Here is a 57,671-nt window from a genome sequence, read left to right as displayed (position 1 = left end):
TAATCTCCTTATTTAATTACTAAATGCTACATTAGTAAAGGTGAAATTATTTAATTATTCCGATTCAATAGTATAAGAAGAAGTGCGCTGACCCTTGTAAAATCAACGCAACCATTTGTTATGTAAAGAACGTTACATATTGTCGTTTATTTATTTTTTAAATGATAACCCTTCTTCTTCTAATAAAGTCCTCATAATAGGTAAGGAAGCTGGTCCAATACCATGAATTTTCAAGATTTCTTTTTCAGTAAATGTTGATAGTTTTTTCGACGTATTTATCCCTTCGTGAATCAATGCATTTCTTGCAGGTGAACTGAGTTTCGAGAGGAAGCCACTTTCAGGCTTATTCCCTTTATCACACGTTGGGCAACTAGGACACTCACTACTTTTATAATACTTATGTCCCTTCTCACATATCCTTAAAGTCTTTTCAACTGTCAAAATAACCCCTCCAAATTAATTTCGTATCCAGTATTTATAAACGAAACTTCAATATATCATCTTCTTTTCTCTACTATTTTAATGGCTCGGATCAGCCAATACAAAACAATCCAAGGAAGAACAAATTTTGTTGACCATTCAATGAAACTGAAAACGATAAAAAAGTTGTAACCAAAAGACTGCAATAAAAAGAAGACAACAATAATTGATGAAAAACCAATGATTGAATATTTTCCGAGTGCATTTAAATCTAAGCTTCTAATCATAAAAAAGGCAATCGAAATGACAAGTGCAACAATAAGTCCTATAACAAGATAATGCATGATCCAGTCTCCAAAAGCTACTCCATTAACCATTAAATTTATATCCCCTTTATGTGAAGTTCCTCAACGAAATGATACCAAGTGAAAAGTATTTAGATAGTAACTCTCCATTCGCGATTACCTAGTCGGTCTTTTAAAGCAACTTCTTTATCGTTAAACCATACAATCTCTCCAAAATGATAGCCAAAAATGAATTCACTCGGAACCTCCTTGAATAGTTCTTGACGCATCATTTCGTTTTTCTTTTTATCTTCAATAATCATTATGGCAGTAAAGGAATCGATATCATGCTGCCATAGTATTTTAGCTCTTAACTGTTTTGAAGGATTTAACTTGGTCTTCTTCCAAATGCCCTCGTTTATATAATTTAATTCGCTGACTTTGTTAAAAGTGTTAATGAACAATTCACGTTCTAAGTGAAACTGTTCAATAAAGGGCTCTAACCCCATTTCGAGGTATTCTAAGGTAAGTTTCTTTTTGGTCTTGCTGTCTGATTTTATATATTTATCCAAATTTAAAGCCGTTTCAATTTCACCAAATCCATCAATACAAAGTGGGTTGCCTAAGCGTGATTTCAATTCTTCTAATGTTTCTGCACACTCTTTACTATGAAACATGATATTGATCTTTTTGAAATGTTCATTCTTGTAGCGCGGGAAATGATGTTCAAATAAACCAATCACGCAACGTGTTTCCTTATTAAACTGTTGAAAATGACCATTCTTATCAAAATAGTACAAATCAAAAGCATTTAAAATCGGCACTGTACTCCCCCATTTATACTTAATTAATAAAAACGATGAATTCAAGAAACTAAAAAATAAACAGGAGCATACTTCGGCTTATAGTTTATATAAGTAATTAATACTTCCTTATTTGAGGATTCTCCCGGTTAGCTACACTACACGAGAAGCACAAATTCAACTATTAATTATTTTCTTAACAATGAATAAACATACGTGTCGTGGGCCTTATCATTTTGGTACATATAATCCCTTAGAATGCCTTCTTTTTGAAACCCTACTTTAGTAAGTAATTTATTGGATGCTCCATTTTCTAAAAATACAACTGCACCTATTCGAGTTAATTCCATAACTTCAAAGCCGTATGAGAGTACCTTTAATACTGCTTCTGTCGTATAGCCCTTCCTCCAATACTTTGGATGAATTTCATAACCTATTTCAGCACGCTTGTGTTTAGGTATCCATCCGTTGAAGCCAACTGTACCTATTAATGAATGTGTTCCTTTCAGCTCAATTCCCCAGCGTATCCCTCTTTTTTCTTTATAGTTAGTAGCGAAGAATTCAACTAACTGTTTAGCCTGCGCGATATCCCTTAATGGTTCCTGACCATAAAAGCGTATAACCTCATCGATAGAAAAACAATCAAAGATAGTTGGTGCATCTTCTTCTTTGATTTCTCTTAATGTTAGTCTTTCAGTCTCTAAAACTGGGAACATTTTTTCTCCTCCTTAAATTCAACTTTATAAATAAAATTATTGTTAAATATCCTGTTCCTCAGCATATTAAGACTGCCCTTAATTCTTTTCAACCCATTCATTATCTAATATACACATTTCCCATAAGCTCCAATATTCCTCGCCATTCTTCCTGGCGTTTCTAAGAAATCCCTCTTTTATGAAGCCCGACTTCTCATAACAAGCAATTGCAGAGGTATTAAAATCGAATACCCCGAGACTAACTCTATGTAAGAAAAGCTCATTGAATGCGATTTTAAGAATTTCCGACATCATCTGTGGACCGATCCCTTTTCCCCTTAGAGTCTTATCTCCAACTAAAACTTTTCCAACTCTTGCTGATTTGTTTTTTCTATCGATGTTCCCTAACGCAATATGCCCTATAACTTTCCCCGATCCCTTTTCAATAACGCTATAAATCTTAGTACTGGAAGTGTCATTGTTAGCATCTTTAAGGTACTTTTCTAATTGCTCTTTATCTAATGGAAAAGTAAAAGTAGGAGCTCCCCATTGAAGTAAGAACTCTGGTGTTTCAATCCAATGTATGAGTTGTTCAAAATGTGAACGCATGAAATAGTTCAATTCAATTCTAATAAAGCTCACCTCACTTCCTTTACCTGTATTGAACAGTGTTTTTTATATCTCTCTTCCCATTCCTTCCTTAAGATCCCCATCTTAATGGCATCAAAATATTCACCATCTACGATTCTTGCTTCTCTTATTCTCGCTTCTTCCTTCATCCCTAATTTCTCTGCTACCTTTATCATTCGTATATTTCCTGACCAAGTTGACATGCCTAGTCTGTGTATAAAAGTGGAGGTAAAAAGATAGTCAATCCATAGCTTATAGGCTTCTGAACCATACCCACCATTCCAAAAATGACTGTCATAAATCACGATACCCGTCTCAAGCCAGTTAGTGTTTTGATCCACCCAATAAGCTCCAACATACCCAACTACTCTCTCATCGCACTTTACGACTAAAGAATCAGGAATGCCTGGAAAAATCTCTTCCTCCCAATCTTTGCTGTACTCTTCTTTCGTTACTTTCTCTTCAGGAATATAGGGGCCGTTCCACTTCTTTGCTTCTTGTTCCTTTTCTTCAAACTTCCAATAATACAATTCATTTATATCCTCAGACGTTATCTTTTTTAAAGTAACTTTCTCTCCAATTATTTCAACCATCATAAAGTGGCTCCTCCTCAGTAAGATTTTCTTGAATAATCCTGCTTCTCTATTTAACGACAAAAGAACAGCGAAAATTCAATCAGTTCCCCTTAAAATATTTCCACATCGTTGGAACCAGGTGTAGAAAAAAATATAAATGAAGGTAATAATGAGGTACATCCAAACCATCATCGTAATTGGATCTTGCCAATTCGTTAATTCATTGCGCTCTACTATTTGAATAAGGATTATCATGCCGATGCCGATTACAAGTAATACCCACATTACAATACGCCGTATTTGCTTGAATTTCATGTTTAATGACACCCCCACTTATAAAATGGTAAACATCTTGTCCCTAATAGTCGCCTGTACTTACAGTAAATGACTAATGGTATCCATGATGAGGCGCACTAAAGAGTAACCTGGTCTAAGTATTCTTACTATAACAAAGAAGATACATATTTTGGATAAATAATGAAAATTTTACTCAGTAAAAACCAGATCAAGTTTTAGTTAATTGGTTCTTGCTACATATTTCTGTTTTAATGGTTGTATGATAAATGAAGGAGTGGGTATATGCCGGACTTACAAAATCACGTCATTCTTATTACCGGAGCTAATAGAGGACAGGGAAAAGCGATTGCCCAACACCTTGCTGCATTAGGGGCTAAGGTAGGGGTAGGTGCTCGGAACTATGATGATGCAATGGAAGTAGCTAAGATGATTGGAGAAGACCATGCCTTCCCAGTTCAGTTAGATGAGACAAAAGAATTAGAATGGAAATCAGCAGTTGATCAGGTCCTACATAAATTCGGTAAGCTTGATGTGTTAGTGAATAATGCAGGGGTTCTACGACAAAAGCATCTGTGGTAGCCATGTCCAAAGCCGCAGCTGTTGAATTAGGTCCTAAAGGAATTCGAGTAAATATGGTTCATCCTGGTGGAATCGAAACGGATATGGCCACTCAAGGAAAGGATGTACCTACTTATTACGAATCAGTACCACTCGGACGTATTGGACAACCGATTGAAATTGCTCGGGCTGTAGCCTTTCTTTCTTCTGAGGAAAGCTCTTATTGTACAGGCACAGAAATAGTAGTTGATGGTGGAATGACGTTAGGTACTGCAGATGAGTAAGTCAAGGAGATGGAGAGAATATGAGGGGCTGTCTCTCCTATCATTGACTTACTTTACAGGTCTCAACAGTAAACGTTTAGCTGCTTTAGTGGTGTTATAGGTATTCACCTAGTGCTTGTTGCAACGTTCCTAAGACCTTCGTTTCTGAATTGAATTTAATTCCCAAGTGCGTAATATCTATTGCTACTTCCTTCCGTAATCCTGTTAATACAGTTGAGCAGCCCATCAGTGAGATTCCATCAATCACGGTCAAAAATTCAGAGATGACTACTTGTTCCATATTAGCGAGACCTGAAAGATCCATTATTAACGTTTGAATTCGTAAATTAGAAACCTCTGCCAATACTTTTTCCTTTAGAATAGAAATACGATTCATGTCAATTGAACCAATCAATGGCAAAATACTAACATGACTATTGATCGGAATAATTGGAACTGATAGATTTTCGACCAATTCTTTTTGTGCATGGATCAGAGAATCCTTGTATGTAGAATAACTAATAAAGAATTCATTTAAAAAAATGTCTACCCTAGTATTTATCTGTGCTTCTAGAGTAAAAAAATCGTTACTAGTATATTGATTAGATAGATCATAATACTTATGTATAAAAGTCCATAAAGTTCTACGAATAGCTTGTACCCATTCCAACTTAAAAGATAATTCTAGAGAATGTGTGGCCCAGGCTATCCCTTCCTTTTTCGCAAACCGTTTTAGTTCATTATCTTCACTATTAATGATATAAACCGTTAATTGGTGTGCATTATTAACTAAATTTATATTACCGATTTTCAGTATTTCAGTGATTTTATTTTTAACGTTTACCGCTTCATCCAACAAGGTACTTTCAAAATCATTTTTATTAGCTTCAAAAAATTCTCTTAGCTTAGATGAAGAAGCGAAATAATGATCCACTTTAATTCCCCCCCTACTTTTTTATTAACTTTATTATAGTATTCTTGGTTGTACCCACGCAACCCGATTCATATTAAACATTACTACCATTTATAAACATAAGAGCTATGTCTCTTAATAATGATAACCCCTTTAGTTAATAAAAATGAAACCTCACTTTTATTGATTACTGACTTCGAAGTTATTAGTTACTATTCATTGTTACTGTGTATAATTTTCTTTTCCAGTTAGATACTAATTTCAATTGTTATTATTTAACACCACACTTAATGTAGAAGGATATACGTTGGGTATTTTTCGTTTATTCTCAGGTTTACTTACTGTACCTTTATTTCCCCAAATGTTTTTTTGTGTTTCTAACCAAATTAGCGAAATATATATTTTATGAGGTGATTTTATGGATAAAGAGGATTTAAAGCTTACGTCTGCCGAAATAGGGACTTTGTGGGGACAATATGTTAATGGTACAGCAGTTGATATGATAAACAGGTATATGTTATCCATTATAGAAGATAAAAAAATAAGAACCATATTTGAGGATGCAATAAGTATGTTTGCAAAGCAGAAGAAACAGATCATTACGTTTATTGAAAAGGAGGGGTTTCCTGTACCCATTGGGTTTACTGAGGCAGACCTTAATAAAGGAACAAAAAGATTGTTTTCAGACATATTTTGTTTACACTATTTACACGTCATTACGTTACATGGTTTATTGGCACACACGACTTCACTAAGTGCCTCTGTAAGAAAGGATTTAAGATGTTTTTATGATTCTTGCGATAATGACGGAAAAAGAATGTATCACCAAACGATAGAATTACTGCTAGAAAAGGGACATTTTCAAAGAGACCCTAACTTTTATCCCGAAGCAACTCCTGAATTCATTTCAGGTCCAAAATATTCAGATGGTTACTTTGGGGATAAACGACCTTTAGCTGCAACTGAAATAATTAGCCTTTCGTTTAATTTAAAAAAGAAGATATTAGAGAAAACTCTTTCTATTGGATTTAGTCAAGTTGCTCAATCTAAAGAAGTAAGAAAATTTCTGGAATCATCGCATAAAACTTCGAATAACCAAATTCAAGCACTTAGCAATATATTAAAGAAAGATAATTTGCCTGTACCAATGTCTTGGGAGTCAGAAGTCACAACTTCTCAGGATTCTCCGTTTTCAGATAAGTTAATGATGTTTCATACTGGTTTTTTATTACAAGCTGCACAAGCCTATCATGGAGCTGGACTTGCTTTTGCAATGCGAACTGACCTTGTACTAACTTATGAAAAGATTATCACGAAAAACTTAATGGTGACAAAAGAATGGTTCAATATAATGACAAAGAATAATTGGATGGAAGAGCCTCCTCTTGCTCCAAATAGAAAAGAACTTGCAAAAGACAAATAATGAATTATTTAGCACCTCTTGTTGTGAGAGGTGTTTATTTATGACCAAAAGCTCTTACTCAACGAGACCACTCAAAAAGTCTTACTAAACCACCAGACCAAAAGGTTGCTATTCGCCACTAGATTTACCACTTATCGCTACTATATCATCTTTATTTGCAGGGTCTCTATATGAAAAGAATAAGCTCTCTTCCGTATCTAAAAAAAGGCCAAATAAAAAAGAAGAGTCACTGACTCTTCTAATGAATTGATTCGTATTCTTCTCGTTAATTTTCGCTAATGTCCGCTTCTATACGCTAAACTTATATTTCGTATACCTGCTATACTCCTGGCCTTTCTCTAAAACAATAGACTTGAAGTTTTCGTGGTTTACAGCATCGGGAAGCCCTTGTGTCTCCAGGCAAAGGGCACCATACTTTTTAGAACGTACTCCCCTTATCTCAAAGTTGTCAGTCAGCTGATTACCCGTATAAAGCACAACGCATGGTTCATTTGTCTCCATCCTAAGCATTCTGCCGCTTTGAGAATCTTTCAGGACAATCTTAACTCCGGATGAATCTTCCCGAAGGAGGAAAGGATGGTCATAGCCATTCCCGGCAAGAACATTCTGCGGGTCTGCTGATTGCGCACCTTCCACTATTTCCCTGCCCTTTCTGAAATCGAAAACAGTATTGTCCACTCGTATAAACTTACCGGTAGGGAGCAGGTCGTTATTTAATTCTAAAAATTCGTCACTCTCTATCTGGAGCTTATGATTCAGTATATGGCACTTCAGGTTGCCGCTGAGGTTGAAATAAGAATGGTTCGTAATATTAACTATTGTCTTCTTATCGGTGAATGCCCCGTAGAAAATAGTTAGCTCATCGCTATTATTCAGTTCATACGTTACGGAAAGTTCCAGGTTTCCAGGGTACCCTTCTTCCCCATCCGGGCTCAGGTAAGTAAATTCAACACCCACTTTACCCTCTGCCTTGAATGGAGTTGCGTTCCAGATAACTTGATCAAATCCCCGCTCTCCCCCATGGAGGTGATTATTCCCATCGTTTTTTGCCAGTTTATATTTTTTTCCATCAAGCTCAAATTCTCCGTCCTTAATTCTGCCTGCTACTCGCCCTACCACAGCTCCGAAATAAGAAGAATAATTATGATAGTCTTTCAGACTGTCGAAACCTAATACAATATTTTCAAAGTTACCCTCTTTATCAGGAGTTATTAATTTAGTAATAATACAGCCATAGTTTATACACGTCATACTAATACCATTTGAATTTTTTAATGTATAAGCCGTAACATCTTTCCCGCCAATCTGGTCGAATTTTTCACTAGTTATGTTCATTTAGCTCACCTACAAACCTTGGTTTTTTTGCTGTGTTTCAACTTATTTTTTCTTTTAAATAACTAATAAGGCGCCCATAATCATCGATGATTTCAGGTTCTTTACCTGTGCCACCCTTTCTATGCCGGTAGTTGTACCATACCGGAGTCCAACCAGCTTCATAAGCTGGCACTACATCGTTTTCCCACGAATCCCCTATGTAAACAGATTGATTTGCCGGTATATTAATACGTTTGCTCACATAAGAAAAGATATTTTTATCCGGCTTAGCAAAACCTATCCCGTCAGAAACAAATATATACTCATCAGAAATTAACTCACTCAGTTTCAGGGCTTCAATCTTTCGTTTTTGATGCTGTACTGGACCGTTAGTGATAATTCCGCAGATAATATGATTATCTTTTAAGAGCTTAACAGCCTTTTTCACACTAGGAAATAGGGATATTTCTCCCTGGTATTTCTCGTAGCTTTCCTGGATACCGCTAGCCTGAGAACGTGTCAGGGTAATGCCGTACTCCCTGAAAGAACGTATGAGCCTCTCCCTGCGCAAGCCATCAAGACTAAGATTTCCCTTCTTGTATTCCTCCCAAAGTAAATCACTGGCTTTTCTGGAGCTTTTAAAAATTTCTTCTATATTATTTGTTCCAATATCCAGTGATTCCTGTTTAATTGCCCTGGCAAATGGGAGGAGCTGGTCATAAAGTGTATCATCCAGGTCAAAAAATACAGCGCGAGTGTGCTTATCCATGTGGCTTCCCCTCCTTAATTTCTTTGCCTGATCCAGTGTTTGCCCACAGCGGCTCTTTCATAGCGGCCCAGGTACTTATAAGTATAAAACTGAGCAGGTATCCAATTATCTGAGACAAGCCTGTTATTTCACTCTTAATTACAGGGACGTCCTTAAAGACAGAAGCAACAGGCTGTTTTATTTCCTTAAACTCTGCGCTTGCTCAATTTCTGATTGATGAATTCATCTCCTTTATCAGTTTCTTCCATGCGGTAAATATATGGACCTTTGGTACCGCGGTTTATCCAACTGAGCTCCAGAAACTTTTCTTCTTTAGAATACAGCTTTATAAGCGCAAGCTCAATTTCCTGAGGCCTACCATAACCATTTATTTTTCGCGGAGCGCTGCCAAACACCTCGTATATATATTCCGCAAACCTGATAGCATCACTTAGAAATTCCTCCTATTATTTCTACCTCCACCTACTCATAGCTTATAGTACAAAAAAGGCCGCAATAAGTATGCGGCTTTTATTGTCCATCATTCACTGAATTGCAGAAAAAACTATCTTATCGCTTCCGGCCAGTTATCTTCCCATTCCAGGGTGCGGATTTGCATACGGATTACACCGTCAGCATCTCCGTCATAGTAATGGTGAATTAAATAGTCTCTTCCATTTGCCTGGAGAATATCCTGGCCGCCTGGGCCGATTTGGTTTCCTCCACTTTCAAGAATGATTGTGCCCCCTCCTTCTTCAAGTGGGACTCCATCCTTATCAACATATGGACCAGTAACAGTCTCAGATCTGCCCACAGCTATTTTATATGTGCTGTCAACTCCCGCACAGCATCTATCCCATGAGGTGAAGAGATAATAAAACTTCCCTTTTTTTATTATGGTTGGTGCTTCCACTGGATTATGTGCTATCCCGGGACGGTTTGCCAGCGTATAAACCTCGCCAACCGTATCAGTCATGCCATCCATTTGCTGTAGTTTTATTCCGCTGAAGTGGGATCCAAAAACCATCCACCATTTTCCTTCCGCTTTAAAAACATGAGGATCAATGGCATTATAATTTTCCTGACCCCGCTGAGAAGTTACAACAGGTCCGTGGTCTTCCCAGCTGTCCGGATCCCCTGGAGTTTTTGTGCTGGCAACACCTATAGCTGAATTATTTGAGCCGAAGGACGATACAGCATAGTATAAGTAAAATCTATCACCATTTTTCACAACCTGGGGAGCCCATAAATGAGATGGAGAATAATCATACACCCAGTCAGGAGGGGTGATTTCACCAATTGATTCCCAAGGCCCTTCCAATGTACCCTCAGATTTTCTGATAAATATACCGCCTGGGTCACCTGGATTACGTAAAATCCCAGTGGAAAATACATAATATGTGTTACCGTCACGAACAATTGCCGGATCATGAACCGGATCATCTACTTCTCCGGGGATATATTCCCCTGTTTCACCATACATCTGGAGAACACCTTCAGGGGGTTTTCCCTTTCCGTTTCCATTATGGCCATTCCGCTCATCATCATTTTCCCCATTGGCAAAAGATAGAGAAGTTAGTGAAAAAACTAATACTACTGAGAATATTGCAGCCAATCCAGAACCTATCAACCATTTTTGTTTGTTCACAGTTTTACCTCCTAAATATATTGTAAGGGCTTTCAGAACAAACCTAATTCACCTCCTTTTCAAATTCAAAACTATTATACCTCACACTTATGCGTATAAGTTAATAAAATATTTGATATTCCTAAAAATAGTACATATGTCTTAATTTTCTGTAAAGTTAAATTGACTTATATTTTAAACCCTTATATATCAAGCTTTTTATAGTGTATCTGTACGGATTATTATTAAATTAACTGTGCATTATCATAATATTCTAAAAAATGTATTGAATTGCTTAAACATAAATGTCTATAATTATAAATGCATATTGTTCGGACCAATTTATAAAAAAATCTATTATTCCGAATGATATCCATACAAATCGACCAGAGGAGGAAACCAATGAACAAGAATTTTCTATTGTGTTCAGCTTTCATGCTAATGTTACTTACTGCTTGTGGAAATTTTGGTAGTGATGCGAAAGAGACTATCACCATTGGAGAGGATGTGGAAGGAGCTACGGAATTATCCTTCTGGACATTTGCTCAGATGCACACCCGGATTTTTGAAAACGCTATCACTAGGTGGAATGAAGAATTTCCTGACAGACCTATAACATTGAAGGCAGAAGTGTACCCTTATGACCAAATGCATAATAATTTACTCATGGCACTCCAGTCAGGCAGCGGTGCGCCAGACATAGTTGATATTGAACTTAACCGTTTCCCGGATTACCTCCAGGGCCAACCTCAACTGGAGCCAATGAATGATTATGTTGAACCAGTACGTGATAACTTCATTGACTCCCGATTTGAAATCTATTCTAAGGACGGCCAGTATTATGGTATGCCCACTCACGTTGGAGCAACTGTCATGTACTACAACGAAGAAATCATGAACGAGGCCGGTGTAGACATTGACTCCATTGAAACGTGGAATGATTATGTGGAAGCTGGTGAAAAGGTCGTTGAAAACACAGATGCCATGATGACAACGTTTGAAACGGAAGATGTATTTGTTTACTGGTCTATGCTTAGCCAGCAAGATTCTGACTTTATTGATGACCAAGGAAATCTTATTTTAGATAATGAAATTAATATTCAGACATTGGATTTTATGCAGGAGCTGATCCACGAGCGTGGTATTGCTGAGATTGCGCCAGGAGGTATGCATGCTGCGGAAGAATATTTTGGCTATATGAACGATGGCGGTGCCGCTTCTGTCATGATGCCATTGTGGTATATGAGCCGCTTCTTAGATTATATGGAAGACCTTGAAGGCAAAATTCAAATCCGTCCGCTGCCAGCCTGGGAAGAAGACGGCAATCGTTCTGCCGGCATGGGCGGAACCGGGACAGTAGTAACTAATCAGGCGGAGGATGCTGAACTGGCAAAAGAGTTTCTTGCTTATGCCAAGCTTTCTGAGGAAGGAAATATTGACCTCTGGAAGATACTTGGTTTTGACCCTCCTCGCTGGGATGTATGGGAAAGTGAGGCTATGTCAGAGGATAATGAATATTTCCAGTATTTCCATGATGATATTTTTGAAATTCTCGTTGAACTTCGGGAAGAAATTAATCCCATCAATATTACTGAAAGAACACCTTCTGTTACTGATGAACTGACCACTAATGTATTTAATGAAGTATTGCGCCAAGGATCAACAAGCGCCAAGGAAGCACTTGAAAAAGCAAAACAGCAGATTGAGAACCGTTCGGCCGATTAATATCCAGGCAAAAGGTGGTTTCATCCGATTCACCTCGTAAGCTATTAACTGCAATGTGCTGGATAACTTACGTAACTAGTAGTTTTTTAATGCAGAGTTAATTTACGAAACCAGCATTCTTACGAAATGCCTGTTTACTTACCATAGTGCAGTTTTTTTGCTAGCGATTTACCACGTTACTTGCGAAAACTACATGTTGTTAGAAGAAATCGTTGTTTAAATTTTGATGCCTAATCGAAGGAGTAAACTCATACAAAAAGTAAAATCACTGGAGGATTACACATGGCAAATCATCATCTTATTATTAATACTGATACTCCCGAAGGAACAATTAACAAAAATATTTACGGACATTTTTCAGAACATTTAGGCCGCTGTATTTACGAAGGTTTCTGGGTGGGAGAAGATTCAGAGATTCCAAACACAAATGGCATACGCAACGATGTGACAAAAGCTCTGAAAAATATTAATATCCCTGTTCTCCGCTGGCCTGGCGGCTGTTTTGCGGATGAATACCACTGGAAGGACGGAATCGGCCCCCGGGAGAACCGTAAAAAAATGGTCAACACTCATTGGGGCGGTGTCGTAGAAAACAATCATTTCGGCACACATGAATTTATGATGCTGTGCGAGATGCTTAACACTGAACCATATATTTGTGGAAATGTAGGAAGCGGGACCGTCCAGGAGATGCAGGAGTGGGTCGAGTACATGACCTTTAACGGCGAGTCTCCAATGACTAACTTGCGAAAGGAAAATGGCCGTGAAGAGCCATGGCATTTAAAATATTTCGGAGTCGGCAATGAAAACTGGGGCTGCGGCGGAAACATGCGCCCTGAATACTACTCTGATCTTTACCGCCGCTATCAGACATATGTGAGGAATTACGGGGATAATAAAATTTATAAAATTGCCGGCGGTGCTAATATTGATGATTACCACTGGACCGAAGTTCTCATGCGTGAAAGCGGAGAATTCATGAATGGGCTGAGCCTTCACTATTACACTATCCCCGGTCACTTCTGGAAAGGAAAAGGTTCTGCAACTGACCCAAGAGAGAGTGAATGGTTTATCACTATGAAAAAAGCTGCACATATTGATGAACTTATAACAAAACATTCTGCGATTATGGACCAGTACGATCCAGAAAAAAAGGTTGCCCTCATTGTGGATGAATGGGGAACCTGGTTTGATGTAGAAACAGGAACGAACCCAGGCTTTCTCTACCAGCAAAATACTATACGTGATGCATTAGTAGCCGGGCTTCATTTTCATATTTTCCACGCGCACCATGAACGTGTTCAAATGGCAAATATAGCACAGACGGTAAACGTGCTTCAGGCGATGATACTAACAGAGGGGGAAAATTTGATTTTGACCCCCACATACCATGTCTTTGAGATGTATAAAGTCCACCATGATGCCCGGCATCTGCCTGTATCAATTTCTTCTGAGGATTATTTGTTTGAAGATGATAGCCTGCCTCAGCTTAGTGTATCAGCGTCAAAAAATGAGGCTGGAGAAGTTAACATTAGTTTTTGTAATATTGATCCTAATAAGGAAGCATCCCTAAACATATCACTTCGAGGATTAAAAGAAGGGATTAGTGAGGCTTACGGTCGTGTACTAACCGCCTCCGGGACAAACGCACATAATACATTTGAAAATCCAGACAATGTAAAGCCTGAAACGTTAAAAAATATTAAGATTAATGAGGAGGAACTGACAGTAAAGCTTCCTTCAAAGTCTGTTTCCATTATCACGCTTAGATAAGAATTATTTAAATCTATCTAGCTGGGTGTGTAATCGGCGAAAAATTGGATTCTATCCACGAAAGAGCTATTTCATTTTAAAAAATGAAAATCTTAGCCCCATAATTTATTTCAACCACGAATTAAAGGAGGGACACCCCCATTGAGAACATGTAAAAGCTGCGGAATAGAAACGACCATATACCCGGCTGATTACATCCAGGAAACTGTAGAAGTTACAGAGGAAATTATGGAAGAGCGTTTAGAAAACTGTATGAAGTGCCCCTCTCTTTTATACGGAAATACTTGCAAACATTCAGGGTATATTGTTTACTATACAGCATCACAGCCAGATAAACTTTGCCCGTACCCTAATGGTCCAAAATGGTAGCTTAACAGACTAGAAATGCGAACGGTGAATTACACCGTTCGCATTTTGGATTCATTTAGATATCTGAGCATTGTCTTCCGGTCACGGATTGAATGTGCACTGGCGAGACTTTCATTAATTAAAGATTCTTCAATCCCGATATCTTCTAAGGTGGCGCTGCCTCCTATTTGCTTTAAATATTTTCTAAGTACATTGCCTTCCGGGATCCATGCTAGAATCTTTTCTATCTGCTTCGCAGCGTCCTCGGAGGAAGCTTCTAAAAGCTTTTCTTTCTCTTCCTTATAAAAATCAGCAATTAGAGCGCAGGATACTCCCACTTTCTCCCCATGAAGAAGCTGCTTACGGTCTTCTTCCAGGAATTTCATTTCCCAATAATGGGACAGGTGATGCTCACCGCCGGATGCAGGATGTGAATGGCCGAAGAGTGACATGGCTAAGCCGGACATTATTAAAGCATTCATCAGCTCAATAATACCTTTTTCGTTCTTTTCTGCGATTAAGCGAGCATGCCCTATACATGCCTCCAGTGCTTCTTCAGTCATTTTGGCAGCTGCCTCACAATAGGGTTCACCCCCTGTGAGATGTCCAAATCGCCAGTCTGCAAGGGAAGTATATTTACCTAGCATATCTCCGAAACCTGCCGCCACCATTTCCTGAGGAGCATTGCAAAGTACTTTTGTATCTGCGAACAAACCTACAGGAGCATGCGTTTGAAAAGTGACTTTCTTTTTCCTCACCACAATAGGCGCTCCCTTTGAATTAAATCCATCTACGGACGGAGCCGTAGGAACAGAAATAAACGGCAATCCCATTTTATAGCTGACAAAACGGGTTATATCATGAATGGTTCCTGCTCCCACCGCAATGAAAACTTCTGTCTCTTCACTTGCAGCAAGCAGGGCATGGACAATGGACTCTTCGTTTGCGATAACATCTCCCTGGTTATTGGCCGGGATTTTGGAGCCTTTTACATGAAATCCGCTTCCGTTAAGCAATGAGAAAACCTTTGCGCCTGCTACCTCCCAAGTATTTTCATCATAGACAAGCAATACATTTTTATAGTTTTTTTCTGATAAAAAAGAGCGAAGCAAAAGAAATGCTTCGTCTCCAATTTCAAATCGTTCCGTAACAGCAAGGTGATGCTCTGACCCGCACGTGCATGCTTCCCTGTGTTTTCCGTACCATAGATTAAACGATTCCAAATCAGTTCACCTCTTTAACACCAGCCCTACTGGTTGAGTTTCGTACTATAAGTTCCGGCTGAAAGACAACAGGGTTCACTATTTTATTCACAGAAGGATCCTGTTTCTGCTCAATAAGCTCCAGAATGATCTTCCCTGCCTCAATACCCATATTATCCTGCGGGTGCTTGATTGTTGTGAGCTTCACTTCTGAGGCAACAGATAAGAAGGAATTATCATAACCAGTAATGGAAATGTCCTCCGGCACCTTTAATTCCATTTCTCTGATCACATCCAGAAGCAGGAGAGCAAGCTGATCGTTATAACAAACAATAGCAGTTGGCAGATCCTTTCCTTCCTCCAGCTTTTTTCTTAATGCCTGCTTTGGAACGGAATCCCTGGCTTCCGTCGTGTATGTGATTATATTTTGCGGGCTGAGCGGCAGACGGCTCTCACGGTGAGCTTTAATAAACCCTTTCATCCGCTTCGTACCCTGTATATCATCATTCTTAAAAAATCCGAGAATATGCTCATGTCCCTGTTCAATTAAGTGCTTAGTCTGGATCCTACCGCCTTCCACATCATCCATCACTACATGGGTTGGTTCTAGCTCATCATAATAGGCGTGAATCATAACATATGGAATCCCTACCCGCTCAATATTTAAATAGTAATTAATATTCGGGTTAGGCAGCGCACTTTTCGTTGGCTCCACAATGACACCGTCAAACTGCTGGGAAAGAACGGCTTCTAGGCAGCGGCGTTCTTGTTCATGGTCATTATTCGTGCTGAAAACTGTTACCTGGTAGCCATGTTCACTTAAATATCCTTCCGCCCCTCGAATGATGGTAGGAAAGATATAATCGGAAAAATAAGTAGTAATAACAGCTATATTTTTCGCGCGGTTAACAGAGGTTGTCTGGTAATTTGTACGGTCTGCGCAGAAAGTGCCGGCACCCTGATTTTTATATACCCATCCATCATTAGCCAGGTCGTCAATCGCTTTGCGAATGGTGTGCCGGCTCACCCGGTACTCCTTCATAAGTTCACTTTCAGAACCAATCTTCTGGTGCGGCTGAATGAACCCCTGTAAAATTTTTGATTTTATTTTGTTTTTGACGTAATTATACTTCGTCTCCATAAGGCACCTCGCATCCTCAACTCATACGTACAACTATTATATCACGCGAAACCAGGCAAGTGATATATCCTGTGGAATAATCTGTTTCATTACTACATTACCGATTAAGCCTTCCAGACCACTTCATTCCACTTCAGTTCGTTTTTAAACTGATGGAGGTTCGTATCTTTATTAATAACTACAGCTTCGATTCCTGACATTCCTGCCCAGTCCAGCAGCTGGTCTTTTGTAGCGGAAAATGAGAGAACTGTGTGGTGTGCTCCTCCTGCATAGATCCACGCCTCTGTTGCTGTAGCAAGTGATGGCTGAGGCTTCCAAAGGAGTTTAGCTACAGGTAGGTTAGGTGTCTCATGCATTGGTACCACACTGTCCACTTCACTGATAATTAGACGGAATCTGCTGCCCATATCCACCAGGCTCGCATTTACCGCCTGTCCTCCCATCCCATTGAATACTAATCGGGCAGGGTCTGCTTTTCCGCCGATGGATAGAGGATGCACCTGGATTTCCGGCTTGTCATGGGCCACACTAGGACAAATTTCAAGCATATGTGATCCAAGTACCATTTCATTTCCCGGTTCAAAATGGTACGTGTAATCTTCCATAAATGTCGTATCCTTATTTCCGGTCATTACCTTCATCATTCTCAGGAAAGCCGCTGTTTTCCAGTCTCCTTCACCTGCAAAACCGTATCCCTGTTCCATTAAACGCTGTGCCGCAAGCCCCGGAAGCTGCTTCAGGCCATGCAGGTCCTCAAACGTTGTTGTAAAGGCATTATATCCGTTATCATCTAAAAATGCTTTGAGTCCTAATTCTATTCTCGCCTGATCCAGAACAGATTGTTTCAATTCGATGTCCGATTTAATATTCTGACCGATAGTATACTTATTTTCGTATTCTTCAAATAAGCGCTCCACTTCCTGATCGGAAAAACCATTAACATATTCTACCAGACCCCCTACACCAAAACCGTCAACAGTCCAACCAAATTTAATCTGCGCCTCCACTTTATCCCCTTCAGTTACAGCGACACGGCGCATGTTATCACCAAAGCGCGCAACCTTTACATGGCGGTTTTCTGCATACCCTGCAGCGGTTTTCATCCATTCTCCTATGCGGGACTGTACCTCGGGAATACTCCAGTGGCCAACCACTACTTTGCGGTCAATATTCATTCTGGAAACCATAAAACCAAACTCACGATCACCATGGGCAGCCTGATTTAAGTTCATGAAATCCATATCGATATTATCCCACGGTATATCCCGGTTAAACTGTGTATGAAGGTGAAGCATAGGCTTTTGAAGAAGGTTCAGCCCTGCTATCCACATTTTCGCAGGTGAAAATGTGTGCATCCATGTGATTACCCCTGCGCACTCTTCATTGCTGTTTACGTCAAGAATCACTTTTCTGATTTCATCTGCAGTTGTGAGTACTGGTTTTAAAACAATCTCATAAGGGATTTCCGACTGGTTTAACCCTTGCACGACCTGCCTTGCCTGGTCCTCAACCTGGTCTAAAGTCTCTTTTCCGTATAAATGCTGGCTGCCTGTTAAAAACCAAAAATTATATTTTCTAAGTTCCATGATTAGGTTCCTCCGTATCAGTTATCTATTCTTCCTCATCCAGTCGCAGTTGCTTTAATCTCTTCATGACATCATTTTCTCCCCGACCGAAGTAATTATGGAGGCGGAGATATTCCTGATAAATTTTCTCGTATTTTTTTACGTTCTCCGGGATAGGTGTGTAAGCTTCATCCTTCACTCTTCCCATCTTCTTTGCAGCTTCAAGAATACTGTCATAACCACCGTTTTCTGATCCTGCGGCTACGGCTCCAAGCATCGCTGCACCAAGTGCTGGCGTCTGGGAAGAATCAGCAACTTTAATGGCACGATTAGTTACATCTGCATAAATCTGCATAAGCAGCGGATTCTTTTGCGGTAGTCCGCCACATGCGTATAATTCATTCACAGCTACACCTTTTTCATGGAACGCATCAACAATGATTCGTGTTCCAAAGGCTGTAGCCTCCAACAGTGCACGATAAACCTCCTCTGGCTTCGTTAATAACGTGTAACCCAGCATCATGCCGCTTAACTCTGTATCAACAAGGACGGATCTGTTTCCATTCCACCAGTCTAATGCAAGTAGGCCGCTTTCTCCTGGTTTAAGTGCAGAAGCCTTTTCTTCTAGATACTGGTGCACATTTTTTCCATTCGCTACAGCTTCATCGTAAATATATTTTGGCACTCCTTGATCTACATACCAGCCAAAAATATCACCAACTGCGGATTGTCCCGCCTCATAACCGTACAATCCAGGGATAATTCCATCCTCTACAACACCGCAAATACCTTCCACTTCAACCTCTTTTTTGCCAAGAAGCATATGGCAGATAGAGGTTCCCATGGCCATGACCATCTTGCCCTCTTCCACAACACCCAATGCCGGAACAGAGGCATGAGCATCTACATTTCCTACTGCAACCGGGAGCCCCTCTTTAAGTCCGGTAGCTTCCGCCATTTTTTTAGTCAGTCCTCCTGCACACGTCCCCAGAGGAACTACATCCCCTCTCAGTTTTGTTTCTGCAAGGTCTTCCAGCTTAGGATTGACGGCTTTTAAAAATTCACGGTTTGGATAGCCATCCTGTTTGTGCCACTGTCCTTTATAGCCGGCAGTACAGCTATTTCGCAGTAATGTTCCTGATAATTGCATAATTACCCAGTCTGTTGCTTCAACGAACTTGTCAGCCTCTTCGTATATATGGGGCGCTTCCTCAAGTATTTGATACGCTTTAGCAAGCATCCATTCGGAAGAAAGCTTTCCGCCGTATCGAGGGAGGAACTTCTCGCCTCGTTCTTGTGCAATCGTATTCATCTCATTCGCATGCTTCTGTGCCGCATGATGCTTCCACAGTTTTACCCAACTGTGCGGATCATTGCGATGTTCCTCTTTTAAGCAAAGAGGCACTCCCTGCTCATCTATAAGAAGCATAGTACAAGCTGTAAAGTCGATGCCAATTCCAACAACATCCTCGGGCTTAACACTTGATTGTTCCAGTACCCTTGGAACTGACCGTTCAATTACTTCAATATAATCCTGAGGATGCTGCAGTGCCCATTCGTATCCAAGTTTTATTTCTTTGTTTGGTAGCGTTGTATCCATAACCCCGTGTGTATACGGTGTTACATGATCTGCGATCTCTACCCCGTTTTCCAGGGATACAAGTACTGCTCTCCCTGATTGTGTTCCGTAATCAACGCCTATTGCATATTTGCTCATTTTTTCCCCTCCATTACCCGTGGTTCTGTCCGTAATATGCGTACTTGCCGTGCTTGCGTAAAAAGTGTTTATCCAGTAATTCCTGGTCCATCCTCGGGGTACTGCTGTTAATTTGATAGGTAGCCATAGCCATTTTGGCCACTTCCTCAAGAACAACGGCATTATGCACCGCATCATTTGGATCCTTTCCCCAATTGAAAGGTGCATGGCTGTTAACTAAAACACCTGGAATGGACTTTGGGTCAATCCCGGCCTCTTCAAATGTTTCCACAATAACTTTTCCAGTTTCTTTTTCATATTCGCCCTGGATTTCTTCTTCAGTCATCCTCCTTGTACAAGGAATGGTTCCGTAGTAATAATCCCCATGGGTAGTTCCAAGTGCTTCAATACCCTTTCCTGCCTGTGACCAGCTTGTTGCCCATGGTGAATGAGTGTGGACAATCCCCCCAATATCCTTGAAATGTCTATATAAATACAAATGTGTCGGCGTATCAGAGGAGGGCTTTAAGTTCCCTTCCACAATATGTCCTTCTAAATCGACTACCACCAGATCTTCAGCTTTTAATTGGTCATACTCCACTCCGCTTGGCTTAATGACTACAAGGCCCTTTTCTCTGTCAATCCCGCTCACATTCCCCCATGTAAATGTAACGAGATTATGCTCAGGAAGAGCGAGATTGGCCTCTAACACCTCTTGCTTTAATGCTTCTAAAGACATGTTTTTTCCCCTCTCTTACAGCATTTCTTAAATGGTTAACCTAGTATTTTATGAAACTCATACGCTTCACCTGTCTCACATCCTCAACTTGTACGGACGTATTCATTGAAAAAGAAAGCCTGATTTAAGCATCAGGCGCTGGTTCCCCAAATACCGGAAAACCATCTTCATCCCAAGTGATTACTTGTGCACGTGTATGACGGTTCGGATCATAAAGAGGGTCCCCCTCAATCTCCTTATAATTTCGGCCGTGATAGATTAATACATCCGTTTCTCCATCTTCACTAACAGTAAAGCTGTTATGGCCAGGTCCATACTGGCCAGTTTTTTCACTTGTTTGAAACACAGGATGATCAAGCTTCTTCCAGGAGTCCGGATTCATCAGATCTGCGTCCTCGTCTGCATACAGCAGTCCCATGCAATAGTTAAAATCTGTAGCACTTCCTGAGAAGGTCATAAATATCTTGCCGTTTCTTTTAATAACTGCGGCTCCTTCGTTTACATAAAAACCTATCTTCTCCCAGTCATATTCCGGTGTAGAGATCATGACTTGTTTTTCCTTTAGTGTCCACGGATTTTCCATTTCTGCAATATATAGATTTGAGTTTCCTTCAATATCAGGGTCTTTCTGTGCCCATACATAATAGCGGACACCCCGGTGTTCAAAAGAAGTTGCATCAAGGCAGAAAGTTTCCCATTTAGATTTAACCTGGCCTTTTTCTGTCCAGTTACCTTCAAGAGGGTTGGCAGCGTCACATTCCAGCGCGAACATTCTGTGGTCAAACAAACCGTCCCTTGTTTCCGTTGTTCTTGCAGCTGCAAAATAGACATACCATTTACTGTCAATATAATGAATTTCTGGAGCCCAGATATTGGCACTTAGCGGGCCCGTTTCAAACTTGCGCCACACAGTTACCGGTTCCGCGTCTCTCAGCCCCTCAATGGTTTTAGCTCTCCTTACTTCAATACGATCATATTCAGGTACTGATCCAGTGAAGTAATAATATCCATCTTCATGCTTATACACCCACGGATCGGCTCGCTGCTCGATTATTGGGTTGTTATACTGTAACGTGTTGTCCATTGTTCTTCCGCTCCTTTTTTTCATCTATTCTCTAGTAAGCTATTTATTTTTCTTCAGGCGGATAACATTCCAGGAAGCCTTTCCAAGCACAGCTTCCACATACCCGTCTCTTAATTCCGACTTACCGTTTGTATGTGGTTTTACAGGCTGGTGCAGCGAAGTGTTAACTGTCTTTAGATCACTGTTTTCCAAAACAATATGCTCCTGTATTCGGTAGCCTTCAAATCCGCTCACATTAATATCAAGTTTCAGATCTTCCTTGATATGCCTGTTAAGAGCAAAGATTGTTACTTCTTCCTGCTCTTCACTGTATACAACAGCACTGTCCAGATAAGGAACATCAGTAAAGTCCTTCGTATCAAACTTCGGTGAAGATACCACTGGATGAAGTGATGTGCCACGCCCGAATACGGATGCATGCATGTACGGGTAGTAAATGGTCTGCTTCCATGTAGCTCCCATATTATCTGTCATAATTGGTGCGATGACGTTTACGAGCTGAGCCATACAAGCCATTTTCACACGGTCCGCATGTTTTAAGAATGTGATTAAAATACTTCCTACAAGGAGCGCATCTTCAAAGTTATAAACGTCTTCCAGCTGAGGAGGAGCTACTGTCCATGGTTCAATTTCTTTATCCTGATTATTGGAATGGTACCATACGTTCCATTCGTCAAAGCTGAGCATCATCTTTTTCCTGCTGCGCTTTTTCGCTTTTATATAGTCGCATATGGAAATGACCGTATTAATAAACCGATCTAGTTCCATTGTGTTTGCTAAGTAATTTTGGGAATCATTATCTCGGTTTCCAAAATATTGATGAAGAGATACGTAATCCGCTTCCTGATACGTATGGTCTAATGTAGTTGCTTCCCATTCAGGGAATGTAGGCATGCTTGAATTCGAGCTGCCGCAGGAAACAAGTTCAATTTCAGGATCAACCAATCTCATCGCTTTTGCCGTTTCTTTTGCAAGACGGCCGTACTCTTCAGGAGTCTTCTGGCCAACCTGCCAAGGACCGTCCATTTCATTTCCTAAACACCATGTTTTAATATTATGAGGCTGATCATATCCATGCTGCTTTCTCAGGTCGCTCCAGTATGTGCCTCCCGGATGGTTGCAGTATTCAAGAAGATTCCTTGCTGCATCAATGCCTCGTGTTCCAAGATTGACTGCCATCATTACTTCTGATCCTGCTTTTTTTGCCCAGTCTGCAAATTCATTCGTTCCAAACTCATTGGTTTCAATAACACGCCAGGCAAGCTCCAGACGGTTAGGACGCCTATCTTTCGGGCCTACCCCATCTTCCCAATTATATGCAGAAACCATGTTCCCACCAGGGTAACGGACGATTGGCACATTTAGTCCTTTTACTAATTCAAGTACATCCTTCCTGAACCCCTGCTCATCTGCCTCAGGGTGCCTTGGCTCATATATCCCTCCATAAACTGCCCGACCGAGATGTTCAATAAAAGATCCGTAAATTCGATCATCAATATCAGAAATCCTGTATTCTTTATCGATTACCATTTTTGCTTGTTTCATTATTGCCCATTCCCTCCTATGAAAAGCTCGCCTTCACCTTTACCTGTTTTGTTTCTATTCTTTTTAAACTGTTTGTAAAGAACCACATGACCATATAAGACAGCACACTGCCTGAGAAAAACAAAATGGCTGTTGGAAATGCCAGCGACATATATACAGAAGCCCAAATAAGGAGTATAAACAGCAGTGCAATATGGACCCTGCCTACCATAAACTGAAAAGTCTTTTTGAGAATTGCAAGCGTTCCGCCTTCAAAATGAACAGCAACAGGAACCAGGGTTACTACGAACATAATGTACATAAGCACTACAAATATATATGAGAGAACAACAATGAACGGGGTCTCTGTTCCGAGAGAGATAATTACCTGATAGTTTATATAAAGCAGGAATCCTATGAGTGCTACAATCCATCCGAAGATATTGGATTTAACAAACATTCTTTTGTATTCGCTCCAGAAACCTGAGAAAACCGTGATATCCTCTTCACCCCTCACCCATTTTCTTGAAATGGAAAACATAGCAACTGTTGCCGGAAAAAATCCAATCACTCCTAAACCTAGGATAGAAAAACCTATCCACAGCAGGTTTAACAATGCAAACTTCGAGATTAACCGAAACAACAGATCAATTTTTTTCATCATTGTTGTTCACCTTCCTTTCAAACTCATATAGCTTCAAAACCTATCCTTTAACACCGCCGGAAGTAAGTCCTGCAATAAAGAAGCGCTGAAAGAACAGAAATAAGATAATAATTGGGACAATACTTAAAACGGATCCTGCAAATAGAACCTGATAATTGTTGCCGTATGGTGTGAGAAGTGTTGCCAGCCCTAACGGGAGTGTAAACATATCGTTTGAACGCAACACGAGTAATGGCCACAGGAAGTTATTCCAGCTTGACAAGCCTTGTAAAATTGCCATAGCTGCAAAGGATGGCAGCATTAATGGCGCCATGATTTTAAAGAAAATTCCAAATTCCGTACAGCCATCCACACGCGCAGATTCCATTAATTCTTTCGGAAGCCCAAGTGAATACTGGCGGAAGAAAAATACCGCGATAGGAGCAACAATGAGCGGCAGCATTACTGCAAAATAGGAATCTATCAACTGAAAGGACATCATCATACGGAACAGCGGAAGCATTAAAATTTCAAATGGAATCATGAGAATGAGCAGAACCAGAACAAAGATAAAGCGTTTTCCTTTAAAGTCATATAAAGCAAGGGCATATCCTACCATAGACGAGAAAAAGAGGGAGAGAACTATTAACAATGCCGAAATAATTAAACTGTTAACATACCATTGCCAATAACGTGTACCCTCTGCACCAAAAATAGCTTCAAAGTTCTGAAAATCCCAGCTCGATAAAAACAACTGGCTTGTGAGCCCATAACGCATGAGATCTGAGGCCGGACTAAGTGCGGCGATTACCAGTGCGATAAGCGGGAAAAGAGCTATGAGAGCAACAATACTGAAAAGGATTACTAAAAATATACTTAATGTTTTTTCTTGTACCGTTTTTTTCTTCTCCATCATTAATCATCCTTTTTAAATGCGCCGGTTGCATATAGTTGAATTACACTGATAACAAAGATAATACCAAGAAGTACAATTCCTACCGCAGCACCAAAGCCCATATCATTACGCTGAATACCCTCCTGGTAAATATAACCAACAACTGTTAACCCAATGTTTCCCGGTGAGCTCGTTTCAAAGAATACGAAGCTTTCTTCAAACATTCTGAAACCATTGATCGTAGTAATTGTGGTGAGAAAGATCACTACTGGCTTTATTGCTGGATACGTCACATTTTTAAATTTCTGCCATGCGTTCGCTCCGTCAATATCAGCTGCTTCGTACAGATCATGGTTAACATTTTGAAGCGCAGCAAGGAAATACAGAATGTTTACTCCGAGCCATCTCCAGGAGGCCAAGGTAACCATCAGAAACATCGCTGACCATGAATTATAACGCCACTCTACAGGGTTTAGCCCGATAAACTGAAGCACCTGATTAGCGAATGCTGTATCGGAGTCTCCAAATATCATCCGGAAAATAGTACCGGCCACAATAACAGACGTTAACGCCGGAATGAAGATAGAAGCCCGGAAGAAGTTAGTGAATTTCATAAGCCTGTGGTTTAAAAATATGGCAAATACCATTGGTAATATAGTCAGGATAATTACAGTGAATATGACGTATATCGTAGTGTTCTGTAATGCAGTATAGAATGTTGGATTAAACACCCGGCTGTAGTTTGATGTACCAATGTACTCTACCTGACCAGGCAAAACCCGCTGAAAACTCATGTTAACTGCACTGATAAAGGGATAAAGTGAAAGAACCAGGAATGACAGTATAAATGGAGAGACGAAAATGTAAGGTGCCGCTTTTTTTGAATATAGAAACTTAAAGCGGGTTTTCCTCTTCTCCATACCAGTACCGGTATTTTTATTTGTTGGAATTGAAGTTTGCACGGCTCTTGCCTCCTCTGCAAAAATACTGTCCAAGGAGGAAGGAAAAGGGGGGATTCCTCTCCTCCCGGACAAGTGGGTAAACCTTAATCAGTCATCCTGCTTCTAACAGCTTCTGCTGCATCGCTCAAAGCTTCTTCAGGTGTTTTGCTCTGTTCGCGTAGCACAGAGTGCATAACAGTAGAGTGAATTTCCTGCTGAGCATTAGGAGTCTGTTCCGTAATATTTAAATCATTAATGTCATCTCGGATTTCCAGAAGGATATCAAAAATATCATCGTGGAAATACTGGAAGAATCGGTTATCTGCTCTCATTGCTTCAGAATCCCAGACATCGTGCCTTGGAGGATCAAATCCAAGAATCTCCCACAGCTTAATGTTTCCTTCTTCTGATAGTTTTGCAAAAGCAAGGAATTCTTTAGCTAATTCAGGGTCTTCTGTCTGGTTGGTAATAACTGTTCCAGTTCCCCCCATACCAGCGGAGCGGTTACCGCCTTCTTCCCAAGCAGGGAGAGGACGAATCTGCATTTTGCCTTCAAGATCCTCCATATAATCCAGGAAGCGGCCCATATACCACATTGGCATCATTAAAGAAGCAGCTCCTCCGTCATTCATAAATCCGTAATATTCCTCCGCATGGTGGAAACCACCTGGAGTAACGCTTGCAATTTCATGCTCGTATATCAGATCATGGAGAAATTGTAATGTATCAATATTTACCTCGTTATCAAGAATCACATATCCATCTGTATCAAAGTAATCTGAACCACGCTGGCTGATGAGAGGCCAGAAACTAAAATGCTCGTCAGACTCAAGGGTTGTCATAACCGCATCTGTATTTTCCACCACTTGTTTCCCAGCTTCGATGTAATCGTCCCAGGTTTCAATGGAATCAAGATCTACACCAGCTTCGTTCATGATTTCTTCGTTATAAAACATAACTGTAGCACCAACGTGGTAATCCATTCCGTAATACTCTCCATCTTTCGCATAGATTTCAAACCGGGAAGATACCATGTTGTCTAGTTCAGGCTCAACTACATCATTTAAAGCTTCCAGCTGAGGCTGCCCCTGCAGATAGTTAGGGAACTGGGAAATTTCAATATCTGCAAAATCAGGTGCTCCGCTGCCAGATTGTAAGGATAAAAGAAGGTTATTATGCATTTGGTCATACGGATATGTTTCTGCAATCAGCTTAATCGGCCGATCTGAGTTTTCTTCATTCCAGCGATTAACAGCATCTTCAAAAAACTGTGAATGCAGTTCCTGGAAATTCCAGAAAGTAAATTCTGTAGCTCCTTCAATATCGTCTCCAACTACAACCTGCTCTTCTAAATCTCCGCCTTCGCCACCACCAGTTTCATTGTTTCCGCCTCCGCCACATGCTGAAAGCAGTACAGCTGCCGAGCTGAGCATTAATAAAAATTTCTTCATCGTACACCCTCCCATTTTCTTTAAAAATAAAATATAATCTCTTTTTTTAATCTCTGCCCTTATGAGGTACGTACATATTGATTAAATTATAAAACTGAAATGAACCTGCCAAGGATTTTTGGCAAACCCCCCCTTATAAACTACCTTTTTCTACTGAGACAAGTGACTTAGCATCGGTTAAAAGCGCTTTCATAGGTGCGTTAACTTGTACGTATAAGCTTTGAGTTTATTATAAGTCAGCTACATTTCATGCGCAAGTATATTTTTTGAATATTCTACACAACAGTAATGTAAGCGCTTATCTAATGCGGTTTTAAGCTCGAAATTATTTTTTCACTTGTACGGACGATACAATTTATTGAAGTTGTTATAAAACTAGCAAAATATTTTTCTATGAAGAAGGTTAGACTGATGGGGTTCCTCGGTATCAGTAGAAAGGAAGCACTGATCTGGACCGGGGCTCGCGTGTCTGTGGTCTGGATGCAGCAGAAGCTAAGGTAACAATAGGTGCGGTTACGGCACTCTTCTTTGTTATCCTTATGAGTTTGGGGACGCGAGGCTATCTTGTGTTATTCTTCTATGATAGTTTCTCTTAGTAGAAGGCATACTTGATTCCCCTGAATACCAAGATATTAAGAACAGGGCTTCTGTTAATTCACTACAAGGTGTTAATAGATAATCAAAAAGAAAGCCTGTGCATTACATTACATTCTTTCATGGTAGCTCAATACTATGATGGACTACTCAAGTGTTCATGTATTAACTTCCATTCATTATAGTTAGTCCTTATAAATATGTTTGTTGCCCTTCCATTACCTGACACTAATTTCCCGTTATGATATCCCTTATAATGATATGAGTAAATACATGTTGCTGAATTGGGATCAGTTGAAATCCAACGTATATCATTAGCTGTATAAACCTCTTCTTTTATAAGTTCCCAGGCATTTTCAAAGTATTTCTGAATTTCTCTTGAATTGGTACATGTTTTATCCGTAAACCAATAAATTGCTTGGTCATGAAGTACCTTTTTCACATTGTTAAAGTCATGTGTATTAGTAGCTTCGATATATTTTTTTAATGTGTCCTCATAATTCATAAAAAAATACTCCTCCTCTGTTTAACTAACACAAATATTAAACAAAACTGCTTCAATAGCACAACAAGAAGTGCGTTGACTTTTTTAAATCAACGCTCCCGTTTGTTAGTGAAGCTGTATGTTATTTCACCCAAATATAATAAACAAAAGATAAAAGTTGTCCATTCATATTAAATTCTTCATCACTTGTTTCTCTGTACTTAAATCCGTTTTTTTCCAAGACTTTTTGAGATGCTATGTTATTAGTCGTTGTCTTCGCTAAGATCCGTTTTATACCTAGCTGATTTGTACTTTCTAATAAGAGTGTCAATGCTCTGTTAGAAATTCCTTTACCAGTATATGATTTTCCCACTCTATAACCGATATGACCAATCCCCTGAGATTTTTCTATACCTACTAAGTTCATTCTTCCAAGAATTAAACCATCTTTATCCTTAATTAAATAAAAATATGATAACCCTTGATCTTGTTCATTCAGCAGAGCTTTATTCCTTTTTTTAAAGGCCTCAAAGTTATAGTAATCATCCCCACGACTCGGTACCATTTCTTCAAAATAAGCTCTGTTTTCAAGTTCAAATTCAAATAATTTCTCAAAATCTGCATTTTGTAATTTCTCAATTGTAATATCCACCATAATTACCACCTATTCAATTTTACATCTATATTTAGTCTTAAATATATAATGCTTCAGTCCAGGTTGATACAAAGCTGCTCGTATGATCTGATAACAGTCTAGACTCGTGGCTACAAAGATAAATCAATGCACCCGTTCATTCAATAAGAATTTCTTACCGAATGAACGCTAATTCTCTATTTGATAAAGCATCCTTTAACCATTTAGGGTGCATTTTCAATAAGTCTTGCGGTAGGCTATGCTGGTCAAAAAACTTAATTTCTAGTGACTCATTTGAATTACATTTAAGTTCTCCACCTGTAATTTCAGCAAGGAAACAAGTTGTTATAAAGTGTACTACTTTACCATTTGGATATTCAAATACCTGTGAATTAGGGTCAGAGTATACACCAATTAGCTTTTTTATGCTTATATCCAAATTGGTTTCTTCTTTTACTTCCCTTATAGCAGCTTGGGAAACGGTTTCTCCTATTTCTATATGGCCTGAAGGAATACCCCAAAGTCCTACATCAGACCTCTTTTGCAACAAAACTTTGTTCTCGTTATTTAATATAATAACTGCAACACCAGCTTTTAAATCATCAATTCTTTTCATAATATAAACCTCCTTGAAATTAAAAAAAAGCCGAAGAGAAAGATTTCAACGCATAACAAATACGCTGAACCTTTCCCCTCGGACCTTTTATGTCAATAGGTGCCTTTTACATATTGTAAAAGATGTAGCCCTCGGTCACTGACCTACTTAGATAGCGGAACCCTAGCTACAATTTTCCAGTTCACTTTTATTTTACTATTATTAATTGGAATATGAAAGACTCTTACACATACCTATTCGTTAGCACCACAACGGCAGTACCAGCTTGTTAAGCCCATTACCCTTTAGCATACTGACCTTTGTTAAATCAACGCACTCCATTAGTTACTTATGCAATAAAATATATATATAACCACAAACCACTTTGTAGCCATCCATGAAAATTAAATTAAGTATGTAACAATTCCAGCAAATTTTAATAACCTATTGGTTGCTTTTTACACCTTAGAATTAGATATAAGTACCAAGGCTAGCCGTAGAAGCCCTTGTAGCCCGAGCTCTTGAAACAAAAAACAACGGCTTTACCTAGCACACGACCGGTTCCGGAAAAACTTTAAGCTAAAATCAGAGTTTAATGCTACTGACAAATCAATACCTGTTAAGACAGTTCTTTTTATAGAGACTTCCTCCTTTTTATCTACAACTACATTTCACAAAAAAATTCTACTTAATATAAACGAAAAAGGAGATAGGATTAATCTCCTACCTCAGTATATTGTCTTAATGATTTATATAGAAACAAAGAGAAGCTTTAAGGAGAAAGCTCTATTGTTTGCCATGTTTCTTCTATTATATTTAGTTATTTTTCACTCTCTAACTAGCTTATAAAAAGTCGTCTTATTCACTCCAATTTCCTGACTTACAACTGTTATCTTTCTTGATTTCCACCAATATAATTTATCAATTCACCATTTATTTTTTCTATTCATTAAGTCATATGCTATTCATTAAGTCATATGCAATATTATCGGCGATTTATAGGTTCCAATGTTAATCACAACCACTAGGTTGATCATCTTCTTTTAGTATAGCTAACGTCATATCATGTATAACTCTATCCCCCGGCTTCACATTCAAAGAAAGAATATTCCCACCTACCCCCATCTCTACCTTTTTCAGTACACCATCATTCGTCTTCAGTTGAAATAAAGGTTCCCATTCATATACATAGTCCCCTTCACTTACGAATACCTGATCAATCGTTCCATCACAAACACTTGCAACTACACAGTAAGTATTCACAAATAACTCCTCCTTAAATCCATCCTCGAGATTTTGAAGCTTCAGCCATTTTTCTAGGATCCAACCATATAAGCAGCTAACCGATTCGACTTTCTCCAGCCGTTTCAATAACATCGTTAAAAGCTTCTACTAATTTTGTTTTTGTTTTTATGGAAACCTCCTCTTCCGACCAATAATACCCTAAATTGTTTTGTACTCATTCAAAGTAAGAGACAATGACTCCACTTGAAGTGGCTGTTTCCCTGCCATGAGATCCACCTAAAACGAGAGGTTTTTCCGTAATAAATCCTGGTGAATCAAACTCGCGTATCCGGTTGTACTCATCCATCATCCAAGTAAATACATTCGGGAGCGGGAACATCTTTTGTTGGACTAAAAATTTGACTAATTGCTCTTACATATCCTCGACTTAATCGTTTTAGTTCACCAAAGGACATTTACCTGAGATCACAGATAATGCCGCTTTTTAAGTCCCCCAAATGGATAATAATTTCACTTCTTCTGTTACTTCTGGATGAAAGCGAACTCCTCCTTTAGTTGTTGGTACTACTGAGTCACTATGTTGGGAACGGTATCCAAATAAATATTGTTACGATACCGTTATCCATGTGAATAGGAATACGAACACTCAGACTCAGCATCCGAAGTGGTTCTTTAAGCAGTTCAAATACTTCACTCCCAAATGATTACTAGAAGCTATTCTCAAAATATAAACATTTCTGGCTGTTATTTCGAAAGTATACCTCTTATTGCAAATGCAACGTTTTGCGGACGTTCAGCCATACGTCTCATAAAATACCCAAACCAATCCTCTCCAAATGGTACATAAATACGCACAGTATAGCCTTTTTTTACTAATTCTTGTTGTAATTCAGTCCGAAAGCCGTAAAGCATCTGAAATTCAAATTGACTGCACTCAATTTGGTTCTCCTTTACAAACATTATTACTTTTTCAATAATATAATGATCATGAGTTGCGATTGCTGTATAACTTCCACTTAGTAAATGGTCTTTGATGATGTTGAAATAATTTTCATCGATTTTCGCTTTTTCTTGAAAGGCTACATCAGGCGATTCTTTATACGCACCTTTTACTAGTCTTAGAGAGGTGCCTTTTAGGCTTCTAATATCTTCTTCAGCTCTAATTAGATAAGCTTGAATAACCGTTCCAACATTGTCATAATCTTTTCTTAACTCTTTCAAAATATCTAATGTTTGCTGGCAGTGTGAGGAATCCTCCATATCAATTCTCACAAAATTGTTAGACTGTTTAGCAGTACCAACAATACGTCGCATATTTTCCAAACAAAACTCTTCGCTAATATCTAAACCAAGCTGTGTCATTTTAAGAGATAGATTGCAGTCAATACCTGAAGATGCCATAGCATTTAATGTCTTAATACAGTATTTCGTTGCTTCAATTGCTTCTTCCTTGCTGTCTACAAACTCCCCTAAATGGTCAAGTGTACAAACTAATCCTTGTTTATTTAATTCTTTCACTTTAGCAATTGCACTCTCAATGTCTTTTCCCGCTACTACTTGAGATGCTCCTACTTTTAACCCCCACCTTTTTGCGGCAACATTCATTGCTTTGTTTTGTGAAAGGAACATAAAGAATAATTTCATTGGTTGATGTAAAATCATTTTAATCCCTCCAGTATTTAGTCTAGATTTTTTTCTCGCTACTCTTCTATATGCAAAATTCATGCCAATTAATTTTATGGAATTTTTCAACGGTTTATAAAATTAATACCTCATTAGTCCAAACACTTTAGACAACGTCGTAAACCCTATCATCCTTGGGTTTTACCGATAAAATGTATTACCACCACCACCTTTTAAAAAAGAATCAAAATCATTTTGAACTATAACCGAATCTTTTTTTAAAACTATTAATCGACACTAATCAAAATTTAACTGAAAAAAATATTCAATTTTTAGTCAATTACGTCTATAATGAATTCCAACATAGACAATCATGTAAACATTTTAGTGAATCTTGATTTTGTTGGGGGGTTTTCAATTTGCAACACCAAATGGCTCTTGAAACATTTGCACTGCCATGGAAAAGCGATCTTGATAAAAATAAAATGGACGTATACAGTAATACGACCCTATTAAGTGACATTGATATTAACGAAGAAGGTAGAGATATTGCTTTAAAAGGAGCAAATAATGAAGTTTCCGGATGGGTTCCCCACTCAATATTAATGAAAGAAGTTTTCAAACAATGGAAACTAACAAAAGCTTATTATGATGCTCTTCTTAACTCCGTTGAGGATGCTGTTACAACGGTTGACAGTAATGGAAGTATTCTATTTTTGAATCATAAGACTGAGGAAATGTATAAGCTTTTATTAAATGAGGTGTATGGCCAATCTATTACAAATTTTTTTGAAAAAGAGGCTGTTATTTTAATGTCCACAATAAAACAAAAACAAGGAGTTACAAACAAATATCACCAGCCTAATCCAAATGTTTATGTTTTAATTAATACCTCTCCGGTCTATGTTGGTACAGAAGTCGTTGGAGGTATTTCAATTGAAAGAGATATTACTCAGATGGTTAAATTAAATGATGAATTGGCTTCAACAACCGCCCACTTACATGATTTGAAAAGCACTACTCAAAGCCATCAAAACCATTCTCCGTTTAGCAAAATTAAAGGTAGAAGCCATGTTTTAAAAGAGGCTATTAATCTAGCAAATAAAGTAGCTAAAACAGATGCCTCGGTATTAATTACTGGAGACAGTGGCGTTGGGAAAGAGTTGTTTGCTGAAGGAATACACAATGCTGGAAATCGATCTAACCACCCCTTTGTTGCCATTAACTGTGGTGCCATCCCTACCGCGTTATTTGAAAGCGAACTTTTCGGGTATGAACAGGGAGCCTTTACCGGAGCGGTAAAGGGAGGAAAAAAAGGAAAGTTTGATGCTGCAAAAGGAGGTACTATTTTCCTTGATGAAGTTGGAGAAATGCCACTTGAATTACAAGTTAAGTTATTAAGAGTATTACAAGAAAAGCATTATTATCGTGTTAGTGGAAGTAAAGCAATTCCAACTGACGTAAGGATCATTGCTGCTACAAATCGAGATCTAGAAAAGATGATCGATGAAGGAAGTTTTCGGGAGGATTTATATTACCGTTTAAATGTCATTTCAATCGCTATTCCCTCTTTACGGGATCGTACCGAAGACATTCCTGAGTTAATTCAATTATTTTTAAAGGAATTCTCTGTAAAATACAAAATGCCAATTCCTGAAATCGACCCAGAAGTTATGTATACCTTTCTTCAACACCCATGGCAAGGAAATATAAGGCAACTTCGTAATATTATCGAACGCATTATCATTTTGGCAAGCGATAACGAGGTGATTAAGCCCCACCATTTGCCTAAGAATTTTGTGAAAGATAATAATCCTCATTCATTAAATATTCAATTCGAGGAACCAAAGAAACTGAATGGTCAATGTGATGAAGAAATACAATCTGCATTACAAATAACGTTTGGAAATAAAGCAGCCGCAGCGAAGTTATTGGGTATCTCAAGGGCCACTTTATATAACAAAATTAAAAAGCGTAATTTAAAAGAAAGACAAGGTGAGAACGACTAGTTCTCACCTTTTTCATTTGTGTCAATTATCTAAACAGTTAGACATTTCACAATACACTTTTGTCTAGGTTTACGGGTAATATCCTATAACAACACATACTATATTTGGCACAATTATTGCAATTAATAGAGTAACCCTATTATAGAAATTCTATAAATAATTCAGGTACTCTTCTATTTTTAACCGCTCTTTCAAAATAGAGAAATAAGTATCCATAAAAATGGTAACAAAACATCATAAGCTATCAATTAACCTAAAATAGAAAAGTTTCATTAATACAAAATAATATATTTGGGGGCTAAGTATGGATTTCTTAAGTAATCTAGTTGGACAAGCCAATACACTTTTATGGGGGTATATTTTAATTGCTTTATTAATAGGTTTAGGACTTTATTTTACGATTGGAAGTAAATTTGTTCAGATACGTCATATTGGAGAAATGTTCCGTATTTTAAAAGATAAGAATACTATTTCTCAGGAAAGCGAAAAACAAATTTCTTCACTTCAAGCATTCTTTATTGGAGCTGCAACTCGTATTGGAACAGGGAACGTTGCCGGTGTTGCGATGGCCATTGCTTTAGGTGGACCTGGTGCGGTTTTCTGGATGTGGATTGTTGCCGTGCTCGGCGGCGCGAGTGCTTTCATCGAAAGTACTTTAGCGCAAATTTATAAGGTGCCTGATAAAGTAGGATTCAAGGGCGGACCTGGTTATTATATGAAAAAACAATTAGGAAAGAAATGGATGAGTACTATTTTTGCAGTTACGATTATTGCATCCTTTGGTTTAACTTTTAATGCAGTACAGAGTAATACGATTGCTGAAGCATTCAATTCTTCGTTCGGAATTAACGGGGCAATAGTAGGAATAGTATTGGCCATATTAGCAGCCATCATTATTTTCGGTGGAGTTAAACGCATTGCAAATTTCTCATCTATAATCGTACCAGTCATGGCGTCCTTTTATATTGTTTTAGCTTTATATGTTTCAATTACAAACATTACAGAAATTCCAGCTGTTATAGGTTTAATTTTAAAAAGTGCTTTTGGACTTGAGCAAGCTGTTGGTGGTGGAATTGGCGCTGCCATCATGATAGGGGTAAAACGTGGGTTATTCTCTAACGAAGCAGGTATGGGTAGTGCGCCAGTCGCAGCTGCAACTGCATCCGTTTCCCATCCAGTAAAGCAAGGTTTTGTCCAGGCATTAGGGGTATTCTTTGATACTATATTAGTGTGTTCAGCGACTGCGTTTATCATTTTATTATCTGATTCTTACAATTCTGGTTTAGAGGGAATTGCACTAACGCAAGCCGCTATGGGAGAACATTTTGGTTCTTGGGCTGGAATATTCTTATCCTTTGCGATCTTAACATTTGCCTTTAGCTCTATCATTGGAAGCTACTACTATGGAGAAGCAAATATTGGGTTTATTAATTCCAGCAAAACAGCACTATTAGTTTATCGTTTACTGGTACTTGGTATGATTGTATTTGGTTCTGTTGCAAGCTTACAGATTGTTTGGGATCTCGCAGATTTTGCAATGGCATTTATGGCATTAACTAACCTTATTGCCATTGGAATACTTGGAAGAATTGCTTTTAAAGCATTGGACAATTACATGCAACAACGTAAAGCAGGTCAGGACCCTGTCTTCTATGCTGATGATATTGAAGGTTTAAAAGGTATAGAAGCGTGGCCAAACCGTGAGCAAGAGAAGAAGCAAATCAGTTTATAAAAACTAAAAGAAACACTTAGTAGTAGATTTATTTTTCTAAAAAAGTGAACAATAAGACTAAAAAAGAGCGCAGCCTTTGGTAGATTTAAAGTGACAAAACCAAAGGCTACGCTCTTTCTATGTATAGAGTAAAGGATACAACGATGCATTTCAATTACGAATCAAGGTTACTTTTAATGGAGACAACTTAACCTCTGATTCTGGCTTATTACACGTCAAAGAGGTCTTACTCAGATAACCTTTATTTCATTTAGAGACATTTGAACTAATTTGGGATTTTCACCCGTCACTATCCATGGCATAGAGAGAAAATGCAGCTGAGGTTAAGATCATGGATCACTGAGAAGTTACTATCCTAAAGTAAGTTATAACAACCAGTCGAATAAAATGTTCCAATAAGTTTAAAAAAGCGGGGGAACGAAACAATTTTTTGACAATTCTTTATATACAAAAGTGTATAAGGGTGAACACTTTTGTATATAAAGAATCGTTTAAATATTTCTAATATTTAGGGGTCGACAGGTGTTTGAACATCCACTAGAGAGAAATATTACCCTTTTTTATTTTTTTGGCACGAATATTGCATCTTTTATAGGTGTATACAAAATAAACTACACAGGAAGGAATGTGAAAAAATGAGTAACGGAATTTTCAAAATCCCAACACCTAAAAATGAGCCTGGCAATACATATGCTCCAGGTACAAAAGAAAGAGAAACATTAAAGGCAGAATTAAACCGCCAATCTGATATCGTAGTCGATATCCCTGTGATTATTAATGGAGAAAATATTAAGACGGATACAGTAAAGCAAGTGGTTATGCCCCATGATCATCAACATGTATTGGCAAACTTTTCGCAAGCTGGAGAAAAAGAGTTGCGTGATGCTGTAGAAGCCGCAATGGCTGCAAAAGAATCATGGGCGAATATGCCATGGGAACACCGTGCATCCATTTTCTTAAAAGCTGCTGATTTAATCTCTGGTCCATACCGTGACGTAATGAATGCTGCTACGATGTTAGGACAATCAAAAACAGCTTATCAAACTGAAATTGATGCTGCACAAGAATTAGCAGATTTCTTACGTTTTGGCGTTGATTATGCTAATCAAATTTACCAAATTCAACCAGAAAGCGTGAAGAATATTTGGAACCGTTTAGAATACCGTCCATTAGATGGTTTTGTATTGGCAATTTCTCCATTTAACTTCACGGCAATTGGTGGGAACTTACCATCAGCTCCTGCAATGATGGGGAATGTAGTCGTTTGGAAACCAGCAACAACTGCTTTACTATCAAACTACTACTTTATGCGTATTTTAGAAGAAGCAGGATTACCAAAAGGCGTAATCAACTTCGTACCTTCTCGTGGTTCACAAGTATCGGAAGTCGTTTTAACAGACCCTCGTATGTCTGGATTCCATTTTACTGGATCAACGAGTACGTTCCAAACAATTTGGAAATCCATAGGAGAAAACATTACAAACTATAAATCCTATCCTCGTTTGGTTGGGGAAACTGGTGGAAAAGACTTTGTATTTGCTCACGAAACTGCACAAGCAGACAAAGTAGCAGCTGCCCTTGTTCGTGGTGCGTTTGAATACCAAGGTCAAAAATGTTCAGCGGCCTCTCGTGCTTACATCCCTTCTAGCATGTGGGAAGAAGTGAAAGCTGATGTAGTGGAAGAAACGGCTAAGCTTAAAGTAGGGGATATCCAAAACTTTACAAACTTCATGGGTGCGGTAATTGATAAAGCAGCTTTTGATTCAATCACAAGCTACATCGACTATGCTGCAGCTTCTGAAGAAGCAGAAATTATTGCTGGCGGTACTTATGATGATTCAGTTGGATATTTCGTTCAACCGACAATCATTGTAACAACAAATCCAAACTTCAAAACAATGGTAGAAGAAATTTTTGGACCAGTATTAACGATTTATGTATATGAAAATGATAAATTAGAAGAAACATTGACTGCAGTAGATACCGCGTCTATGTATGCTTTAACAGGCGCAATTTTTGCACAAGATCGTCAAGCAATTATGCACTTAGAACGCCGCTTATCTGGTGCGGCTGGAAACTTCTATATCAATGATAAACCAACTGGTGCGGTGATTAACCAACAACCATTTGGCGGTTCTCGTGGTTCTGGTACAAACGATAAAGCAGGTTCTGTATTTAACATGATTCGTTGGACAAGTCCTCGTATTATCAAAGAAAACTTTGCTCCAACTACAGAAATTGCATATCCATTTATGGATGAAGAATAATTTAAGATGTCAAAAAGAGGTTGAAATGTTTTGTTTCAACCTCTTTTTTTATTAGATTTGTCCCTATTCAAAAAACCTCTTTCACTGGAACCTTTTTCTATAACACTATTTATTTCGTTCCAATTCTTCCACATGTCTCCTCAATAGTTCAATTTCTTCTTTGTCTTGTTTAGTTGCACTCTTAGATTTATACACTTTTACCCTTAAAATAATAAATATTCCTATTGCTACTAAAATCAATAAAAAAAAGAAATTTCCAAAAATTAATTCTAACATTATATTCCTCCTTTTAATTACCGATTATCACAAGTATCCAAAAGTAGTCTTCCTTTACCTCTCTCCCTATCCCCGCCACAAAACAATTCATTAATTAAATCTTTCACCACCTAAAGAATCTCATTGCATGACTACACTCAACTATCTAAACTAATTTCTGCCTTGACTATGGTGTAACTCCATACTTTAAGATACGAGTATTGAATATTACACACTGGAGATGATCACCATGACAATTTCAAAAGGAATAGAAAGAGAACACACAATGAAATCATTGCTAGCATACGCTGCTCCAACCATTGGTGTAATGGTATTTATATCAGTCTATACCATGATTGACGGTATCTTTGTAGCACGTTATGTGAATGCAACTGCACTATCCGCAGTTAATATATTTTTGCCTGTATATTCGTTAATATTTGCCATTGCTTTAATGCTTGGTACAGGTGGAAGTGCCATTATCGCTAAAAAAATGGGCGAAAATAAGTACCAGGAAGCTAGGAGTAATTTTACGTTTATCGTATGTTTTGGCACAGTCATTGGACTCCTGATCATGATTTTTGGATTATTGTTTATTCGGCCATTGTTAGAGCTGATCGGAGCAGGAGCAAATGAACAGCTTTTTAATTATACTTTCTCTTACGCAAAAATCTTATTGATAGTCAGCCCATTAATAATAATTCAAATGATGTTTGAAACCTTTTTTGTGACAGCAGGAAGACCCCATCTAAGTTTGGTCATCACACTTATCGGAGGAAGTGCAAACATTGTTTTGGATTATGTATTTATCGTTATAATGAATATGGGAATCGAGGGAGCTGCCATTGCAACTGCTATAGGAATTGCAATTCCAGCACTTATTGGAATCGTGTACTTCTTAGCAGCTAAAAAAAACCCGCTTCACTTTTCTAGGCCAAAAGCTGATTGGAAAGTCATCCTGAGCTGCTGTATCAACGGTTCTTCTGAAATGGTTACAAACCTTTCCCTATCTGTCGTAACCGTTGCTTTTAACCTCTTAATGCTAAAATATATTGGAGTAGAAGGAGTTGCTGCTGTTACGATCATGCTTTATCTTATGATGTTTTTAACCCCTGTTTTTATGGGATACTCTGTTGGTATTGCACCAATCATTAGCTATAATTATGGAAATAAAAATGAGAAACAACTCAAGCGTATTTTTAAGAGTAGCATGCTTGTTATTAGCATTAGCTCCGTAGCGGTGTTTGGATTATCTCTTTTGCTTGGACCTTTCATGATCCAATTTATGGTGGAAAAGGGGAGTGGTGTTTATCACATAGCTATGGATGGGTTTCCGATATTCTGTATTAGCTTCTTATTCATGGGGTTAAATATCTTTACCTCCATGTTGTTTACTGCCCTTTCAAACGGGAAGGTTTCAGCATTCATCTCATTCCTAAGAACATTAGTTTTTGTACTAACTGGACTATTGGTACTGCCATTAATACTAGGAGTTAACGGAATATGGGTGGCTATTCCATTGGCAGAACTACTATCTCTTATCGTATGTGCTATTTTTCTATTTCGAAATAGAAAAATGTATAATTATTCTAACAGGGATGCAAATATTTAGAGGAGAGACGAAGATTTTATGAACATACACTCACAAGGTTATTTAACGACTGGCCAATTTGCGAAATTAATGAATGTCAGTAAAGATACTTTGTTTTATTATGATAAAATTGGTATATTTTCACCGGAAATCATTGCTTCTAATGGGTATCGGTACTATTCCATTTATCAATCAGATGTTTTCAACGTGATTTGGATATTAAAGGAATTAGATATGCCTTTAAATGATATTAAAGCATACCTTGATGACAGATCACCCAAAAAGTTGATTCATTTACTCGAGAAAGAAGCAAACGCTCTTACTGCGAAAATCAATCATCTCGAAAAAATGAGAACATTCGTCGTAGACAAAATAAATGTTACAAAAGTAGCATTGGAAGTTAATACTTCAAATATTGTTATAGAATATAAAGATGAGGAAGAATTCATAGTAGTTACGGAATCAAAACCCTTAACAAACGATAAAAACATCTATGACTCATTGCAGTTTCACTACAAATATTTAGAGGAACATAATATAAATACGTCCGCCTCTGAAGGGTGGATGATCAGTGTAAAAAACGTTCTAAATGGAGAAAGTGTTAAATATGACTACCTGTATTCAAAAGTAAACGAACCGAATTATGCGAATCTTACTATTGAAAAAGGAACTTATTTGATTGCCTATCATGAGAACGGATATCCCAGTATTGAGCAAACCTACAACAGATTAGTAAAATATGCAAAAGATAATGAACTGGTTTTGCAAGGTTTTTTTTATGAAGATATCCTATTAGATGAGTTATCTGTTAAGGGCATTGAAAAATATTTAATAAAAATTTTTGTGCAGGTTCTTGATTAATTTGCTACTTAAAATAATTTCACATTAACTGGATAGGTATTTTTTTACAGTTTATGTACGTGTCGTTTGTCAGCTTCTGAGGGGAAGAGGAGCCAGTTCATATTTTAGAGCTGGCTCCTCTTCTTAATTGTAGTAAATAGATAAATTCTTGTTTTTTGAGTAAAGTCATTTATTTTACTCAAAATTAAACTCTTCTTGGTAAATTTCTGGGATTTTCACTTTAAAAGAGTTAAACTCAACCGGCTGTATAGAATCCCCTTTAAATTCTAACTCTTTTTCCTCGCCATTTTCGTCAATTTCCACTCCGCCCCCGTGCGTCGGAATGACTAAATAAGGAGTGATTGTCAATTCAGTAACATTAAAATCAATGGGATCAAATTGCTTACTACTCTTGAACTCTATTCTATCCTTAACCCTTTCACCTGTTGCTCCACCCGAGCGACCTGTAATTTCATTACCATCTTGATCAACTACCAAGAATTCGATGTTTCCTCCGCGACTTAGCTCAAAATCTGCTTCCTCTTCAGAACTCTCATAGGCCATACTCATACCTGTTTGACTTAGAGACATTTCTGTTACGGTAAGGGTCAACCCATCAACAGTCTGTGAATGTTGAAGAGGAATGTTATGAATGTCGGAAATCTTTTCAACTGGTGTTGAGAAATACCATGTTTCTCCATTTTCTCCATGTAACATTAATCCAAGTTCGAACTTATCTGGCATCTCTTGACTCACATTTATTTCTTGAATGGCAGTCCGTGTTGTTTGCGAAAGAATTTCTTCACCGTAACTCCCAGTGGCCCCAGCAGGATTTTTCCCATTCATCGTAAAATCCATCCCAGCACCAAAATAAAATTTATCAAGTTCCTTAACAGATTCAATGAAAAGACCTATGGTAATATTATTTTGATCATATAAAATTTCATCAAGCGTAACAGAAATTCCATTGATCGTCTGTGTCTCCCCAATTTCATTCGTTAACCCATTTTTTTGAGCTTGTTGTAAACCGATAAAATTAGAATTCCCGAAAACAGAACCGATAATCGGTATTTGAGACAAACTGCTTGCCAAAGCTGGAGAATAGTAAGAGGAACCAACCAATATTCCAAAAATAGCTGCCACACTGCACAAAGCATAGATTATTTTACTTTTCCCATTGGTCATTCTAAAACGAGGCGTATCTAATTGCTCTTTAGCTTGAACGATTCCCGAACGAATAGCTGATCGAACTTGACCTTGTGGGAATTCCTCGTGGGGATCATGTGATTTTTTCATTTAATTGATAACTCCTTTCTAACTCACTTTTCAATATAGTCTTTGCTCGACGTAAATTCGTTTTCACTGTACCAACTGGCTTTTCCATCACTTCGGAAATATCCTGAATAGATAGGTCGTGATAGTAAAATAAGATGATTGTTGTTTGATAAGACGAATTTAGCCTCGATAATGCCTCACTTAAATGAAAAGAATCTATCTCTTCGTCCTGCTTGCGATCTAATCTCTTCAACAATTCGCTTTCCTCATAAGGAATCATCTGTTCTCGTGCTCGTAACAGCCTATAACATTCACGAATCAAAATTCTAAACAACCAAGTGGAAAAATACTCTGGGTTTCGCAATTGTCCTATCGCAAGAAATGCTTTGCACGCTGTTTCTTGAATAGCATCTAAGGCCTCTTCTTTCTTTCCAACATAAGAAAGAGCCTTGTAATAAAGCATTTTTTCTTCTTTAAAAAGTAATTCTTCAAAAGCTTCAGCCTCTCCATTTATCGCCCTTTTCACAGTATGCAGATCATGTTTCATCGTCTCGTCACTCACTCCTCTCATTACTTAGAGAGATCTAGATATACAAAAAGTTTCAACTTGTTCATTTTTCCTAAATTATCTTTGATTCTATTATTTATAAAGTGAATTTATAGGATAACAAACAGATAAAGATAAAAAAAGCATGTTTTGATCTGTAATCAAAGCACACTATAATAGTTTAGATTTTCTTAGAAAACCCTGCTCAACTAAACTGCTCCGTTAGTACAATAAGGAAAGAGCGCTGTTCCTTATTGAAGCAGCGCTCCCTTTAGCATAAAACTTCATTAATCTATGCCACCTATTAGTCAGGAAACTTCTATATTTTAATGTCCCTTAGAAATAAGTAAGCCATTTCTCTTAGTTAAGTAGGTAACAAAATATGTTTTATCTGATTCAAAACGCCCAATAAACTCCATAGTCTACGATGAAGATTTCTATTCTTAAAATACCTAGTTCTTAATTAAATGCTCTTTCTTCATTTCCATTAAAATAACTTGGTGGGGTTACTTCTCTGCAAAACATTATGGCATCATAATGTTTTTGAGGGAATATTGCAATTGGCAACTGTCCCATCATACCAGCTTCTAACAACCACCACCTTCTATTGAGCCAATTTCTTTTGGGGAGGTCTATATTGGATAAGGGTACAAAACAATTATGAGCATTAGCTTCTAAGAGTATATTCTCCAAATGTTTTTTCTTAGAAGTATTTATGGGAAAACTAACTCTAAGCAAGGAAGAAAATTTCCCTTTACCAGCATATAATCCAACCGAATATATTTTTTCATCATAGTGATCTTTCAACAACTGACCAACATTTGTTATCCTGAAAAGTTTTGAGGTAATCGTTTTACTTTTTCGGATATGAAAATTATGGGCCCATACAATAACCTTTTCACCAGCATAATAGTCTTCTATTAGCCATTTAAGATTAGTAAACATATAATTGCCTCTTTGTACCCCAGAAGCAATAAAGCTTTGTAGGTTTATTTTTAGCCATTTTATGCGGTTCTCTATCCCACGCAATACTAGCCTGAGCATTTTATGAATTTCTAGATTTTCAACATTTTTAATCTTACTTTTAGTGACTTCTAAACTAGCATGATATTTTTCAATACACTTGCTAATATCCTGTTTTAACTTCTTAGGAATTTTAGTTTTACCTCGTATTTCTTTATCAATATCAAAAAATAATTGTTCAACCTCAACTAATGTATTGTATAATTCATCATCTATATGCTTCTGTACCCAAGAGAGTAAAGCATTAGAAACCTTTGGATAAGTAGGTTGAATGTCCATTCCAGCTATATGTATTTGATTAGCCCATGGTTCATTAAACAGTGGGATCATTTCTTCATTATGAAATATATCTAGTAATGAATGTTGAATCTGTTCCTTCGGTGACATCTGATCTAATAATCTTTTACACAATACCCCTTCAAGCAAACCACTTTCTAAAACAACTACATTGAATCCATGCTTCTCATGTAAGTATTTAATCATATTGATTTTGGTTGTGTAATACTCAGCTATTCCATGACTGCTTTCCCCTATCAGAACAATCTTTCTATTCTCCACATATCTATCCATACACGAAAAATCATAAGAGGTGTCTATTTCACAGCTGCCATTGTTAATTTGTTTGAGCCAATTACGCCTCATTTTTTTAGTAGTGAAATTCACAAGATAACCTCCTGTCTATAAAATCAAACCGTCATACCCTTCCAACAGGGACTTACACAACCTAAAGGAGGCAATAAAGGTGAACGAACGAATGAACAGATCGACACAGGTGTTTGAAAATAATTTCAGCTTTTACTTAGTGAGAGAATTCAGCCGACATTCAATATCCCCAATCATCAACGCTCCACTTATCATTTTTATCATCCCTAATTAAGATCCACTTCCAATTGGATTCGGTTGAGTTTGGCTCGAAACTGCCATCACCACCGGAGGCATTCACATCAAAATTTGACAAAAGCACAATCACATTTTCTTCCTTGATACCGTTTGTGGAACCATTGCCATATATCAGATAGTCTTTGGCATCTTTATTTGATTGATTTTCGTCATACCATAGCTCCGTCAATTCACATCCTCTATATCCCTTGAACTTTCTCTTTACAACGGTTAAGGCGTCATGTATTTCCTCCTCGGAAAACTTGATCGACTCTTCGATGCTTACTTGGACATTTTTCGTCTTACCAGCTTGGATATTAAACATAAATAAAAATATAAATATGGTGACACTAATCACAACGATCGTCTTTTTCATAGGTTCTCCTTCAATTGTTTCATTTTATGTTGGTTGAATACTAACTCAAAAAGTTCTACTAAACCACCACACCACAAGGTTGATACTTATCACACCCCAGACGGTGGTTGCCCCGACCAGCCAAACCATGGAATTTGTCGTTGCATGTTTCTTGCTTTCTATCTTTCTCTTAATCACCAAAAGAACAATAAATCCGATGATGAAGAAACCTACTGTGATCCAGAGTATGAGATCCACTTTTATTCTCCTTTCTTTTAAAAAAAGTGAATTCCCGTTATATTCCATTAATACCTTTACCATATTTTACTACGAGTTGCGCAGACTTTCATCTGATTCCACAAAAAAAGACGATTGCTTTATACGAAGCAACCGCCGCTCGTTCCTCTCATATCCAGGAGTTAGTATGATGAACCTTTATCAGTGGTTCTAAGCAATTTAGCTTAATAGATAGTCAATAAGTAAAGAGACTGGAACATACCTAAGAGCTCAGGATACGAACGAAGCACTAATCTAGCGGATGAAATATACGTAGACCTCCTGTGGGGACTAGAGCAGGAGTGAGATCCCGGAGTGCGATAGTACGAGGAAGCTCACTAGCTCCCCACGGAAAGCGAAGTATATTTCAGGAGTGGTATACATAGACCGCATCGGTAAGGATTGATTTTCCATAAGTTAAAATACTTCTACCCTAGCCTCTTCTAGTGCTATAACTAGTGACTTTGAAATTACATGTTATACCCACCACATATTAGCTGGTTGTTCTCGGATTAACACAGACTGCAAATGTCTAACGGCTGTTGTGAAGCCTTCGTTTATCGACATAATAGGATCTTCATGTTCAATGCTGACTACATAATCGTAACCATACGTACGTAATGCGCTGATAATATTTGACCATTCATGAACACTATGACCTAAGCCTACCGAGCGGAAGTTCCATGCCCTCGTTTGGATTTCACCGTATGGTTGCATGTCCGTTAGACCAAACATATTTACATTATCCTGATCAATATACGTATCCTTTGCATGGAAATGATGAATAGCATTTTCCTTTCCAAGAATTTTAATGGCTGCCACTGGATCAATGCCTTGCCACCAAAGGTGACTTGGGTCTAGGTTTGCTCCAATAGCTTCACACGTTCGCTCTCTTAATTTCAGCATGGTGTGCGGCGTATGAACTAAAAATCCTCCATGTAATTCTAGACCAATTTTTACGGAATGGTCTTCTGCAAACTGCCCAACTTCCTTCCAATAAGGGATTAATTTCTCTTCCCACTGCCATTTTAAGATATCACTGTATTCATTTGGCCACGGTGCAGTTGGCCAGTTAGGGTATGTTGCATTTTCACTGTCTCCTGGTGTCCCTGAAAAACCATTAACAACAGGTACATGAAGGAGTTCTGCTAATTGAATCGTTTTGATCAGTGTCTCATGGCTCTCTTTTGCAAATGCTTTATTAGGTGTTAACGGGTTCCCATGAGCACTTAGAGCACTAATCATTAACCCTCTAGATTCAATTGCTTGTAGGTATTTCTTCCGTTCCTGTTCTGAATCAAGCAGGATATCTAATGGACAATGATTGTTTCCAGGATACCCCCCTGTTCCAATCTCAATCGCATCCACTCCTGCTTCTTTCACGTGATCCAGCATTTCTTCAAACGACTTATCAGCAAATAGAACAGTAAAAACTCCTAATTTCACTTATTCAACCTCCCTTTATAGTTGTACAATTGTTTGTGTTTTCTTTGATTCTAGTGCTGCCAAAATCACTTTTAAAGATTTATAGCCTTCTTCACCAGGTACAGGTGTTGGAGTATTGTTGATAATCGCATCAACAAAATGGTCGATTACGTGAGTTGTTGTTTGACCACCAACTTCATTTGATTGGATTTTTGCTAATTCATAGTTAACTGTTTCCCCATTTTTATATTGAAGAATCAGCGAATAGGTCGGATCGTCTTCAAGTTGTATAATCCCTTTTTCTCCATAGATAACGGTTGAATTATCAGATTTGGGTGAATACGCCCAACTAGCCGTTAATGTTCCGATGATTCCATCTTCCATTTTCAAAATACAAACCGCATTATCATCAACTGTTGTATCTTTCTTTGCGTTGGTCTCTACCATTGCCCCTACTTCAAGCACTTCTTTTCCTAGAATATAACGGATTAAATCAGACTTATGGACACCTAAATCACCCATCGCCCCAATAAATGCCTCTTCCTTCTTAAAGAACCAGCTTTCCTTTCCATCAATACTCCAGCCCTCAGGACCTCCATGCCCGAATGTTGTCCGAAAACTATAAACCTTGCCAATTTCCCCAGCTTCAATTAACATTTTTGCCTTTGTGTGCGAAGCCACGAAACGCTGATTATGGGCAATCATTAATTTCTTGCCGTTTTCTTCAGCTGCCGTAATCATTGCTTCTGCTTCTTCCTTTGACGTAGCCATAGGCTTTTCACATAATACATGCTTTCCACTGTTTAAAGAGGCAATGGTCACCTCTGAATGAAGATAATTTGGTAGACAAACACTTATTGCATCCAGGTCTTGATTTGCCAGTAACTCTTTATAATTAAAATAGGGTTTTGCATTGTACTCGCTTGCGACCTCGGAAGCACGCTGCTCATTGATATCACAGACTGCCATTATTTCAACCTGATCGTTTGCCCCGTATTCAACTAGATGTCGTTTTTGCGCGATACTTCCACAACCAATAACTCCTACTTTTAATTTCCCCATAACTTTTCCTCCTATGAACGTATTTATTTGATTTAGAAATCTTTCTGATGCACTAACGTTGGTCTTTGACATGTACTTTCTGGAAAGTAGTGGCAATCCGATTCCGACGCTACAAGCAATCCATGCATAATTTCTAATACATGCAAGGCAAGTTCTCCATTAGCTCGATGCTCACCATTCGCTCTAATGGCGGTTGCCATATCGGCGACTCCAATTCCTCTACTATTCTCGGTACACCCAAATATGATCGGAATTTCTTCCCACGTGTTCACACCTGGTCTTTTTAAAAGGATTGGTCCACCAAATGTATTAGGATCCGGGACACTTAGCGTTCCTTCAGTACCATGTATCTCCATCCTTGGCACCTGAGAACCCCAAACATCAAAGCTTGTGATTAATGTTGCAACTGCACCATCTTCAAAATCAAGAACTCCTGATATATGGGTCGGAGTGTGTACTTGTATCTTTTCGCCATATAACGGTTTACTTTTAATCGTTCTCTCATTAAGTGAGATCCTTGCAGAAGCTGTTACACGCTTAACTGCACCTAGCAAATAAATTAACGTTGTTAGATAGTATGGGCCCATATCAAACAATGGCCCTCCGCCTTCTTGATAGAAAAAGTCTGGATTCGGGTGCCATGCTTCAGGCCCATGCCCCATCATAAAGGCATTTGCTGCAACCGGCCTTCCTATCCAGCCGTCATCGATCAATTTCCGGCACATTTGAATACCGCCACCAAGAAAGGTGTCAGGAGCAGAGCCAACCAGCAACCCTTTTTCTTTCGCTAACTCTAGTATTCTTTTGCCATCTTCCACTTTAATAGCGATTGGTTTTTCTACATAGACGTGTTTTCCGCCATGTAGTGCTTCCAAACACAAGGAAGCATGGGTAGCTGGAGGGGTTAAAATAATGATTAATTCAACGTTCTTGCTATCTAGCATTTCCTTTACAGTGTAAACATGTTCAATGTGATAGTTAGCAGCTGCCTGATGCGCTTTTTCTAGGTCTAGATCCGCACAGGCAACCACCTCTAAACCATCTAACTTTTTGCAATTTGTAAAATAGATGTCACTAATATTTCCACAACCAACTATGCCAACCTTAACTTTTTCCACTCTTTTTAACTCCTTTTCTTCTAGTTAACAGCTATCCTTTCACAGCTCCTCCAGTAAGTCCTTTTACAACACGCTCTTGTGCTAGGATAAATAAAAGCAATACTGGTAAACTTGCAAGAGTTAAAGCAGCCATTAATCCTGGTACATTAATCATGAATTCACCATAGAAGTTTTGTAATCCTAAAGGCAATGTCATATTACTTGGGCTTGAGATCAGAATTAAAGCAAAGATAAATTCAGTCCATAGGAAGACAAAGTTGTAGATGACAATAGTAGAAATGGCCGGGACGATATTTGGAAAGATGACCTTCCAAAAGATCTTCCAATGATTTGCGCCATCTAATTGTGCTGCTTCTTCTAGTTCCTTAGGGATCTCTTGCATAAATTGCGTTAAGATAAAAATCGAAATCGGCAAACTAAATGCAACATACGGACCAAGTAAGGCAAGTAACGTATCATAGACACCCATTCCTTGAGTCAACACAAAAATTGGAATTAATGTTGCATGAATGGGAAGCATCATTCCCGCTACAAAAAGGAGAAATAATGGTCGATTCAAGCGGAATTTCATCCGACTTAATGGGTAGCTTGCTAAAGAAGCAATCATAACCGTAATGACAACTGCTGATACTGTGATGATCATACTGTTTAAAAAGTAAGTCGATAATCCCATATCAAAAACAGAAAAGTAATGTTCGATTGTAAATGTCTCAGGGAAAATGGAGTACGGATTCACGAAAAACTCACTCATGCTTTTAAATGATGTTCCAATCATGTACATGAACGGATAGAACGTAAAGATCAGCAGCGATATTGCTAATACATATAATAGAATTCTTTTTATTAGCTGTAATGGATTCATGTAAATAACCCCCGCTTCTTTCGCTGGTGTTCAAGAACCTGAATAATGATGACACAGGCAAATGCAATTAAAAACATAACGGCAGCAATCGTACTTGCGTAACCCATACTAAAGTTAATAAAGCCTTGCTTATACATATAGGTTCCTAGTATTTCAGTTGCTCCTCCTGGGCCTCCTCCAGTCATAATGTAGAAAATGTCAAAGGCTTTGAGTGACCCTACTATCGCTAGAATAGAAGAAGTAACAAATGTTGGGATGAGAGCTGGTAACGTCACATAGAAAAACTTTTGTAATTCACTCGCACCATCTATACTTGCTGCCTCATACAATTCATCAGGAATTCCTACCATTGCAGCCTTAAAAAGAATCATATAAAAGGGAGAGAACTGCCAAATAACGACGATTAAAATCGCAATCATTGCTGTATTTTTATCAGCTAACCAAGGAATCGCACTAAATCCAAACAGTTGAACAATTTGATTGACTGGACCATTGATTGGGTCATACATAAATATCCAAAGTAAACCAATTGCAACAGTTGACATTAAGTAAGGTAAAAAGAAAATGACATTCAAAAACTTTTTCCCCATAATTGGGCTAAAAAGAACCAATGCCATGATTAATCCTAGTGGGATTTGAACAAAGACTGACACTAATACTAGCAACATGTTATTTTGTAGTGCTTGCCAAAAAGTAGAGTCAGAGAACAACGCAGTATAGTTTGCAAGCCCAATGAACGTCTTCTGTGCTTGAACACCATTCCAGTTATACATACTGTAGTTAAAAGTAGCAATAATGGGATACAAAATAAAAACCGAATAAACTAAAAGTGCTGGCAAAACAAATAGTAGAATCGTTTTTCCTTTTTTTCGTTTGTTCTTTTTTTGCTCTGGATTAATTGTAATGACATTGGTACCAACAGCCGTCTTCATATCGCGTTCCCTCCCTGATACATGTAGAGGAGGGGCAAGAGCAGCTGCCCCCTCTCAAAGCATGATGTTTCAATCTAATGTTTCTTTAGCTTTTTGTTCCATAAGGTCTGCTGCTTCTTGTGGTGTCATTGTTTTACCGAATAATTCTTGCGTTGTATCTTTATGAAGCTCAGCAAGAACTGGAGGGAGAGTCTGATCGTATGGCATATGAATATCATTCGCTTCTGCTGCCATTTCAGCAAATTGTTGAACAAAGACATCTTCTGTTGGAACGTCAATAAGTGCAGATAAACTTCCAGTACGATTGACATAATCTTCTGCTGTCTCAAGTGTCGTTAATTCTTTCATTAACTCAATGGCCAGCTCAGGATGTTCTGTTCCTGAATAAGCAGACCAAACTGGACTTGTTGCTCCGCCAACATTTGATGGATCACCTTTTCCATCAGGCAAATTTGGGAATGGGAACATACCTAGCTTCTCCTCAAATTCAGGAGCTTCAGAACGCATATTAACTACAAGAGTGTTCGTCATAAGCATCATTGCTGATTGACCAGAATACAATAATTGTCTGCCTTGACCAGCATCATATGGCACACCGTTAAAGCCTGGGTTAAAAGCATTTCTATCAACTAGCTCTTGAATGTATTCTCCAGCCTTTACGTAGGTGGGATCATCAAATCCCGTACCGTCTCTGTTAAAGGCACTTTGGAATAATTCCTCACTACCTAAGCGGTCAGCAAAGTACATTAAATAATAAGCACCTGGCCATTTTGTCTGATTCGTTAATGTAATAGGGATAACGTCGTTTTCATTCAATTCATCAATAATGGCCAATAACTCACCATACGTTTCAGGCTCTTCTAAGCCATGCGTTTCAAAGATTTCCTTATTGTAGAAGAAAAGTGTTTGGCTCAACCCTAAAGGTAAACCATATACTTTCTCGTCAAATGTCGTATTATTAAGTGCCATTTCTAAAAAATTTTCAAACTCAATATCTTCATCTGTAAGGTCTAAAACCTGTCCGGCATCAGCAAACTCTTTCAGCCATCCGCCACCCCAAGAAGTAAATACATCAGGAGGATTTCCACCAGACATGGCTACAACCATTCGCTGCTTATAATCATCATTTGGAATTCGAAGCATGTTTACTTCAACACCTGGATTTTTTTCTTCAAAGCGTTCTACAGCATCTTGATACACTGCCTCTTTATCCCCACTATCAATTTGCCAAAAGTCTAAAACGATTTTATCTCCAGTACTAGCACCCTCATCAGAATTACCTTCAGAAGTCGTTTCTTGATTACCTCCACCACAAGCAGTGACAAAAAGAGAAAGGATTAGCGCAAATAGCATGACAGACCATTTTTTTCTCATTTAAACGTCCCCTTTGATTTTTAGTATTCACTCGGAAAATATACTAGAATTTCAAACAGTCCTAGCAACCAGATGTAACCGGTTACATTTAGCTATACAAGAGAATGAGTTTTTAAGTAATCAATACTTATTTTCACACTTTCAAATGGGCTCTTTTCCGTCTGATCCTGCTCAACTACAAACCAATCAACACCAGCACGCTTACCTTCTTCAATTGCACTAAGAACATCCACACCACCTGTGCCTAACTCAGCAAAAAATTGTTCAGCGTCGTTTGTCATGTCCTTTAGATGTAGCAGCGGTGTTCTTCCTTTATATCGATTGATCCACTCCACTGGATTTTCACCAGCCTTTGTAAGCCAGTAAATATCAAGCTCCGCATTCACCCATTTCGGATCTGTCTCATCTAATAAAATACGTAAAGGCTTGATCCCATTGATATCTTCTAATTCAAACGCGTGGTTGTGATAGCTAAACTGAATCCCGTTATCTGAGCATACTTTTCCAATTTCGTTCAATCTTTGAGCGAATTGTCTATACTCGCTAACGCCTCCGCGACGTTCCCCTGGCAAGATCGGGCAAGTAATATATTTACTATTGATTTCTTTTTGATAGTGAATCACATTTTCTAATTCATTCTCTAGCATGTAAAGGGGTACATGACTCCCTGCAGCTTGCAGACCAAGTTCATCAAGAATCCCTTTCAACTCTCTTGCTTCAAGTCCACCCCAATTCCCCGCAAACTCAACACCGTCATACCCTAATTCAGCTACTTTTTTTAATGTACCAACAAAATCTTCTTTGCAAGCGTCCCTTAAAGTAAATAATTGAATAGCAACTTTCATTTTTAAATCCTCCCCTATCTTATTTAGTCATGTTGACAAAGTAATCTTTCTCACTCATCACCCCTTTCAAAGTGATTCATTTACTTTTTTACAAGAATGCCTAATAACTAAATTGCTATTTAAAACCACATGCATTTGTTCTAATGGTTGATCTTCTATTATTGTTAATAACAACTTTGCAGCATTGTTTCCAATTTCAATGGTTGGCTGTTCAACGGTCGTTAGAGATGGTGTAACATATTTGGCAACTTCAATATCATCAAAACCAATAATGGACATGTCCTCAGGAATTTTAAAACCATGCTCCTTCAAAGCTTTCATTGCCCCAATGGCCATATTATCTGATGCGGCGAAGATGGCAGTTGGTAATTGCTTTTGCAAGAGCAGTTGATTCGCTAATTGATACCCTGACTCTAACGACCAATTTCCATTGAATATCAAGCTTTCATCGATTTCTAATCCATTTTGAATGAGTCCGTTTTTATAGCCATTTAATCTCCTTCTTGCGCCTAATACATCAGGAACACCACCAAAATAAGCAATTCGTTTGTGACCTAAGTTTGCCAAATAATTGACCGCTTTTTCAGCTGCCAAATGATTATCAATGCTGACGGATGGAGCAGTCGAAATATTTTCACTCATATGATCAGTCGCTAGAACAATGGGAAGATCTTTAAGCTTTTTATTAAATTCCTCCTCACTCATGACAGCCGATAATAAGATAGCTCCTTCGACAGTTCGATTTCTAATTAATTCAATTACTGATGGATCAACTCCATTGTAAGTTTCAACAAGAATGACTTGATACCCCTCTATTTTCAAGACTTCTTGAATCCCTCGATAAATGCTTGAAAATACAGCATTTGATAAATTCGGTATCACAACGACGATCATTTTCGATTGCATTTTACTTAGATTTCTAGCCAATGTATTTGGAACGTAATTTAATTCCTCGACTGCTTTTAATACTTTTTCTTTTGTCTTTTGTGTTACGTTACTCTCGCCTTTTAATACTCTCGAAACGGTAGCAACAGAAACACCAGAATATTTTGCAACATCTCTCATCTTCATTTGTATTCCACCTTCTAGTATGTAACCGGTTACATTTATCTTAAATGCCCATGTTTGAATTGTCAATACATTCTTAATTTTAAGTATAATTTGATGTGGTAGTCTCCCTCTATCCTTCTCCTTCAACAATCAACTCTCTCATCTGATTCGTTGCTTTAACTGACGTGATATATGTCTCGCCTGCACAAGCACCATCATCAACAGCTCTTCTGTAAATGAGAGGAACGCATCTCATTCACTTCACCCAAGCGAGTCAGAGACATCAATCCGAATTTCTGCTAATTGACATATCGGAAAAATTCGATATATAATAAGAACTATGGAACCAATCGATGTATTTAAGGCGTTATCAAATAAAACTAGACTTAACATTTTACAGTGGCTGAAAGAACCAGAGAAGCATTTTCCTAAACAAGGCGCTCACCTGCCAAAGGAGGTAAGTTATAAAGGGGGAGTATGTGTAGGAGACATTCAAGAAAAAGCCGAAGCTTCTCAATCTACGGTATCTCACTACTTAAATATGATGCAGAAAGCTGGTCTTCTTGAATCTGTTCGTTATGGTCAATGGACGTACTATCGAAGAAATGAAGAAGCCATTCATCAGTTTGCTGAATATCTTAAAACAGAAGTCTGAGTTGGTTGATTTCTGTTTTTTTATAAAGTGATATATCGATTATTCTAGATATCTAAAAATAAAGAACTGGAGGAATTCATTTAATGCGTTACATCTCATATCTATTAGCGTTATTAGCAGGGACAGCGCTTAGTTTTGAAGGAGCTATTTACGGTGAATTAGGGAAAACGATAGGCAAGCTCGAAACAAGTTTTTATAACTTCTTTGTGGGTTCAATCATCCTGGGATTATTATGGCTTTTCTTTGGGAAAGGTAAACTTTCCTATGCCGTTGAAGCACCTAAATGGACACTACTTGGTGGTGTCTTGGGGGTTGTTTATTTAACATCTATTGTGATTAGTGTTCCATTTGTTGGTATCGGAATCACTATGGTTGCAGTCATTATTGGTCAATTAATCATGAGTATGGTGATTGAACATTATGGTTGGCTCGGAAGCAAGAATTCTAGAATCAATAAAGAAAAAATAGCAGCAATTATCTCAATGATTATTGCACTTGTTTTAGTTTACTAGGAGGTCTAAGAATGGGTATATTAATGATTCTATTCACCTTTTTAGGTGGTCTCACATTAAGCGCACAGTCAGCTATTAATGGTACACTCAGTCGTAAAGCAGGAACAATCGAAACGACACTTTTAACTTTTCTAACTGGAACCATGTTTCTAGCCATTTTTATTCTCTTTTTTGGTAATGGAAATGTGTTAGCCATTTTAGAGGTACCTAAGTGGCAGTTAAGCGCCGTATTTTTAGGGGTATTGTTTTTACTCTTTATTGTCGCCGCTGTTCCTAAAATTGGGGTTATTGCAACCAATATTACCGTGATCATTGGTCAGCTTGTAATCGGCATTGTTATTGACAATTTCGGCTGGTTCAATAGTTTAGTCATTCCTTTGGATATGAAACGTTATTTTGCATTACTATTTATGTTCATTGCTCTTTATTTTATCTATCAAGGAAATAAACGTGCCAGCGAAGAAATCTCTGCGTAATATAGTAAAACAATAGAAAACGCTGCAATCGTTAAAAATAAGATAGCAGCATTTTCTATTTAATAGAATAACGATGATGAATAGATTCCCTTCTACTCTATCCTTCCACCAATCAACTCTCTCACCTGATACCTTGATTCAAACATCCTGCTAGAATCGCACCACTTGCCAGGAATAGAGCTAATAATTTTCTTTTCAATTCAATACCCCACTTCTTCATTCGCATGATCCAATGTTCACCTTTTTTGCTATTCACCTAAAATTCATCTCTATTCCATTATATAGTAAGTATATCTTTTCTAGCAGAGTTCGAAGCTGACATGTTTCATCTCGGATTCTCGCCAATACATACTTATCTAGGAAGTAGGCTTTAAAATGAATGGACATAATGAAAAAGATGGTGTTGTATTTGCCGTTCTCTCTTATATCATGTGGGGACTCACGCCAATTTATTGGAAACTAACACAGCATCTATCTTCCGGAGAAATTTTAGCGCAGCGTGTGATCTGGTCGTTTGTTTTTATGCTGCTGCTTTTAGTTTGTTTGAAGAAATGGACGATCTACCTTGAATTTTTAAAAGAAATCGTACATAAACCCAAATTATTTTGGTCCCTTTTTCTTGCTTCTGTTCTCATTAGTTCAAACTGGGGAATCTTTATGTGGGCTGTGATGGAGGGCAAGATCCTTGAAGCAAGTCTTGGTCAATACATCAATCCACTAACGAGCATGTTAATTGGGGTCATCTTTTTAAAGGAAAGGTTGAATGGCTCTCAAGTTCTTGCCTTTGTTTTAGCCGGAATGGGGGTTCTTACGTTAACCCTTTATTATGGGGTGATACCTTGGATCTCACTTAGTCTCTCCCTCACCTTTGGATTTTATGGCTTAGCAAAGAAAATGATCAAAGCAGATACAACGACCGGATTAGCTCTTGAAACAATGGTCGTTTCTCCCATTGCACTCATCTATTTACTCTACATGATGACTCAATCTAACATCCAATTCTTTGATTCTTTTTCAACAAGTTTACTCCTAATGGGAAGTGGGATCGTCACGATTTTACCGCTTTTATTTTTTACGTTGAGTGCCAAAAAGGTCACCCTCTCGATGCTCGGGATTCTGCAATACATCTCGCCAACGATCGCTTTAATCTTAGGGGTGTTTCTTTATAACGAAACCTTATCCCCTGCCCATCTGATCGCATTCATCTTTATCTGGTCGGCCCTTGCCGTCTATACCATTTCTTCGGTAACAAAGCGCCGTCAAACGAGTGTGGACCCGATAAAACAAGAAAAAAGAGCGTAAGAAAAGCGATGCTGTGATCAGCATCGCTTTTGATGTTCAATAAAGTCACAAGAATGTATCATCTCTGCCATGTTCTTTACCAGCGGATTTGTATATGGATAACCGGAGTAGTTACAAATGTAACGAGAGGCTGTTTCGAAACCTTATTTCCCACTCAAATGTTCAAGGATCTCAATAATTCAATTAGAAATTTTTATGGTATAAGGATAAAATAGAAACCCGACTGTAATGAGCATGTAAAGTCGGGTAAGGGATCGGTTATCCTGTTAGTCTATTAGTGAAAGGCGGTTAAATTACATGGATATGTTACAAGGAATGAACCATGCACTACATTATATTGAAGAAAATTTAGCTAGTACTATTGATTTAAAGGAAGTAGCGAATAGAGCCTACTGCTCTGAGTATCATTTCAAACGTCTATTTACCCTTCTATCAGGTATCACGATATCTGAGTACATTCGCAGAAGACGACTTACTTTGGCTGCTCTAGAATTGAAGGATTCTAAAGTTAAAGTAATTGATATTGCTATGAAATATGGCTATCAATCTCCTGATGC

55 protein-coding genes and 2 pseudogenes (1 of these 57 only partly in view) are annotated in these 57,671 nt (G+C 38.2%); 14 read left to right on the top strand and 43 right to left on the bottom strand.

Features of this window, described 5'->3' with window-relative positions; translation table 11 throughout:
- Positions 1 to 150: 150 nt before the first annotated feature.
- From RYX56_RS14885 to RYX56_RS14855, 7 genes are all read right to left on the bottom strand, one after another.
- A complete protein-coding gene (locus RYX56_RS14885; protein WP_317122818.1) occupies positions 151 to 441 on the bottom strand; it encodes an RNA polymerase alpha subunit C-terminal domain-containing protein in 291 nt (96 codons plus the stop codon).
- A gap of 56 nt (positions 442 to 497) precedes the next feature.
- Positions 498 to 797 carry a hypothetical protein gene (locus tag RYX56_RS14880; protein WP_317122817.1) on the bottom strand — a complete coding sequence of 100 codons (300 nt, stop codon included), beginning with the start codon at positions 795 to 797 and terminating at the stop codon, positions 498 to 500.
- 59 nt (positions 798 to 856) lie between these two features.
- Positions 857 to 1,528, bottom strand: coding sequence for a hypothetical protein (locus RYX56_RS14875; protein ID WP_317122816.1), 672 nt, complete (start codon positions 1,526 to 1,528; stop codon positions 857 to 859).
- A gap of 167 nt (positions 1,529 to 1,695) precedes the next feature.
- Positions 1,696 to 2,223 (bottom strand): GNAT family N-acetyltransferase, encoded by a 528-nt coding sequence (locus RYX56_RS14870; protein WP_317122815.1) that lies wholly within the window; start codon positions 2,221 to 2,223, stop codon positions 1,696 to 1,698.
- A 78-nt stretch (positions 2,224 to 2,301) separates the two neighbouring features.
- A complete protein-coding gene (locus RYX56_RS14865; protein ID WP_317122814.1) occupies positions 2,302 to 2,844 on the bottom strand; it encodes a GNAT family N-acetyltransferase in 543 nt (180 codons plus the stop codon).
- Entirely contained in the window at positions 2,841 to 3,425 is a 585-nt protein-coding gene (locus RYX56_RS14860; protein WP_317122853.1) for a GNAT family N-acetyltransferase, read from the bottom strand. Before RYX56_RS14860 ends, RYX56_RS14865 begins: the two co-directional genes overlap by 4 nt.
- A gap of 78 nt (positions 3,426 to 3,503) precedes the next feature.
- A complete protein-coding gene (locus tag RYX56_RS14855; RefSeq protein WP_317122813.1) occupies positions 3,504 to 3,722 on the bottom strand; it encodes a hypothetical protein in 219 nt (72 codons plus the stop codon).
- A 264-nt stretch (positions 3,723 to 3,986) separates the two neighbouring features.
- Here RYX56_RS14855 and RYX56_RS14850 point away from each other — a divergent pair.
- Positions 3,987 to 4,546: pseudogene (locus RYX56_RS14850) on the top strand (SDR family NAD(P)-dependent oxidoreductase).
- A gap of 94 nt (positions 4,547 to 4,640) precedes the next feature.
- Here RYX56_RS14850 and RYX56_RS14845 read toward each other — a convergent pair.
- The gene (locus tag RYX56_RS14845; protein WP_317122812.1) at positions 4,641 to 5,459 is read right to left on the bottom strand and encodes an STAS domain-containing protein; all 819 of its coding nucleotides are present in this window, start codon (positions 5,457 to 5,459) and stop codon (positions 4,641 to 4,643) included.
- A 397-nt stretch (positions 5,460 to 5,856) separates the two neighbouring features.
- On the opposite strand from RYX56_RS14845, the gene RYX56_RS14840 reads away from it, so the two are divergent.
- The gene (locus tag RYX56_RS14840) at positions 5,857 to 6,861 is read left to right on the top strand and encodes a DUF3231 family protein (protein ID WP_317122811.1); all 1,005 of its coding nucleotides are present in this window, start codon (positions 5,857 to 5,859) and stop codon (positions 6,859 to 6,861) included.
- A gap of 288 nt (positions 6,862 to 7,149) precedes the next feature.
- Here the strand turns inward: RYX56_RS14840 and RYX56_RS14835 are convergent, their stop codons facing one another.
- The 3 genes from RYX56_RS14835 to RYX56_RS14825 all read right to left on the bottom strand — a co-directional run bounded on the left by RYX56_RS14835 (position 7,150) and on the right by RYX56_RS14825 (position 10,571).
- Positions 7,150 to 8,196 (bottom strand): aldose epimerase family protein, encoded by a 1,047-nt coding sequence (locus RYX56_RS14835; RefSeq protein ID WP_317122810.1) that lies wholly within the window; start codon positions 8,194 to 8,196, stop codon positions 7,150 to 7,152.
- Positions 8,197 to 8,233: 37 nt separating this feature from the next.
- Positions 8,234 to 8,944, bottom strand: coding sequence for an HAD family hydrolase (locus tag RYX56_RS14830; protein WP_317122809.1), 711 nt, complete (start codon positions 8,942 to 8,944; stop codon positions 8,234 to 8,236).
- Positions 8,945 to 9,488: 544 nt separating this feature from the next.
- Entirely contained in the window at positions 9,489 to 10,571 is a 1,083-nt protein-coding gene (locus tag RYX56_RS14825) for an arabinan endo-1,5-alpha-L-arabinosidase (RefSeq protein ID WP_317122808.1), read from the bottom strand.
- 381 nt (positions 10,572 to 10,952) lie between these two features.
- On the opposite strand from RYX56_RS14825, the gene RYX56_RS14820 reads away from it, so the two are divergent.
- Both RYX56_RS14820 and RYX56_RS14815 read left to right on the top strand, forming a co-directional pair.
- On the top strand, positions 10,953 to 12,275 hold the full coding sequence (locus tag RYX56_RS14820) for an ABC transporter substrate-binding protein (RefSeq protein ID WP_317122807.1): 1,323 nt from the start codon (positions 10,953 to 10,955) through the stop codon (positions 12,273 to 12,275).
- 282 nt (positions 12,276 to 12,557) lie between these two features.
- The gene (locus RYX56_RS14815; protein ID WP_317122806.1) at positions 12,558 to 14,048 is read left to right on the top strand and encodes an alpha-N-arabinofuranosidase; all 1,491 of its coding nucleotides are present in this window, start codon (positions 12,558 to 12,560) and stop codon (positions 14,046 to 14,048) included.
- A 398-nt stretch (positions 14,049 to 14,446) separates the two neighbouring features.
- Here RYX56_RS14815 and RYX56_RS14810 read toward each other — a convergent pair whose 3' ends face one another.
- From RYX56_RS14810 to RYX56_RS14730, 17 genes and pseudogenes are all read right to left on the bottom strand, one after another.
- Positions 14,447 to 15,619: a sn-glycerol-1-phosphate dehydrogenase gene (locus tag RYX56_RS14810; RefSeq protein ID WP_317122805.1), complete on the bottom strand. Its 1,173-nt coding sequence runs from the start codon at positions 15,617 to 15,619 to the stop codon at positions 14,447 to 14,449.
- A 1-nt stretch (position 15,620) separates the two neighbouring features.
- Positions 15,621 to 16,739, bottom strand: a complete 1,119-nt coding sequence (locus RYX56_RS14805) for a GntR family transcriptional regulator (protein WP_317122804.1) — start codon at positions 16,737 to 16,739, stop codon at positions 15,621 to 15,623.
- Positions 16,740 to 16,843: 104 nt separating this feature from the next.
- Complete coding sequence (araA, locus tag RYX56_RS14800; protein ID WP_317122852.1) at positions 16,844 to 18,328, bottom strand: L-arabinose isomerase; 1,485 nt, start codon at positions 18,326 to 18,328, stop codon at positions 16,844 to 16,846.
- Between the two features lie 22 nt (positions 18,329 to 18,350).
- Entirely contained in the window at positions 18,351 to 20,021 is a 1,671-nt protein-coding gene (locus RYX56_RS14795; protein ID WP_317122803.1) for a ribulokinase, read from the bottom strand.
- Between the two features lie 13 nt (positions 20,022 to 20,034).
- A complete protein-coding gene (gene araD / locus RYX56_RS14790; protein ID WP_317122802.1) occupies positions 20,035 to 20,739 on the bottom strand; it encodes an L-ribulose-5-phosphate 4-epimerase in 705 nt (234 codons plus the stop codon).
- Positions 20,740 to 20,863: 124 nt separating this feature from the next.
- Positions 20,864 to 21,823 carry a glycoside hydrolase family 43 protein gene (locus tag RYX56_RS14785; RefSeq protein WP_317122801.1) on the bottom strand — a complete coding sequence of 320 codons (960 nt, stop codon included), beginning with the start codon at positions 21,821 to 21,823 and terminating at the stop codon, positions 20,864 to 20,866.
- A gap of 39 nt (positions 21,824 to 21,862) precedes the next feature.
- Positions 21,863 to 23,368: an arabinosylfuranosidase ArfA gene (gene arfA, locus RYX56_RS14780; RefSeq protein ID WP_317122800.1), complete on the bottom strand. Its 1,506-nt coding sequence runs from the start codon at positions 23,366 to 23,368 to the stop codon at positions 21,863 to 21,865.
- Between the two features lie 16 nt (positions 23,369 to 23,384).
- Complete coding sequence (locus RYX56_RS14775) at positions 23,385 to 24,011, bottom strand: YesL family protein (protein WP_317122799.1); 627 nt, start codon at positions 24,009 to 24,011, stop codon at positions 23,385 to 23,387.
- 40 nt (positions 24,012 to 24,051) lie between these two features.
- Positions 24,052 to 24,903, bottom strand: a complete 852-nt coding sequence (locus RYX56_RS14770) for a carbohydrate ABC transporter permease (protein WP_317122851.1) — start codon at positions 24,901 to 24,903, stop codon at positions 24,052 to 24,054.
- Between the two features lie 2 nt (positions 24,904 to 24,905).
- Positions 24,906 to 25,805, bottom strand: a complete 900-nt coding sequence (locus RYX56_RS14765; protein WP_317122850.1) for a carbohydrate ABC transporter permease — start codon at positions 25,803 to 25,805, stop codon at positions 24,906 to 24,908.
- 125 nt (positions 25,806 to 25,930) lie between these two features.
- Positions 25,931 to 27,277 carry an ABC transporter substrate-binding protein gene (locus tag RYX56_RS14760; RefSeq protein WP_317122798.1) on the bottom strand — a complete coding sequence of 449 codons (1,347 nt, stop codon included), beginning with the start codon at positions 27,275 to 27,277 and terminating at the stop codon, positions 25,931 to 25,933.
- A gap of 730 nt (positions 27,278 to 28,007) precedes the next feature.
- On the bottom strand, positions 28,008 to 28,376 hold the full coding sequence (locus tag RYX56_RS14755) for a YybH family protein (protein ID WP_317122797.1): 369 nt from the start codon (positions 28,374 to 28,376) through the stop codon (positions 28,008 to 28,010).
- A gap of 121 nt (positions 28,377 to 28,497) precedes the next feature.
- Positions 28,498 to 29,010 (bottom strand): GNAT family N-acetyltransferase, encoded by a 513-nt coding sequence (locus RYX56_RS14750; protein WP_317122796.1) that lies wholly within the window; start codon positions 29,008 to 29,010, stop codon positions 28,498 to 28,500.
- 154 nt (positions 29,011 to 29,164) lie between these two features.
- Positions 29,165 to 29,605, bottom strand: a complete 441-nt coding sequence (locus RYX56_RS14745) for an NUDIX domain-containing protein (RefSeq protein ID WP_317122795.1) — start codon at positions 29,603 to 29,605, stop codon at positions 29,165 to 29,167.
- 990 nt (positions 29,606 to 30,595) lie between these two features.
- Positions 30,596 to 30,961, bottom strand: coding sequence for a biotin/lipoyl attachment domain-containing protein (locus tag RYX56_RS14740; RefSeq protein ID WP_317122855.1), 366 nt, complete (start codon positions 30,959 to 30,961; stop codon positions 30,596 to 30,598).
- 97 nt (positions 30,962 to 31,058) lie between these two features.
- Positions 31,059 to 31,530 (bottom strand): annotated as a pseudogene (locus RYX56_RS14735) (Glu/Leu/Phe/Val dehydrogenase dimerization domain-containing protein); the annotation flags it as partial.
- Between the two features lie 43 nt (positions 31,531 to 31,573).
- Positions 31,574 to 32,491: a proline dehydrogenase family protein gene (locus RYX56_RS14730; protein ID WP_317122794.1), complete on the bottom strand. Its 918-nt coding sequence runs from the start codon at positions 32,489 to 32,491 to the stop codon at positions 31,574 to 31,576.
- Positions 32,492 to 32,871: 380 nt separating this feature from the next.
- On the opposite strand from RYX56_RS14730, the gene RYX56_RS14725 reads away from it, so the two are divergent.
- The 3 genes from RYX56_RS14725 (at position 32,872) to pruA (ending at position 38,460) form a co-directional block, all read left to right on the top strand.
- Positions 32,872 to 34,461, top strand: coding sequence for a sigma-54 interaction domain-containing protein (locus tag RYX56_RS14725; protein WP_317122793.1), 1,590 nt, complete (start codon positions 32,872 to 32,874; stop codon positions 34,459 to 34,461).
- A gap of 304 nt (positions 34,462 to 34,765) precedes the next feature.
- On the top strand, positions 34,766 to 36,193 hold the full coding sequence (locus RYX56_RS14720) for an alanine/glycine:cation symporter family protein (protein WP_317122792.1): 1,428 nt from the start codon (positions 34,766 to 34,768) through the stop codon (positions 36,191 to 36,193).
- Between the two features lie 635 nt (positions 36,194 to 36,828).
- Positions 36,829 to 38,460 carry an L-glutamate gamma-semialdehyde dehydrogenase gene (gene pruA / locus RYX56_RS14715; protein ID WP_317122791.1) on the top strand — a complete coding sequence of 544 codons (1,632 nt, stop codon included), beginning with the start codon at positions 36,829 to 36,831 and terminating at the stop codon, positions 38,458 to 38,460.
- Between the two features lie 105 nt (positions 38,461 to 38,565).
- Here pruA and RYX56_RS14710 read toward each other — a convergent pair whose 3' ends face one another.
- A complete protein-coding gene (locus RYX56_RS14710; protein WP_317122790.1) occupies positions 38,566 to 38,736 on the bottom strand; it encodes a hypothetical protein in 171 nt (56 codons plus the stop codon).
- 229 nt (positions 38,737 to 38,965) lie between these two features.
- On the opposite strand from RYX56_RS14710, the gene RYX56_RS14705 reads away from it, so the two are divergent.
- On the top strand, positions 38,966 to 40,327 hold the full coding sequence (locus RYX56_RS14705; RefSeq protein ID WP_317122789.1) for an MATE family efflux transporter: 1,362 nt from the start codon (positions 38,966 to 38,968) through the stop codon (positions 40,325 to 40,327).
- Positions 40,328 to 40,345: 18 nt separating this feature from the next.
- The gene (locus RYX56_RS14700; protein WP_317122788.1) at positions 40,346 to 41,167 is read left to right on the top strand and encodes a MerR family transcriptional regulator; all 822 of its coding nucleotides are present in this window, start codon (positions 40,346 to 40,348) and stop codon (positions 41,165 to 41,167) included.
- 174 nt (positions 41,168 to 41,341) lie between these two features.
- On the opposite strand, the gene RYX56_RS14695 is transcribed toward RYX56_RS14700, so the two are convergent.
- From RYX56_RS14695 to RYX56_RS14635, 13 genes are all read right to left on the bottom strand, one after another.
- A complete protein-coding gene (locus RYX56_RS14695) occupies positions 41,342 to 42,442 on the bottom strand; it encodes a DUF4179 domain-containing protein (RefSeq protein WP_317122787.1) in 1,101 nt (366 codons plus the stop codon).
- On the bottom strand, positions 42,426 to 42,968 hold the full coding sequence (locus RYX56_RS14690; RefSeq protein ID WP_317122786.1) for a sigma-70 family RNA polymerase sigma factor: 543 nt from the start codon (positions 42,966 to 42,968) through the stop codon (positions 42,426 to 42,428). The genes RYX56_RS14695 and RYX56_RS14690 overlap by 17 nt, the downstream gene beginning before the upstream one ends.
- Before the next feature lie 459 nt (positions 42,969 to 43,427).
- Positions 43,428 to 44,654 carry an erythromycin esterase family protein gene (locus RYX56_RS14685; RefSeq protein ID WP_317122785.1) on the bottom strand — a complete coding sequence of 409 codons (1,227 nt, stop codon included), beginning with the start codon at positions 44,652 to 44,654 and terminating at the stop codon, positions 43,428 to 43,430.
- A 160-nt stretch (positions 44,655 to 44,814) separates the two neighbouring features.
- Positions 44,815 to 45,246, bottom strand: coding sequence for a DUF4829 domain-containing protein (locus tag RYX56_RS14680; RefSeq protein ID WP_317122784.1), 432 nt, complete (start codon positions 45,244 to 45,246; stop codon positions 44,815 to 44,817).
- Positions 45,247 to 45,978: 732 nt separating this feature from the next.
- A complete protein-coding gene (locus tag RYX56_RS14675) occupies positions 45,979 to 46,947 on the bottom strand; it encodes a sugar phosphate isomerase/epimerase family protein (RefSeq protein ID WP_317122783.1) in 969 nt (322 codons plus the stop codon).
- A 15-nt stretch (positions 46,948 to 46,962) separates the two neighbouring features.
- Positions 46,963 to 47,988, bottom strand: coding sequence for a Gfo/Idh/MocA family protein (locus RYX56_RS14670; protein WP_317122782.1), 1,026 nt, complete (start codon positions 47,986 to 47,988; stop codon positions 46,963 to 46,965).
- Between the two features lie 32 nt (positions 47,989 to 48,020).
- Entirely contained in the window at positions 48,021 to 49,106 is a 1,086-nt protein-coding gene (locus RYX56_RS14665) for a Gfo/Idh/MocA family protein (protein ID WP_317122781.1), read from the bottom strand.
- A 31-nt stretch (positions 49,107 to 49,137) separates the two neighbouring features.
- A complete protein-coding gene (locus tag RYX56_RS14660) occupies positions 49,138 to 49,968 on the bottom strand; it encodes a carbohydrate ABC transporter permease (RefSeq protein ID WP_317122780.1) in 831 nt (276 codons plus the stop codon).
- A complete protein-coding gene (locus tag RYX56_RS14655) occupies positions 49,965 to 50,900 on the bottom strand; it encodes a carbohydrate ABC transporter permease (protein WP_317122779.1) in 936 nt (311 codons plus the stop codon). Before RYX56_RS14655 ends, RYX56_RS14660 begins: the two co-directional genes overlap by 4 nt.
- Positions 50,901 to 50,969: 69 nt before the next feature.
- Positions 50,970 to 52,274, bottom strand: a complete 1,305-nt coding sequence (locus RYX56_RS14650; RefSeq protein WP_317122778.1) for an ABC transporter substrate-binding protein — start codon at positions 52,272 to 52,274, stop codon at positions 50,970 to 50,972.
- A 92-nt stretch (positions 52,275 to 52,366) separates the two neighbouring features.
- Complete coding sequence (locus RYX56_RS14645; RefSeq protein WP_317122777.1) at positions 52,367 to 53,119, bottom strand: sugar phosphate isomerase/epimerase family protein; 753 nt, start codon at positions 53,117 to 53,119, stop codon at positions 52,367 to 52,369.
- Between the two features lie 66 nt (positions 53,120 to 53,185).
- Complete coding sequence (locus RYX56_RS14640; RefSeq protein ID WP_317122776.1) at positions 53,186 to 54,190, bottom strand: LacI family DNA-binding transcriptional regulator; 1,005 nt, start codon at positions 54,188 to 54,190, stop codon at positions 53,186 to 53,188.
- A 109-nt stretch (positions 54,191 to 54,299) separates the two neighbouring features.
- On the bottom strand, positions 54,300 to 54,425 hold the full coding sequence (locus tag RYX56_RS14635) for a hypothetical protein (protein ID WP_317122775.1): 126 nt from the start codon (positions 54,423 to 54,425) through the stop codon (positions 54,300 to 54,302).
- 84 nt (positions 54,426 to 54,509) lie between these two features.
- Between RYX56_RS14635 and RYX56_RS14630 the strand changes: the two genes are divergently transcribed.
- From RYX56_RS14630 to RYX56_RS14620, 3 genes are all read left to right on the top strand, one after another.
- Positions 54,510 to 54,824, top strand: coding sequence for an ArsR/SmtB family transcription factor (locus RYX56_RS14630; protein WP_317122774.1), 315 nt, complete (start codon positions 54,510 to 54,512; stop codon positions 54,822 to 54,824).
- Positions 54,825 to 54,907: 83 nt separating this feature from the next.
- Positions 54,908 to 55,336, top strand: coding sequence for a DMT family transporter (locus RYX56_RS14625; protein WP_317122773.1), 429 nt, complete (start codon positions 54,908 to 54,910; stop codon positions 55,334 to 55,336).
- A gap of 11 nt (positions 55,337 to 55,347) precedes the next feature.
- On the top strand, positions 55,348 to 55,812 hold the full coding sequence (locus RYX56_RS14620) for a DMT family transporter (protein ID WP_317122772.1): 465 nt from the start codon (positions 55,348 to 55,350) through the stop codon (positions 55,810 to 55,812).
- 121 nt (positions 55,813 to 55,933) lie between these two features.
- On the opposite strand, the gene RYX56_RS14615 is transcribed toward RYX56_RS14620, so the two are convergent.
- On the bottom strand, positions 55,934 to 56,068 hold the full coding sequence (locus tag RYX56_RS14615; protein ID WP_317122771.1) for a hypothetical protein: 135 nt from the start codon (positions 56,066 to 56,068) through the stop codon (positions 55,934 to 55,936).
- 119 nt (positions 56,069 to 56,187) lie between these two features.
- On the opposite strand from RYX56_RS14615, the gene rarD reads away from it, so the two are divergent.
- Complete coding sequence (gene rarD, locus RYX56_RS14610; protein WP_317122770.1) at positions 56,188 to 57,114, top strand: EamA family transporter RarD; 927 nt, start codon at positions 56,188 to 56,190, stop codon at positions 57,112 to 57,114.
- 297 nt (positions 57,115 to 57,411) lie between these two features.
- Positions 57,412 to 57,671: the beginning of an AraC family transcriptional regulator gene (locus tag RYX56_RS14605; RefSeq protein WP_317122769.1), read on the top strand. 589 nt of this gene lie beyond the right edge of the window; only the first 260 of its 849 coding nucleotides appear in the window; its start codon is at positions 57,412 to 57,414; its stop codon lies off the right edge, out of view.

This window comes from Alkalihalophilus lindianensis, from assembly GCF_032843265.1.
In the GTDB taxonomy this organism is placed as follows: Bacteria; Bacillota; Bacilli; order Bacillales; family Bacillaceae_D; genus Alkalihalophilus; species Alkalihalophilus lindianensis.
This window is presented reverse-complemented; position numbering and strand designations above follow the sequence as displayed.

Bases quoted from the DNA above. Each gene is read 5' to 3' on its own strand.
- RYX56_RS14880 (WP_317122817.1), bottom strand. From the start codon at position 797: ATGGTTAATGGAGTAGCTTTTGGAGACTGGATCATGCATTATCTTGTT.
- RYX56_RS14870 (WP_317122815.1), bottom strand. From the start codon at position 2,223: ATGTTCCCAGTTTTAGAGACTGAAAGACTAACATTAAGAGAAATCAAA.
- RYX56_RS14860 (WP_317122853.1), bottom strand. From the start codon at position 3,425: ATGGTTGAAATAATTGGAGAGAAAGTTACTTTAAAAAAGATAACGTCT.
- RYX56_RS14855 (WP_317122813.1), bottom strand. From the start codon at position 3,722: ATGAAATTCAAGCAAATACGGCGTATTGTAATGTGGGTATTACTTGTA.
- RYX56_RS14840 (WP_317122811.1), top strand. From the start codon at position 5,857: ATGGATAAAGAGGATTTAAAGCTTACGTCTGCCGAAATAGGGACTTTG.
- RYX56_RS14835 (WP_317122810.1), bottom strand. From the start codon at position 8,196: ATGAACATAACTAGTGAAAAATTCGACCAGATTGGCGGGAAAGATGTT.
- RYX56_RS14830 (WP_317122809.1), bottom strand. From the start codon at position 8,944: ATGGATAAGCACACTCGCGCTGTATTTTTTGACCTGGATGATACACTT.
- RYX56_RS14820 (WP_317122807.1), top strand. From the start codon at position 10,953: ATGAACAAGAATTTTCTATTGTGTTCAGCTTTCATGCTAATGTTACTT.
- RYX56_RS14815 (WP_317122806.1), top strand. From the start codon at position 12,558: ATGGCAAATCATCATCTTATTATTAATACTGATACTCCCGAAGGAACA.
- RYX56_RS14805 (WP_317122804.1), bottom strand. From the start codon at position 16,739: ATGGAGACGAAGTATAATTACGTCAAAAACAAAATAAAATCAAAAATT.
- RYX56_RS14795 (WP_317122803.1), bottom strand. From the start codon at position 20,021: ATGAGCAAATATGCAATAGGCGTTGATTACGGAACACAATCAGGGAGA.
- araD (WP_317122802.1), bottom strand. From the start codon at position 20,739: ATGTCTTTAGAAGCATTAAAGCAAGAGGTGTTAGAGGCCAATCTCGCT.
- RYX56_RS14785 (WP_317122801.1), bottom strand. From the start codon at position 21,823: ATGGACAACACGTTACAGTATAACAACCCAATAATCGAGCAGCGAGCC.
- arfA (WP_317122800.1), bottom strand. From the start codon at position 23,368: ATGAAACAAGCAAAAATGGTAATCGATAAAGAATACAGGATTTCTGAT.
- RYX56_RS14775 (WP_317122799.1), bottom strand. From the start codon at position 24,011: ATGATGAAAAAAATTGATCTGTTGTTTCGGTTAATCTCGAAGTTTGCA.
- RYX56_RS14770 (WP_317122851.1), bottom strand. From the start codon at position 24,903: ATGGAGAAGAAAAAAACGGTACAAGAAAAAACATTAAGTATATTTTTA.
- RYX56_RS14765 (WP_317122850.1), bottom strand. From the start codon at position 25,805: ATGGAGAAGAGGAAAACCCGCTTTAAGTTTCTATATTCAAAAAAAGCG.
- RYX56_RS14760 (WP_317122798.1), bottom strand. From the start codon at position 27,277: ATGAAGAAATTTTTATTAATGCTCAGCTCGGCAGCTGTACTGCTTTCA.
- RYX56_RS14755 (WP_317122797.1), bottom strand. From the start codon at position 28,376: ATGAATTATGAGGACACATTAAAAAAATATATCGAAGCTACTAATACA.
- RYX56_RS14750 (WP_317122796.1), bottom strand. From the start codon at position 29,010: ATGGTGGATATTACAATTGAGAAATTACAAAATGCAGATTTTGAGAAA.
- RYX56_RS14745 (WP_317122795.1), bottom strand. From the start codon at position 29,605: ATGAAAAGAATTGATGATTTAAAAGCTGGTGTTGCAGTTATTATATTA.
- RYX56_RS14740 (WP_317122855.1), bottom strand. From the start codon at position 30,961: ATGTTATTGAAACGGCTGGAGAAAGTCGAATCGGTTAGCTGCTTATAT.
- RYX56_RS14730 (WP_317122794.1), bottom strand. From the start codon at position 32,491: ATGATTTTACATCAACCAATGAAATTATTCTTTATGTTCCTTTCACAA.
- RYX56_RS14720 (WP_317122792.1), top strand. From the start codon at position 34,766: ATGGATTTCTTAAGTAATCTAGTTGGACAAGCCAATACACTTTTATGG.
- pruA (WP_317122791.1), top strand. From the start codon at position 36,829: ATGAGTAACGGAATTTTCAAAATCCCAACACCTAAAAATGAGCCTGGC.
- RYX56_RS14710 (WP_317122790.1), bottom strand. From the start codon at position 38,736: ATGTTAGAATTAATTTTTGGAAATTTCTTTTTTTTATTGATTTTAGTA.
- RYX56_RS14705 (WP_317122789.1), top strand. From the start codon at position 38,966: ATGACAATTTCAAAAGGAATAGAAAGAGAACACACAATGAAATCATTG.
- RYX56_RS14700 (WP_317122788.1), top strand. From the start codon at position 40,346: ATGAACATACACTCACAAGGTTATTTAACGACTGGCCAATTTGCGAAA.
- RYX56_RS14695 (WP_317122787.1), bottom strand. From the start codon at position 42,442: ATGAAAAAATCACATGATCCCCACGAGGAATTCCCACAAGGTCAAGTT.
- RYX56_RS14690 (WP_317122786.1), bottom strand. From the start codon at position 42,968: ATGAAACATGATCTGCATACTGTGAAAAGGGCGATAAATGGAGAGGCT.
- RYX56_RS14680 (WP_317122784.1), bottom strand. From the start codon at position 45,246: ATGAAAAAGACGATCGTTGTGATTAGTGTCACCATATTTATATTTTTA.
- RYX56_RS14670 (WP_317122782.1), bottom strand. From the start codon at position 47,988: ATGGGGAAATTAAAAGTAGGAGTTATTGGTTGTGGAAGTATCGCGCAA.
- RYX56_RS14660 (WP_317122780.1), bottom strand. From the start codon at position 49,968: ATGAATCCATTACAGCTAATAAAAAGAATTCTATTATATGTATTAGCA.
- RYX56_RS14655 (WP_317122779.1), bottom strand. From the start codon at position 50,900: ATGAAGACGGCTGTTGGTACCAATGTCATTACAATTAATCCAGAGCAA.
- RYX56_RS14650 (WP_317122778.1), bottom strand. From the start codon at position 52,274: ATGAGAAAAAAATGGTCTGTCATGCTATTTGCGCTAATCCTTTCTCTT.
- RYX56_RS14645 (WP_317122777.1), bottom strand. From the start codon at position 53,119: ATGAAAGTTGCTATTCAATTATTTACTTTAAGGGACGCTTGCAAAGAA.
- RYX56_RS14640 (WP_317122776.1), bottom strand. From the start codon at position 54,190: ATGAAGATGAGAGATGTTGCAAAATATTCTGGTGTTTCTGTTGCTACC.
- RYX56_RS14635 (WP_317122775.1), bottom strand. From the start codon at position 54,425: ATGAGATGCGTTCCTCTCATTTACAGAAGAGCTGTTGATGATGGTGCT.
- RYX56_RS14630 (WP_317122774.1), top strand. From the start codon at position 54,510: ATGGAACCAATCGATGTATTTAAGGCGTTATCAAATAAAACTAGACTT.
- RYX56_RS14625 (WP_317122773.1), top strand. From the start codon at position 54,908: ATGCGTTACATCTCATATCTATTAGCGTTATTAGCAGGGACAGCGCTT.
- RYX56_RS14620 (WP_317122772.1), top strand. From the start codon at position 55,348: ATGGGTATATTAATGATTCTATTCACCTTTTTAGGTGGTCTCACATTA.
- rarD (WP_317122770.1), top strand. From the start codon at position 56,188: ATGAATGGACATAATGAAAAAGATGGTGTTGTATTTGCCGTTCTCTCT.